Annotated in this window: 52 protein-coding genes and 20 tRNA genes (2 of these 72 cut by a window edge); 17 read left to right on the top strand and 55 right to left on the bottom strand. The window is 34.4% G+C overall.

The features are described from left to right. Positions 1-1528: the end of a T9SS type A sorting domain-containing protein gene (locus tag Q1A01_RS00615; RefSeq protein ID WP_299674387.1), read on the top strand. It extends 1982 nt beyond the left edge of the window; the window shows 1528 of its 3510 coding nt (coding positions 1983-3510); its start codon lies off the left edge, out of view; its stop codon occupies positions 1526-1528. 60 nt (positions 1529-1588) lie between these two features. Here the strand turns inward: Q1A01_RS00615 and Q1A01_RS00610 are convergent, their stop codons facing one another. From Q1A01_RS00610 to Q1A01_RS00505, 22 genes are all read right to left on the bottom strand, one after another. Beyond that, entirely contained in the window at positions 1589-2575 is a 987-nt protein-coding gene (locus tag Q1A01_RS00610; RefSeq protein ID WP_299674384.1) for an RNA ligase, Rnl2 family, read from the bottom strand. A gap of 107 nt (positions 2576-2682) precedes the next feature. After that, positions 2683-2755 (bottom strand) — tRNA-His (locus Q1A01_RS00605). Positions 2756-2786: 31 nt separating this feature from the next. Then, positions 2787-2857, bottom strand: a tRNA-Gln gene (locus Q1A01_RS00600). A gap of 30 nt (positions 2858-2887) precedes the next feature. After that, positions 2888-2959 (bottom strand) — tRNA-Arg (locus tag Q1A01_RS00595). Between the two features lie 109 nt (positions 2960-3068). Beyond that, a complete protein-coding gene (locus Q1A01_RS00590) occupies positions 3069-3221 on the bottom strand; it encodes a hypothetical protein (RefSeq protein ID WP_299674381.1) in 153 nt (50 codons plus the stop codon). Positions 3222-4016: 795 nt separating this feature from the next. Then, positions 4017-4090, bottom strand: a tRNA-Leu gene (locus Q1A01_RS00585). 31 nt (positions 4091-4121) lie between these two features. Next, positions 4122-4194, bottom strand: a tRNA-Leu gene (locus tag Q1A01_RS00580). Between the two features lie 96 nt (positions 4195-4290). Further along, positions 4291-4384, bottom strand: a tRNA-Val gene (locus tag Q1A01_RS00575). Positions 4385-4394: 10 nt separating this feature from the next. Then, positions 4395-4468: transfer RNA gene (locus Q1A01_RS00570), tRNA-Met, on the bottom strand. 106 nt (positions 4469-4574) lie between these two features. After that, positions 4575-4648 (bottom strand) — tRNA-Ile (locus Q1A01_RS00565). A 6-nt stretch (positions 4649-4654) separates the two neighbouring features. Next, positions 4655-4779, bottom strand: a tRNA-Leu gene (locus Q1A01_RS00560). A gap of 89 nt (positions 4780-4868) precedes the next feature. Continuing rightward, positions 4869-4940 (bottom strand) — tRNA-Pro (locus Q1A01_RS00555). Between the two features lie 164 nt (positions 4941-5104). Beyond that, positions 5105-5177, bottom strand: a tRNA-Asp gene (locus tag Q1A01_RS00550). Between the two features lie 176 nt (positions 5178-5353). Beyond that, positions 5354-5447: transfer RNA gene (locus tag Q1A01_RS00545), tRNA-Gly, on the bottom strand. A 6-nt stretch (positions 5448-5453) separates the two neighbouring features. Further along, positions 5454-5536: transfer RNA gene (locus Q1A01_RS00540), tRNA-Tyr, on the bottom strand. 97 nt (positions 5537-5633) lie between these two features. After that, positions 5634-5728: transfer RNA gene (locus Q1A01_RS00535), tRNA-Cys, on the bottom strand. A 5-nt stretch (positions 5729-5733) separates the two neighbouring features. After that, positions 5734-5806 (bottom strand) — tRNA-Asn (locus tag Q1A01_RS00530). Positions 5807-5812: 6 nt separating this feature from the next. Next, positions 5813-5899: transfer RNA gene (locus Q1A01_RS00525), tRNA-Ser, on the bottom strand. Between the two features lie 4 nt (positions 5900-5903). Next, positions 5904-5990, bottom strand: a tRNA-Ser gene (locus tag Q1A01_RS00520). A 5-nt stretch (positions 5991-5995) separates the two neighbouring features. Beyond that, positions 5996-6089, bottom strand: a tRNA-Lys gene (locus tag Q1A01_RS00515). A 1016-nt stretch (positions 6090-7105) separates the two neighbouring features. Next, positions 7106-8452, bottom strand: a complete 1347-nt coding sequence (locus tag Q1A01_RS00510; RefSeq protein ID WP_299674378.1) for an ATP-binding protein — start codon at positions 8450-8452, stop codon at positions 7106-7108. A gap of 52 nt (positions 8453-8504) precedes the next feature. After that, entirely contained in the window at positions 8505-11099 is a 2595-nt protein-coding gene (locus tag Q1A01_RS00505; RefSeq protein WP_299674375.1) for a patatin-like phospholipase family protein, read from the bottom strand. A 311-nt stretch (positions 11100-11410) separates the two neighbouring features. Between Q1A01_RS00505 and Q1A01_RS00500 the strand changes: the two genes are divergently transcribed. Then, positions 11411-11629 (top strand): hypothetical protein, encoded by a 219-nt coding sequence (locus Q1A01_RS00500; protein WP_299674372.1) that lies wholly within the window; start codon positions 11411-11413, stop codon positions 11627-11629. A gap of 64 nt (positions 11630-11693) precedes the next feature. Here Q1A01_RS00500 and Q1A01_RS00495 read toward each other — a convergent pair whose 3' ends face one another. The 20 genes from Q1A01_RS00495 to Q1A01_RS00400 all read right to left on the bottom strand — a co-directional run bounded on the left by Q1A01_RS00495 (position 11694) and on the right by Q1A01_RS00400 (position 27767). Continuing rightward, a complete protein-coding gene (locus tag Q1A01_RS00495; protein ID WP_299674369.1) occupies positions 11694-12020 on the bottom strand; it encodes a hypothetical protein in 327 nt (108 codons plus the stop codon). 4 nt (positions 12021-12024) lie between these two features. Next, positions 12025-12474 carry a hypothetical protein gene (locus Q1A01_RS00490; protein WP_299674367.1) on the bottom strand — a complete coding sequence of 150 codons (450 nt, stop codon included), beginning with the start codon at positions 12472-12474 and terminating at the stop codon, positions 12025-12027. A gap of 97 nt (positions 12475-12571) precedes the next feature. Continuing rightward, positions 12572-13300, bottom strand: a complete 729-nt coding sequence (locus Q1A01_RS00485) for a DUF434 domain-containing protein (RefSeq protein WP_299674365.1) — start codon at positions 13298-13300, stop codon at positions 12572-12574. 82 nt (positions 13301-13382) lie between these two features. Then, positions 13383-13853, bottom strand: a complete 471-nt coding sequence (locus tag Q1A01_RS00480; protein ID WP_299674361.1) for a YHS domain-containing (seleno)protein — start codon at positions 13851-13853, stop codon at positions 13383-13385. Positions 13854-13899: 46 nt separating this feature from the next. Then, positions 13900-14253, bottom strand: a complete 354-nt coding sequence (locus tag Q1A01_RS00475) for a hypothetical protein (RefSeq protein WP_299674358.1) — start codon at positions 14251-14253, stop codon at positions 13900-13902. A 240-nt stretch (positions 14254-14493) separates the two neighbouring features. After that, entirely contained in the window at positions 14494-16566 is a 2073-nt protein-coding gene (fusA, locus tag Q1A01_RS00470) for an elongation factor G (protein WP_299674356.1), read from the bottom strand. 451 nt (positions 16567-17017) lie between these two features. Then, on the bottom strand, positions 17018-17593 hold the full coding sequence (locus tag Q1A01_RS00465; protein WP_299674354.1) for a hypothetical protein: 576 nt from the start codon (positions 17591-17593) through the stop codon (positions 17018-17020). A gap of 32 nt (positions 17594-17625) precedes the next feature. Then, positions 17626-17721 (bottom strand) — tRNA-Ser (locus tag Q1A01_RS00460). A gap of 30 nt (positions 17722-17751) precedes the next feature. Beyond that, a tRNA-Asp gene (locus Q1A01_RS00455) sits at positions 17752-17823 on the bottom strand. Between the two features lie 47 nt (positions 17824-17870). Next, positions 17871-19262, bottom strand: a complete 1392-nt coding sequence (locus Q1A01_RS00450) for an SDR family oxidoreductase (protein WP_299674352.1) — start codon at positions 19260-19262, stop codon at positions 17871-17873. 19 nt (positions 19263-19281) lie between these two features. Then, positions 19282-19944 carry a hypothetical protein gene (locus Q1A01_RS00445; RefSeq protein WP_299674350.1) on the bottom strand — a complete coding sequence of 221 codons (663 nt, stop codon included), beginning with the start codon at positions 19942-19944 and terminating at the stop codon, positions 19282-19284. A 376-nt stretch (positions 19945-20320) separates the two neighbouring features. Further along, positions 20321-21709, bottom strand: a complete 1389-nt coding sequence (locus Q1A01_RS00440; RefSeq protein WP_299674348.1) for an RtcB family protein — start codon at positions 21707-21709, stop codon at positions 20321-20323. A gap of 69 nt (positions 21710-21778) precedes the next feature. Continuing rightward, positions 21779-22597 (bottom strand): hypothetical protein, encoded by an 819-nt coding sequence (locus Q1A01_RS00435; RefSeq protein WP_299674346.1) that lies wholly within the window; start codon positions 22595-22597, stop codon positions 21779-21781. Further along, complete coding sequence (locus Q1A01_RS00430) at positions 22594-23649, bottom strand: nucleotidyltransferase domain-containing protein (protein WP_299674343.1); 1056 nt, start codon at positions 23647-23649, stop codon at positions 22594-22596. The genes Q1A01_RS00435 and Q1A01_RS00430 overlap by 4 nt, the downstream gene beginning before the upstream one ends. Continuing rightward, on the bottom strand, positions 23646-23987 hold the full coding sequence (locus tag Q1A01_RS00425) for a hypothetical protein (protein ID WP_299674340.1): 342 nt from the start codon (positions 23985-23987) through the stop codon (positions 23646-23648). The genes Q1A01_RS00430 and Q1A01_RS00425 overlap by 4 nt, the downstream gene beginning before the upstream one ends. 258 nt (positions 23988-24245) lie before the next feature. Beyond that, positions 24246-24983 carry a nucleotidyltransferase domain-containing protein gene (locus Q1A01_RS00420; protein ID WP_299674337.1) on the bottom strand — a complete coding sequence of 246 codons (738 nt, stop codon included), beginning with the start codon at positions 24981-24983 and terminating at the stop codon, positions 24246-24248. A 9-nt stretch (positions 24984-24992) separates the two neighbouring features. Further along, positions 24993-25361 carry a hypothetical protein gene (locus tag Q1A01_RS00415; RefSeq protein ID WP_299674334.1) on the bottom strand — a complete coding sequence of 123 codons (369 nt, stop codon included), beginning with the start codon at positions 25359-25361 and terminating at the stop codon, positions 24993-24995. 333 nt (positions 25362-25694) lie between these two features. Further along, the gene (locus Q1A01_RS00410) at positions 25695-26402 is read right to left on the bottom strand and encodes a hypothetical protein (protein WP_299674331.1); all 708 of its coding nucleotides are present in this window, start codon (positions 26400-26402) and stop codon (positions 25695-25697) included. 408 nt (positions 26403-26810) lie between these two features. Then, a complete protein-coding gene (locus tag Q1A01_RS00405; protein WP_299674329.1) occupies positions 26811-27107 on the bottom strand; it encodes a S24/S26 family peptidase in 297 nt (98 codons plus the stop codon). Between the two features lie 111 nt (positions 27108-27218). After that, on the bottom strand, positions 27219-27767 hold the full coding sequence (locus Q1A01_RS00400; protein ID WP_299674326.1) for a hypothetical protein: 549 nt from the start codon (positions 27765-27767) through the stop codon (positions 27219-27221). Positions 27768-28032: 265 nt separating this feature from the next. Between Q1A01_RS00400 and Q1A01_RS00395 the strand changes: the two genes are divergently transcribed. The 6 genes from Q1A01_RS00395 to Q1A01_RS00370 are packed head-to-tail and all read left to right on the top strand — an operon-like array spanning position 28033 to position 33656. Then, the gene (locus Q1A01_RS00395; RefSeq protein ID WP_299674323.1) at positions 28033-28668 is read left to right on the top strand and encodes an HAD family hydrolase; all 636 of its coding nucleotides are present in this window, start codon (positions 28033-28035) and stop codon (positions 28666-28668) included. Then, a complete protein-coding gene (locus tag Q1A01_RS00390) occupies positions 28665-29456 on the top strand; it encodes an STM4013/SEN3800 family hydrolase (RefSeq protein ID WP_299674321.1) in 792 nt (263 codons plus the stop codon). The genes Q1A01_RS00395 and Q1A01_RS00390 overlap by 4 nt, the downstream gene beginning before the upstream one ends. Before the next feature lie 3 nt (positions 29457-29459). Next, complete coding sequence (locus Q1A01_RS00385) at positions 29460-30773, top strand: STM4012 family radical SAM protein (protein WP_299674318.1); 1314 nt, start codon at positions 29460-29462, stop codon at positions 30771-30773. After that, the gene (locus Q1A01_RS00380; RefSeq protein ID WP_299674315.1) at positions 30770-31627 is read left to right on the top strand and encodes an STM4011 family radical SAM protein; all 858 of its coding nucleotides are present in this window, start codon (positions 30770-30772) and stop codon (positions 31625-31627) included. Before Q1A01_RS00385 ends, Q1A01_RS00380 begins: the two co-directional genes overlap by 4 nt. A 10-nt stretch (positions 31628-31637) precedes the next feature. After that, positions 31638-32558 (top strand): STM4015 family protein, encoded by a 921-nt coding sequence (locus Q1A01_RS00375; protein ID WP_299674313.1) that lies wholly within the window; start codon positions 31638-31640, stop codon positions 32556-32558. Between the two features lie 12 nt (positions 32559-32570). After that, positions 32571-33656, top strand: a complete 1086-nt coding sequence (locus Q1A01_RS00370) for an STM4014 family protein (RefSeq protein ID WP_299674310.1) — start codon at positions 32571-32573, stop codon at positions 33654-33656. 2017 nt (positions 33657-35673) lie between these two features. Here the strand turns inward: Q1A01_RS00370 and Q1A01_RS00365 are convergent. After that, a complete protein-coding gene (locus Q1A01_RS00365) occupies positions 35674-37197 on the bottom strand; it encodes a TROVE domain-containing protein (protein WP_299674307.1) in 1524 nt (507 codons plus the stop codon). 104 nt (positions 37198-37301) lie between these two features. Here Q1A01_RS00365 and Q1A01_RS00360 point away from each other — a divergent pair, with 104 nt between their 5' ends. The 3 genes from Q1A01_RS00360 (at position 37302) to Q1A01_RS00350 (ending at position 39648) form a co-directional block, all read left to right on the top strand. After that, positions 37302-38312, top strand: a complete 1011-nt coding sequence (locus tag Q1A01_RS00360; protein ID WP_299674304.1) for a WYL domain-containing protein — start codon at positions 37302-37304, stop codon at positions 38310-38312. A 184-nt stretch (positions 38313-38496) separates the two neighbouring features. Next, positions 38497-39111 (top strand): hypothetical protein, encoded by a 615-nt coding sequence (locus Q1A01_RS00355; RefSeq protein ID WP_299674301.1) that lies wholly within the window; start codon positions 38497-38499, stop codon positions 39109-39111. A gap of 3 nt (positions 39112-39114) precedes the next feature. After that, positions 39115-39648, top strand: a complete 534-nt coding sequence (locus Q1A01_RS00350) for a hypothetical protein (RefSeq protein WP_299674298.1) — start codon at positions 39115-39117, stop codon at positions 39646-39648. A 258-nt stretch (positions 39649-39906) separates the two neighbouring features. On the opposite strand, the gene Q1A01_RS00345 is transcribed toward Q1A01_RS00350, so the two are convergent. The 9 genes from Q1A01_RS00345 to Q1A01_RS00305 all read right to left on the bottom strand — a co-directional run bounded on the left by Q1A01_RS00345 (position 39907) and on the right by Q1A01_RS00305 (position 46996). After that, entirely contained in the window at positions 39907-40449 is a 543-nt protein-coding gene (locus Q1A01_RS00345) for a 3'-5' exonuclease (protein ID WP_299674295.1), read from the bottom strand. Positions 40450-40557: 108 nt separating this feature from the next. Beyond that, positions 40558-41118 (bottom strand): metallophosphoesterase, encoded by a 561-nt coding sequence (locus tag Q1A01_RS00340; protein ID WP_299674292.1) that lies wholly within the window; start codon positions 41116-41118, stop codon positions 40558-40560. Positions 41119-41124: 6 nt separating this feature from the next. Then, positions 41125-42072 (bottom strand): C45 family autoproteolytic acyltransferase/hydolase, encoded by a 948-nt coding sequence (locus Q1A01_RS00335; protein WP_299674289.1) that lies wholly within the window; start codon positions 42070-42072, stop codon positions 41125-41127. A 171-nt stretch (positions 42073-42243) separates the two neighbouring features. Next, positions 42244-42786, bottom strand: a complete 543-nt coding sequence (locus Q1A01_RS00330; protein ID WP_299674286.1) for a hypothetical protein — start codon at positions 42784-42786, stop codon at positions 42244-42246. 25 nt (positions 42787-42811) lie between these two features. Next, complete coding sequence (locus tag Q1A01_RS00325) at positions 42812-43303, bottom strand: hypothetical protein (RefSeq protein ID WP_299674283.1); 492 nt, start codon at positions 43301-43303, stop codon at positions 42812-42814. A gap of 46 nt (positions 43304-43349) precedes the next feature. Continuing rightward, a complete protein-coding gene (locus Q1A01_RS00320; protein WP_299674280.1) occupies positions 43350-43937 on the bottom strand; it encodes a tetratricopeptide repeat protein in 588 nt (195 codons plus the stop codon). Beyond that, positions 43928-44617 (bottom strand): peptide chain release factor H, encoded by a 690-nt coding sequence (gene prfH, locus Q1A01_RS00315; RefSeq protein WP_299674277.1) that lies wholly within the window; start codon positions 44615-44617, stop codon positions 43928-43930. The genes Q1A01_RS00320 and prfH overlap by 10 nt, the downstream gene beginning before the upstream one ends. 313 nt (positions 44618-44930) lie before the next feature. Then, complete coding sequence (locus Q1A01_RS00310; RefSeq protein ID WP_299674274.1) at positions 44931-46322, bottom strand: RtcB family protein; 1392 nt, start codon at positions 46320-46322, stop codon at positions 44931-44933. Continuing rightward, complete coding sequence (locus tag Q1A01_RS00305; protein ID WP_299674271.1) at positions 46307-46996, bottom strand: hypothetical protein; 690 nt, start codon at positions 46994-46996, stop codon at positions 46307-46309. Before Q1A01_RS00305 ends, Q1A01_RS00310 begins: the two co-directional genes overlap by 16 nt. Before the next feature lie 1200 nt (positions 46997-48196). Here Q1A01_RS00305 and Q1A01_RS00300 point away from each other — a divergent pair. Next, the gene (locus Q1A01_RS00300) at positions 48197-49048 is read left to right on the top strand and encodes a hypothetical protein (RefSeq protein WP_299674268.1); all 852 of its coding nucleotides are present in this window, start codon (positions 48197-48199) and stop codon (positions 49046-49048) included. Between the two features lie 4 nt (positions 49049-49052). On the opposite strand, the gene Q1A01_RS00295 is transcribed toward Q1A01_RS00300, so the two are convergent. The 3 genes from Q1A01_RS00295 to Q1A01_RS00285 form a co-directional block, all read right to left on the bottom strand. Then, a complete protein-coding gene (locus Q1A01_RS00295) occupies positions 49053-50045 on the bottom strand; it encodes a beta-1,3-glucanase family protein (protein WP_299674265.1) in 993 nt (330 codons plus the stop codon). 102 nt (positions 50046-50147) lie between these two features. Further along, positions 50148-51245, bottom strand: coding sequence for a serine hydrolase domain-containing protein (locus tag Q1A01_RS00290; RefSeq protein WP_299674263.1), 1098 nt, complete (start codon positions 51243-51245; stop codon positions 50148-50150). 15 nt (positions 51246-51260) lie between these two features. Beyond that, complete coding sequence (locus Q1A01_RS00285; RefSeq protein ID WP_299674260.1) at positions 51261-52553, bottom strand: serine hydrolase; 1293 nt, start codon at positions 52551-52553, stop codon at positions 51261-51263. 210 nt (positions 52554-52763) lie between these two features. Between Q1A01_RS00285 and Q1A01_RS00280 the strand changes: the two genes are divergently transcribed. The 5 genes from Q1A01_RS00280 to Q1A01_RS00260 all read left to right on the top strand — a co-directional run. Next, positions 52764-53279: a GTP cyclohydrolase gene (locus Q1A01_RS00280; RefSeq protein WP_299674257.1), complete on the top strand. Its 516-nt coding sequence runs from the start codon at positions 52764-52766 to the stop codon at positions 53277-53279. Between the two features lie 472 nt (positions 53280-53751). Beyond that, on the top strand, positions 53752-54813 hold the full coding sequence (locus Q1A01_RS00275; RefSeq protein WP_299674254.1) for a sensor histidine kinase: 1062 nt from the start codon (positions 53752-53754) through the stop codon (positions 54811-54813). Further along, positions 54810-55523, top strand: coding sequence for a LytTR family DNA-binding domain-containing protein (locus tag Q1A01_RS00270; protein ID WP_299674251.1), 714 nt, complete (start codon positions 54810-54812; stop codon positions 55521-55523). Before Q1A01_RS00275 ends, Q1A01_RS00270 begins: the two co-directional genes overlap by 4 nt. A 310-nt stretch (positions 55524-55833) precedes the next feature. Further along, entirely contained in the window at positions 55834-56088 is a 255-nt protein-coding gene (locus Q1A01_RS00265; protein WP_299674248.1) for a peptide methionine sulfoxide reductase, read from the top strand. 435 nt (positions 56089-56523) lie between these two features. Then, positions 56524-57671 carry the 5' portion of a tetratricopeptide repeat protein gene (locus Q1A01_RS00260; RefSeq protein WP_299674245.1) on the top strand. Its footprint extends 1069 nt past the window's final position, so 1148 of the gene's 2217 nt are visible here — the first part of the coding sequence; its start codon is at positions 56524-56526; its stop codon lies off the right edge, out of view.

Here is a 57671-nt window from a genome sequence, read left to right as displayed (position 1 = left end):
TAATACAGGACCTTCTAGTGGTGCTGATGGTGCATTTTATATTTATGTAGAAGCTTCTGGAAATGGAACAGGATTCCCAAATAAGCAAGCGATCATCAATTCTCCATGTTACGATTTGAGTAATGAAACAGAAGCAACCTTCTCATTCCAATATCATATGTTTGGATCTAATGATGCAGGTAGTATAGCATTAGAAGCTAGTAATGATAATGGACTTTCATGGACGGCTATCTGGAGTCAAACAGGAAATCAAGGAAATCAATGGAATACGGTAAGTCTAAACCTAGCGGCATATGTTGGAAGCGGTGTTCAGTTACGTTTCAATAGAGTTACAGGAGGAACATGGCAAGCAGATGTTGCGATAGATGATATAGCTCTTACTACTTCAGGAGGAGGACCAGGAACAGGATGTTCTGGAGGTATCACTGCATTCCCATATGCAGAAAGTTTTGAAAGCTCGCTAGGTGCTTGGTCACAAGCTACAGGTGATGATTTGAACTGGACGCGTGATTCTGGAGGAACGCCTTCTAATAATACAGGACCTTCTACTGGAGCAGATGGTGCATTTTATGTATATGTAGAAGCTTCTGGAAATGGAACAGGTTTTCCAAATAAGCAAGCGATTTTAAATTCTCCATGTTTTGATTTGAATAGTGCTTCACAAGCAACCTTCTCATTCCAATACCACATGTTTGGATCTACAGATGCAGGAAGTATAGATCTTGAAGCTAGTAATGATGATGGAAATACATGGACATCTATTTGGAATCAAACGGGTAACCAAGGAAACCAATGGAATACGGTAACTCTTGATCTTGCCGCATATGTAGGTGGAGGGCTTCAGTTACGATTTAATAGAGTTACAGGAGGGACATGGCAAGCAGATGTTGCCATAGATGATATCTCTCTTACTACAGATGGAGGATCTAGTAATGATTGTGCTGCTGGTGATTTAACACTTACCATCAATCTTGATGATTATCCAGAAGAAACGGCTTGGACGTTAACTTCGGGAGGAACAACAGTAGCTAGTAATAGTTATTCTACTGCAAATCCAGATGGATCTACAGTGGTTGAAAATATTAATGGATTAAGTTCTGGAGATTATACCTTTACAATTACAGATGCTTTTGGTGATGGTATTTGCTGCGGATTTGGAAATGGATCATATACCCTTGAAAGTTCTGAAGGGGTAATCGCTTCTGGAGGAGATTTTGGAGCTTCTGATGTGACTGCTTTTTGTGTAGATGATACGAAGTCTCAATCATTGAGAACACAGCCACTGGCTAGTGATGATAATACATTGTTTAGAATTTATCCTAATCCAGCCGAAAGAATACTTTATATCGATGCGCAAGATGCGTCAGTAAATAATATTAAAGTATTTTCAATGCTCGGTATGTTAGTAAGTGAAGTAAATGATACAGGAATTCAAAGTATTGATATTTCAAATTATAAAGCAGGAACCTACTTTATAAGAATTACAGCAGGTGACACAACAATTACACGAAGGTTCATTAAGAAATAAATCTACGAATAATTAGCATAAAAAATGGCCTTCCAATTGGAAGGCCATTTCTATTGTAAACTATAAATACATAGCCTTTACTAATGTAGCCGATACTACATTTAGACGCTTTGTAATTACTTTACGTCTTTCTTTTTCTATGGTATCCCACAGTGTACGATGCTCTTTTGTAAAATCTTCTAGCGCATCTTTAGCAAAAAAACCAATAGTTTTTCCAATAGTCTTTATTTGGAATTCTCCTAGTTTACTTTGTACATTTATTAATCTATTTTCTGTAAGATAACTATGTAGTATGTTCCATAATATGGTCTCGTCTTTAGTAAATTCAATAGGTTTTACTACTTTCTTTACGTTAGATTTTTCAGACCATTTCTCGTTTTTGTTTTTTAAAATAACACGAGATCCATTTCGGAACATGCTGTTTTTAGAAGGACGTATCACAACCCCTTCGCAAAAATTAGTTTCCATTTCTGGATAACCTAACCATAGTGGAATATATGTGCTAAATAGATTAGGGTATTCTAAACAATCTTGTAAACTTCCCTCAAAAAGTGTTTTTGCATAAAACATACCTGTTTTTTCAAAATAACTATTAGCTTGATGTACATCAAGGTATTTCTCCTGATTTACACAGATATCAAAAGCATAAAAATCATTTTTTGGAGAATAACTAATTCCCTTTTGTACTTTAACCATACTAGGGATTTTTTTTACATCAGGATGTCCATAAGAACCTCCAAATAATTCTCCATATACATGAATGACCACTACTTCAGGAATATCACTTTTCAATAAAGAAAACAATTCAAGAATACGCACTTTATACATTTCTAGTACAAATCGGTAATTGTTAAATTGTTCTCCTTCTTCAATGAGAGCTGTCCTTTTAGCTACGCGTACATCTTTTCCATCACAAATAAATGAGAAGTTTGCACCATGTACTTTTTCTTGTACGACAAAAGTATCAGTTCCATATCCGTGAAGGTGTATTTGTTCTATCACCTTCTCTCGATATGTGTTTTCTATAGAATTGTATTTCTTGAACATGAGTATTTATTTAAATATTAAACAATAGGAATAATGCAATACGTAATTGCAAGTCAGTTATGATCTTCATATTGTTTAGTCACTCATAAGATCGTATTACACTTTAGGGGTGTTTCCGGGATTCGAACCCTGTTATCTAGATTCACAGTCTAGCACTTTACCACATAAGTTAAAAACACCATTTATGCTCATAGAAATAAGCTTTAATTAGATAACCTGATAGGATTCGAACCTATACTGCCAGAGTCAAAGTCTAGTATGCTGCCATTACATCACAGGTTATTATTCTACCTAAGAATAGGTATGATTTTGCAGATCTAAAAGGAGTTGAACCCTTACCCCAAGGTTCGTAGCCTTGTGTGCTATCCATTACACCATAGATCTAAATGGTACGCCACGCTACATAGAGATCAAGAAATTAGAAGGTAACCTATACCCATATATTCTATGTAAGATTCGTAGCGTACTTCCCAACTAAGTTTTGTTAGGTTGACTATAAACGTATAATGATTTTTAAATACGCTTTCGCGAAAGCGTATAAAACCATACCTACGAGTTTAAATATTGTAATAAAAACGATTTGAGAATACTGTCGTTTTGAATATGCTTTCCAAGGATTATCGTAGAACGTTCCCTTGTTTTCCACGCTTTTCCTCTTCGCATTGAGGAAGCACGTACATATTCGATGCCTATTTACATTGTAACTGTTCGGCAACTTAGACTAGGCTTGCATAGCGGTTCTTTGTCCGCACTTTGCAACTACAGGGGTTGGCTCCCCCACCATTAACAAGCGTCTCCCTTACGAGCGGCTTGCGAGAATGTTTACCACATACTAAAGGCTTGCGGCCTCCAATATCCCATATCTTGCAATGGGTTTAGGCAACTACTAACTGTTACAACATCTGAAGTCTTTTGCGTATGTTTCCTCTACAGTGGAAATGTAGTGCTCTAATTACATTGAGCTATAAAGACTATAAAAGCCTTTCTGAGGGTTGAACTCAGATACAAATTGACTTGACCTTAGGAGAAGGGCTTCAGAGATGGCTTCATGGATTTTGGCCCACAAAATACCAACCTTCTCCTTGCAAGCTTCTCAGCTCACCGTATTTTTAAATCACCGGACAGTTTCCTGCTGGGTAACCTATCATACTATTACTAGCACCGTACTAAGGGATAGTTAATACGTCACCAAATAACTACAACTTTTCCTGTTGATGTCTCCATCTCAAGCCTATTTTTAAGTCGGCTATACTTCCCTAAGTCTTCTCAGCGGTCGCCCCTGAATTCTCGTGAAAATATGTTTGTTGCTTGCTTACATGTACTCTTTTCTTTTCAGAAAAAAGTCTCCATATGCTATGCCAGCATACAGATTTATCCTTGTTACCAAGTTTATCTAAGGACTATAAGCAGCCCACCTTTTCACAATGTGATGAGGATTTTGTGCTCCACCTTGGATTCGAACCAAGAAATCGCAGGGCTTAAACCTGATGCCTTTTCCATTTTGGCCAGCGGAGCATTGTATATGTTTATTATAAACATCAAGTAGTACAGGAAGAGAGATTCGAACTCTCAAAAGCTTGATTCTAAATCAAGAGCGTCTACCATTCCGCCATTCCTGCAATTTGTTGTATTCCGTAAGGGAATCGAACCCCTAATTCCACATAGAAATGAGTTAAAGTGTGGCGTCTTCACTATTTGACCAACGGGACAATAAGTTGGAGTATCAGGATTCGAACCTGCCTATGCCGGCAGGCAGGCCTGAGACCTCTACCATGTAAGGGTAGCACTCTACCGCTGAAATATACTCCAATGTAAGATGTTGGGGCATTAGGACTCGAACCTAAAACCTCCGGTTAATGAGACCGGCACGCTAGCCAATTGCGTCATACCCCAAGTTAAAATGATATAAAAATTGTATTGCAACATAAAACACGAGTCTGAACCTTCTACCATATAGGGGTAGCGCTCAGACTTGAGCGTGTTTTATAATCATACTTTGTTGAGGTATTAGGACTCGAACCTAAAACCTCCGAGTTATCAGCCCGGTGCGCTAACCCATTGCGCCATACCTCAATTTTGTACTCCATAAGGGAATCGAACCCTTGTTGTCTGGTAGAAATGAGCTCGCGAATTCAACGAAACCTATTTCTTAAATATGCATCAAGAGTTAAAACCGAGTGTACTAACCACTATGCTAATGGAGCATTATTGTCTAAGAGACAGGATTGACCTTGTCTTTCCTGCCATGTCTCATTGAAAATCAAATTCAAGTAAACTTGATATGACTCTTTCGTCTAAGAGGCAGGATTCGAACCTGCAACCTCCCGCATCCAAAGCGGGTAAACAGCCATTGTTATTCTCCTAGAGATCACAGTATATATCCATACTGTTTTTGATATCTAGGAATTATGTATTGCGATCATAATCCCTAGATGAAAGTCCTTTCTAGACTCTATTTGTTTTTGCAGTACCGATGAGATTCCCTTCGACTTCACTCAGGATAAACTTCTCATCCCACGTGCTGCTTTGCAGTACCGATGGGATTCGAACCCACAACCTTCCGAGAGACAGTCGGGTGCACTAGCCGTTGTGCTACGATACTATAAATACCTATTAAGATTTGAACCTGCCTATGCTGGCAGACAGGCTTAGACTTTGGGATTAGAAATGCTTTGCATTCACAAACTCAAAAATTTCAAATAAATAACTTGTGAGTTAAATCCTTTGTATTTCCTTTAACCATAGGTATATGTTGATCTACTTATAAGATCACTGTTGAGCAGTTACTGAGATTCGAACATGCCTATGCCGGCAGGCAGGCTCAGACCTAAAGAGTGGAAGTCTATTATGCTGCCATTAATACCATAACTGCTTATTGTGGAAGTAGTAGGACTCGAACCTACACGCTTCGAAAAGACTTGATTTACAGTCAAGCGAGCCAACCAATTGCTCAATACTTCCAAGTAGTAGAGACACATGAGATTGCTACGTTTTCTCATAAAGTCACAAAATAAATCTCTAGAATATTCAAACAAGTTTGATACTGTTTCAATACTTGAGACAAGGATGAGATTCGAACCTGCCTATGCCGGTAGGCAGGCTCATATATAACGGGTTTGCAATCCGTTGCCTAAACCATTCAGCCACCCTGTCTTGTGCGATACTGATAGGATTCGAACCTATACTTTGAGAGTTAACAGCTCCCAGCTCTGCCAGTTAAGCTACAGTATCAAGATGCGGAGAACAAAGGGATCGAACCTTCACTACTGTAACGCAGACTCGATTAGCAGTCGAGCGCAACAAGCCAATATTTGCCTATTCTCCATAGCGGAAGGAGTGGGAGTCGAACCCACACGAGTCGTTAGCTCCTAACAATTTTCAAGATTGTGGCCACCGCCAATTGGCTTGCCCTTCCATAAGTAGACATGATGAGATTTGAACCTGCCTATGCCGGCAGGCAGGCTCATAACCTCCCAGTTAAAAGCTGGGTACTCTGCCAGTTGAGTTACATGTCAATGTATATACTTGTTATTTCATAAAGATGCTATGAAGACATGAAAAATGATGTGTTGGAGATTGTTCAATTATACGCTTTACAGTTTTGCTCTCTCAATGATCGTGAATCTCGTAAACTCGATTTCGCGAAAGCGTAAAAATAGTAAAGCCAACAGTTTATAATCATGTATTAGTTCTTTATAAAGGAACTTGTATATGTTGGTTTTCAATATGTCAATGATCGTAGTGCATAAAAAAAGACGCCTTTTTTGGGCGTCTTTTTTATAGTATAAGAAATCGATATATGCCTATATGCGTTTCCGTTTTTGTGCTATAAAAAAGACGTATGTGTCCGAGTCAATATATAAGCGGAGTTCCATCTGCTCTACACACCATCCTTGGTGTAGACTAAAGCTCGGTATTATAATATTTACTTTCATGTGTTACGTTTTATTTCTATTTAGAAACAACATTTGATTGTTTCTGATTGCGATGCAAAGATCGAATTAATTTTTAATTCTCCAAATAAAAAATCAATTTATTTTACTGATAATCAGTAAGTTGTGTTTAATTTTGAGCATAAAAATCCTAGTCCGTATTTAAACAGATATTGGATTTTTTTGCAGTAGACTGTCTCTCTGTTGCTTAGCTTCCAAATGGTTTTTCTATTATGTGATTATATGTTTTTCAATAGGTGAGCTATTTTTTTAAAAAATTTTTGTGTTTTTGTTTTATTCATATGTTTATTAAACATTTTAGGCATAAAAAAAGCGCCCAATTTCTCGGGCGCTTGCTTTATATATGTTTGATTTTTTCTAATTATACTGTCATAATGCAAAATCTTTAGAATACATACAAGCGCCCTTGTCCATAACGATAAATTCATTTATCCCACGGTAATCGCACCACTGGCTTAACAGTGATTTCGGTGCTGTATGTTGTATTCTTTGTATCATTTACGGCACAAATATGTTATATTTTTTTGGTTTTTGGAAAAAATAGGGCCAAATTTTTATTGAAAAGATGGATGTTTTTTTAAATACTTAATGTCTTTCCTTCTTTTATATACTCTTTTTTGATTCCTTCTAAAAGGACATCATATGTAATTGTAGTGGTGCTTTTTGCAATTGTTTTTAAACATGCATATTGTATAATGTTTACAATATTAGAACCTGTGATAGCAAATTTTCTAGCGATTTTTTCTAAAGAAATACGTTCTTCGAGAGAGACTCCTTTGGGTAAATTATTTTCCCATAACTGGAAACGTTCTTTATGTGTAGGAGCTTCAAATTCTATAATAGATTGGAATCTACGTGTAAAAGCGGTATCGATATTATTTTTAAAATTAGATGCTAATATAACAAGTCCTGGATGTGCCTCTATACGTTGTAATAAATAGGATACTTCTTGATTTGCATATTTGTCGTGAGCGTCTCTAACATTGGTTCGTTTTCCAAAAATGGCATCGGCTTCATCAAAAAATAGAATCCAATCTTTATGAATGGCCCTATCAAATAGGCTAGATAGATTTTTTTCTGTCTCTCCAATATATTTTGAGACTATCATAGATAAATCTATTCTATAGACATCTTTTTTTGTGTATTTCCCAAGAAGTCCAGCAGTGAGTGTTTTTCCAGTGCCTGGAGGACCGTAAAACATCACACGATATCCAGGTTTAATTTTACTTTTCATATCCCAATCATTTAATAGAATATCATTGTACTGTAACCATGTTTCTATTTCTTTGACTTCTTGTATAGTTTTGTTATTTAAAACAAGATCATCCCAAGATAATTCAGTAGTGATTAAACTTGCCGGAAAGTCTTGACTTAGTGTGGGTTTTATCTCTAAACCGATGGTCAATTTTGTAAGAACTTCTTCATTTATTAATAGTTTACCGCTTAAATAAGGTTCTCCTTTTGGGACTTGTTCTATATAAAGGATCTTATTTTGAAGTAATGTATTTGAGGTTTTTAGAGACTTGATGATTTCTAAACGTTTATCAATCGTATTTCCTGCCAAAATATATACTACAGTCTCTCCAGTAGGGATTATTCCTCTATGATTTTTTCCTTTTATTCCTCCAAACTCTACAAATTCACCGCCATTAGGTAAAAAGTCTGATATGATATTGTTCAATAATTTGGGAGAAATATGTGGTATTAGTGCTGTACATAAACATATCGTTTCTTCAAAAGAAAGTTTTTCGTCTTTGATATAGCGTCCAAGTATAGAAGTGTTATTCTTTACATTTAATGCAGGAACAGGTAGTTGCTCATTGATTAATTCTAAAGAGAGTCTATACTTAATATATTCTTCAAGGAAGTCAAATATAGGTGTTGCAGAGGCGGTAACAGTTTTGTCAATTTCAATATCTATCATTGTTCTCTGTATTGATAGTTAGTATTCTGATGTCAGAAATGATTGGATGTAATTATTTTAACCTAGTCGGTTTGGAACCGTTTACTTCATTAATGACTCTATTTATATATTCATTATCATCAAGCATACGCTTCATATATTTATAGCTACTTTCTCCCATATGTCTAGATAAAGTAGGTTCATAATATTGCCATTTATCAAAAAAACCTATAGTGTCCGTGCCTGTCATATCTAGAATTTGCTCATTATAACTATACAGTAGGTCTGCTAGTTTCTTTTTTTGGAGTTTGGTATAGGTTCCAGACATATGTTTTTCAATATCTTTTACCGTAATTTTATGTGGTAAATAGATAGGGTAGTAGGCTACTTTACCTTGTAAGGCATTTGTCATTGTATTAGGAGATTTTCCCCAATTTGTAAAGAAATCACTCAAGTACTTAGGGATTTTATTGTAGTTTAAAGCGGTAGATAAGTTTACAACGATATTGTCTTTTTCAGATTCATCGATAGATCGTACGTCAAATCCTTCTTCAATAAACTCTTCCATTAAATGATCTAAATACAGGGTTTTACTGTTTATAATATCTACAAAAACTACTTTTTTATTACTAAATAAAGAATCCTTTGTTTGATTTCTTAGATAATTGAAAACGTCTAGATTACCCAATAAACCACTATTATCTATGACACCGGCATCCATATAATGTCCATATCCTTTAATTTTTGCTGCTGGGCTTAATCCTGGAAATCTATTGGTCATGGATACCGCTTGGTAATAGGGTAGTGTTTTATCTTTTTCTATATATAGATCGGCTAGATTGTCTGCATTTGCAAATATGGTATTGAAGGACTCATTATCCTTAACAGACCATAATATACCTCTATTGGCTCTTGCACCTGCTGTATTCATAATAAGTGATGGGAAATATCCTTTGGCTCCATTTTCTTTAGTCTTAAATGCGTTGGCCCAATACTGTCTATATGCCATATCACTAAGGATGTTTTTACCAGGAGTACTTTCTATAAAGTTTTGATACTTGATCATTGAATAATAGGATCTATCTTGTAATCCTAAACCATTGGTGAATGGCCAGAGTTTTCTATATAAATCAAGACCTAAGGTGAAGGTAAGATCTGCAGATGCATAATCTTCTCTAGAGATCGCATCTATTTTTTGTCTTAACTGTTTATCATCGGTGCCATATTCTGCATATAAACCTGTATAAACAGCAAGTCCTAATGATCCTCCTGAAGCTCCAGATAAGGAGATGGTTTGATTTAAAAAGTTGTGGTTTGTTTCTTCTTGAATTTTTTGTAATACATTAATAGTCCACGCGTTTGCTTTCAAACCTCCTCCATAAGAAGAAATGAAAAATACACGATCTTCTTTTATGTCTTTTACAGCTTTTATAAAAGTAGCTTCCTCTATGATTTTTTTTGAATCTATGACATTAGCAACTGTTTCTATTTGGTGTGTTTTTTGTTCTGCAAATAAGAAAGACCCAATGGCTAATACCGTAAGTGTCGTGATTCCTAAAAAGGTTAACTTATAGGTTTTAGTATCTGAGTAACTTAGTTTATTCTTCTTTTTGGAAGTTAGCGGACTGTTTGCAACAAAGAGATATTTTCCTACGTTGGCAATAATCCAATAATAAGCAAACAAATACACAAGTAAAATAGGAATTACATTATTCCCTAATGGCCTTCCTAATATAGCATTGATATTCCAGTAGGTGATTAGTATAATTGAAATTATAAATATGGTGACAAATGTTTGTAAATAGCGTAATGGGCTTTGGAAAAATGATACGATTTTAACTAGGAATCGGAGTCTGTTTTTATCATTTAAATTTTGATAGACATAATATGCTCTTGACCTGATGAGTCTAAAAAAGACATAGCAATACATCATACAATACGTACATAACATGACAACTATAAAACCAAACCTGCTAAATATAGAATCACTTATTAAAATGTATAACAAGAGTACTAGTGATAATATCGTAGCTACTATATACCAATACATTAGTTTAGTGTGTAGTGCCAGTTTATCTTTAATAATATTTTTTGCTAATCTGTATTTAATGATAGCATAAATGATAATTGGAAATGTGAAAAATATGCCAATGATCCATGCTACTGCTTGTATAGGTAAACCGAGATTGTCATTAAAAAGTAAGTTAGGGCGTACGCTTTTGTATATAAAAATCACCCAAACTGCATAAATTACAATACCTATGCAATAGCGCAAAACGTTTGCAGTAACGCTCATTTTATAGTTTTTTGTATCTAGGCGATAGATAAAGTAAGGATATGAGAATTTGAACTTTTTTAAAATAGTAAATTCTATTTTTTCATCTTTCCAAGTAACCGCGTCTTTACTTTTGTTAAAACCCTGTGAGTAATAGGTGTAAATAGGATAATGAGATAAAGTAACTGCTAGTGCATTCACAAAAAAGAAACATAAAAATAAAGAAGACTTATCTTCCTCTAGCATATATACCATCATTGTATATGCTTGATCCATTTTGAATAAGATCAATAATATAAGTCCTAAAACGAGTAAGCTTAAAAATGAAGATTTTGTAAAGTCTTTGATAGATCTTCGTAACCCTCTAATAAATGCTACTAGATTTTTTGTCATTTTGAATGCTTTTGTTGTTGAAAAGTGTGCCTAAAATACTTACTGTGAATATATTAAATTTTATTTATACATTTAATAATGTATGTTTCTCATGATTGTAAATTTCATAAACTCGCTTTCTCGAAATGTTATACTGAGTTTGTCAAAGTAGTGAAACTAACAAAAAAGAAAACTATTATTTCCTAAGAAACACAGCTTTTAAAAACGTTAAAAATCGTTTCACTAGATTCTTTAAAATAGGGATGTATAAGTTGTAGTTGAGGAATATACTTTATAACTATATACTCTAATTTAATCCAAAATATTCAATTATGTTAAAAAAGATTTCAAAGATTACAGGAGCGGAAGCGTTAAGTAAAGATGAGCAAAAATCTGTAAAAGGGGGATTTGGTTTTCCAAATTTTGGAGGTGATTGCTGTGCATGTGTATTTACACCAGCAGGTCAGCAATTTCCTATATTCATAACGCAATCTTGTGATGACCCTTGTCCGACCAATGGAAGTTTAGAATATGAAGATACAGGATGCTAATAAAGCATAAGAAGAAAAGCGAACTCCTTTGAGTTCGCTTTTCTTTATGACACACAGCTATATCTTATGATTGTACTTGTGCTACAATTTTTGAAAGTACCGTATCTACAATCTTATTTTTAAAATGACCAATACTAATGCTACTCACGCCTATATTCTGTAAAGACTTTAATAAAAGTAAATCCTTCTGACTTTTAAGTAACCAGATTAACTCATCCTTATCTATACTTTGTGCTTTAAATAGCTTTGCCCATTTTTGTAATTTTTCTTTAGAATGTGCTAAGTATTCCTGCATATCTTGTGCAATAGCATTGCTTTGCTCATTAAATTTGTCTTTAGCAAGCTCCGTAATTTCTTCTTTTAACTCTTTAAATATGATATCAAAATCCATAGTATTACTTTTTTAAGGTGTTAATAAAATCAGTCATGGTTGCTGCTGCTTCTTTATCTTTCTTTTCTTCATAAGCGATTAGAATATCAAAAGCTTCTTCTATTTGAGGTTTCGCTTCACCTATGAATACAGGACTTAATGTTCCTTTTTCTTCCCATAATGCTAAATAACTTTTAATAAGCTTTTCGTCATTATTTAATAACCGCCACATACGAATGGTAATGTCATTTTTTGCTTTGCCTTCCTCATACGCAAGCATTTTTTGTAATTGGTTTTGTAATGCAATTATTTCTGTTCTATGAAGTGTATAGGCTTCATCACTGTGATCTATTAGACTTAGTGTCTGGATTTTTGTAGCAATCGTTTCTGTGTAGGTATAATGATCATAAAGACTGGCACAACTACTCAGCATAAGCGCAACGACTCCTATCAGTAAGGACATTTTAACTCTCATAACTTAGATTTTTTATATTGTTTGTAGATCAAATCTAGGCTATTTTACTGCTAAAAAAGAAGATAAACATCCTGTAAATCAGTAGTTTCAGTAAGTTTTAGGAAGCTGCGTTAGGTGAGAGAATTGTAGATGTTTCTTGCGTTTTATATGCTTCTATAATGGCTCCAGAAAGATTGAACCAATGGTGTGTTCTATCTAAAATCCAAGCATCAGAACTGGCAATTATATGATTGCTTTCTGCAAGCATTTTATCAGGATTGTATTCAAGTAGTATTTGCCATGGATAATTACGCTTTCGCGAAAGCTCACCCAGCAACATTTTCATTCGGCCACTATTACTCACAGGCTGATCAAACACCCAGATTACTTCCTTGACCTGCGCCTCCTTTAAAAAATCTCCCACCGCAATCAAGACATCTTGTGTTTGCTGTACACGTTTATAAGTGCCGTGTACGCTAGAAACATCTCGATAACAATTATCTACGCCTTTAAAGATATAAGCGCCAGAAAAGAAGCTTTCTAAAATAATAAGGATATTGAAAGCATCTATTACAAGCGTTTGATCTTTAAGCTGATTTGCAGCTATGGTAGTCGTTTTTCGCTGTGTGACTTGCGAAGAAGATGCGCTCATCCCTTGCACTGCTTTTTGCTGACGTGCATTGAGTCGATACCGATGCCCCACCAATTGTACAGATGATTTTTCAGAAAATCCTCTGGATAATAAATAAGAAACATCAGTAACCGCTTCTTTTATTTTAAACTGCATTTTAGAATCTCCAAATAAGAGATCATCACGTCCTTCTTTTCCTCGATTTCTAGTAGCCATTTTTTAGAATCAGTTTTAAAAATAAAAAAACGCCATGACATACATGGCGTTTTTAGGATTAAGAAGTATTAAATTAAAAATACTAGTTATGTGTTTTACTTAATTTGCTCCAGTTTTTGTCTGCAACACTTTTTAATTTTTTGTGATTGTTTTCAGCCAACCATAATTGTTTTGCATCTAACTCTACATTGTTTAAGAATAAGTAGTACTTACCGTCTTTTACAATAAATTTGTTTGGATCTACTCTGAATTTTGCTCCTGCATAGGTTCCAAAAGCACAGTATCCTCCGTATTGTGGTACATATTTAGCTGGACTTTTGTCAAAAGCTGCTTTTTGATCAGCAGAAGTAAAGTAATAAGCTACTTTGTTGTACTCAGATTTATAGGCTTTATTTCCTTTTTGAGCTAGGCCTAAATCTAAGTAAGATACAGGACTATATCCTTGAAGTGCGATATTACTATTATCTACGTTGTTTGCCATTTTGTCTTGGGCAAATACTGATGTAGCTACAAATAACGCTACGATGGCCAGGGTGGATTTAATTAATTTCATTTTCTTTTTTTTGTTTGTTTATTATTTATGTGATTGTTATTTGTTTTTAAGCTGCGTTAAAGTATTCTTCTTGAATTACTTGTCCTTGTTCATTCCATACTCTACGGATGATTTCATGCCAGTATATTTTACTTCCATCTTTCATATCAAAATCGAACGTAAATTCTGATGCAGATACATTTCCATCAACAATAGATCTGTGATGTGTGATTCCATTTACAGCTGCAATTGCTCCTGCAAATCCTTCCATTTTAGTAATCATTTCTGCTTTATCATTCGTACCTCCATTTCCATAATCAGAAGTGGTAGCATTGTCTGCAAAAAATTCTTTTACTGCGTCTACTATAGCTCCTTGACCTACTATAGCGTCCATTTTAGTTACTTGATCTTTAATGTTCATCTTTATTTTGTTTGTGTTATTTACTAATTACACTGCAAAGATGAAGCAAAAGAGGAGGGAAGATGCTACAAAAAAAGTACTAAGAATTGTACTTTTAATTTTGAAAATACAATAGGTGTTCTTATAAGAACACCTTTAATAAGATGTAAATAAAGCGATAGATACTGTAGTTCTTTTACCAAAAAGAGTATAGAAAATTATTTGCATAAAAAACGCCATGACATACATGGCGTTTTATCATTAACATACGACTTGTTCAAGAACAGTTGCCGTTACTTTTTGATATTTTAAAAGCGTTAAAGCAACAGATCCTCTACCACTCGTTAAGGTTCTTACATTGGAGATATATCCAAAGGTTTCTAAAAGAGGCACTTCAGCACGCACTTTTCGTTTCATACCGTTATCCTTGATTTCGGTTATCATTCCTCGCTTCTTATTAATGTCTGAAGTAATATTACCTAAATACTCCTCAGGACAATCAATCTCAGCTTGCATGATAGGCTCCAATAATTGCGGTTTTGCTAAAACAACCGCTTGTTTAAAACCAATCTTAGCAACCGTTTCAAAATCTAATCCATTTGAATCTTCTTCGTGCATTTTTCCATCTTGAAGAACCACACGCATAGATTCTATAGGATATCCAGCAATTACTCCCGTTTTCATGACTTCTATAAACCCTTTCTTCACACATTGGATATACTCTTTGGTAATGGCACCACCTCTGATTTCGCTTACAAAGTCTAATCCTTTTTCTGCGTCTAATCGCGGTCCTATGGTAAACATAATTTGCGCAAATTGACCAGTACCTCCATTTTGCTTTTTAAGCGTTTCCGTATGTTGTACAGTCGTTGTTAAAAGCTCTCTGAAAGAGACTTTAGGATTTCCTTTATTGATAGCGATACCAAAATCAGATCGCAATTTCTCTAAACGAACATCTAGATGAAGTTCTCCCATTCCTAAAAGAATCGTTTGTCCCGTTTGTTGATCATACGACATCTTTAAAGACGGATCTTCATCAAGTATCTTGGCGATAGCCGTTCCAAAATGTTTTTCATCATTTTTGGATTTTGGTTCAATAGCAATACTAATCACAGGATCAGAAACTTCAATCGCTTCGAGTACAAAACGGTCATTCATCATCGTCAATGTATCTCCTGTTTTGACATTTTTTAACCCTATAAAAGCAACTATATCTCCAGCATTGGCTTCTTGCAATTCTGTATAGGTATCGGCATGGATTTTCAAGATCCGACTCACACGGTTTTTCACACCCGTTTTTGAGTTGATAATAGATTGTCCTGCTGGGATACTTCCAGAATAAACTCTTGCCATTGCAAGGCTTCCCACATAGTTATCTGTCACTACTTTAAAAATAAATGCAGTGAATTTTTCACTATCTAATCGTGCTCTCTGTTCCTTTTCATTTGTGATCAGATGTATACCTTCTACATGCCCTAAATCTTGTGGAGCAGGTAAAAACTGAGCAACCGCATTTAATAATGGTTGTACTCCAATATACTTATAGGAAGATCCGCAAAGTACAGGAACTGCCTTACGAACTATCGTCATACGTCGTATACTTTCTAATAATTCAGACGAACAAATAACTGCGTCGTCTAAATACTGTTCTAGAATAGATTCATCATGACCTGCTAAGGTTTCTAGCAAGGTTGTTCGCCATTCTTTAACATCAGAAAGATATGCTTCAGGAATTTTTTTTTCTTCCCAAGTATGTCCAAGATCATGTGCATTCCAATACAAAGCCTTTTCTCTTATGAGGTCTATAATACCTTCAAAATCATCTCCATCTCCTATAGGGATTTGTGTGACTAAGGTGGTGACGTTAAACTCACGTTCTATATCTGTTACTACTTTAAAAAAATCGGCACCAATACGATCCATTTTATTAATAAAACAGATTTTAGGAATTTGATAACGATCCGACTGACTCCAAACCGTTTCTGATTGTGGCTCGACTCCAGAAGCAGCACAAAATAAAGCAACGACCCCATCTAAAATACGTAACGAACGTTCTACCTCAATTGCAAAATCAATATGCCCAGGCGTATCAATAATATTGATTTGATATTCATGTTCTTGATAGGTCCAATCTGCCGAAATCGCCGAAGAAGATATCGTAATACCTCTTGTCGCTTCTTGAGGATCGCTATCGGTTACCGTATTACCGTCATCTATATTGCCAGGTTTGTGTATGGTTCCTGTGTAATATAACATACGTTCTGTCGTGGTTGTTTTTCCAGCATCTACGTGAGCTATGATTCCTATATTTCTAAGTTTTCTATATTTTTTCATCTTTATAATAATTAATTTGTTGTGCATAAAAAAAGCCTCTCGGTAGGAGAGGCTTAGCAGTTGTTTTTATACAATAGGCTATCTCTCCCGAAATTTTCGGAATGTACTTTTTACTATAAATTTTAAGATGCACATGAGATATATGTTTTTATACTAGGCTACCTGATGTAGCTCCTATTGTTTTTGATCTGGTAAAATAGGTAGTATAAAAAAAGGCTTCCTAAAAGAAAGCCTTATATATTAAGATATAGAAATTTCAGTTTAGGATACGATTCTTATACTACCTAGATACACAGTCCTGATAGCGCCGTTACATGCAATGATGTTTCTGTTGTTAAAAATCGTTTTCATTTCTTTTGTTTTAAAAGACGGATCAAAAGTACACTTTACATTGAGATTTGCAAAAAAAATATTTTTGAATGGTTGTTTTTGATAATACTAGCTTATATTTTTAAGTTGCTCTTTTTGTTAATTCTTCGATTTTAGTAATCAACTTGAAACCTACATAGTCCCTTTTTTCGATATTTTTATGATAACAATCCCAATAACTAGTAATCCTTTGTTTCGTTTTATACCAATAGAGTTGGTTTTCTAAAATAAATTCAACTAAATGATTTGAATTTACTGTATCAAAATTGTACCAAACTAAATCAAGTATTTCAATTACATATTCTCCTAGCAGTTGAACTAAAAAAGGTACTGTCCAATATTCATTGCTGTCAATTATCTGGATTAAATACTTTTCTCTTATATATCCATTATGATGTCTAGTCAATATGCAAGCTAAAATTGTTTTTGATGTTTGTGATAAAGTTTTTGGTTTCATTAATCTATGCTCTTCCCAATAGATTCTTGAAGGCATTTCAATAGGATTGTTTTCGATATTAAATTCGTAACCCCAATGTGCATTATGTTTTGAATCAACTTTAATAAGTGACAGAAGATTTTCAATTTCATTTCCCAAGGCTTTTGGGAAAGAAGCCTTTAACCTTTTCAATTCATCTTCTATGTTGATACTTTGTTTCATTTTATGATACCTAACTATTTCATAAAAACAGCAAAGGATATATGAGACTCGAACCTGCCTTTGCCGGCAGGCAGGCTCATACCTCTAGATTAGCAATCTAGCGCTCTTCCAATTGAGCTACTATCCTTTGCCTTTAGTTATAGTGTTTTAAAATCACAAAGAACGGGTGAGACTCGAACTCACAACACCCTGCGTGACAGGCAGATATTCTTCCATTGAACTACCGTTCTTTGCTTTTTTATATGTTGTTTTATACACTTTCGCGAAAGCGTATACATTACCAATTTACTACCTTATAATTCTTTAATAATGTTCCTACAGGGTTATGTGTATTTTGTATTCCTTCAATAATAGGCACCATAATCCGCGCAGCACCATCTACAGGATCCAAAGGAGGAATATACCCTTTTTCAAATTGTTTTTTACGCAATTTTTCTTTAGCACCTGTTGATATCCATCCTACATCTACCGCATTCATATAAATACCGTAGGTTTCATATTCCTTACCCGAAGTTCGTGTGAGCATATTTAAAGAAGCCTTGGTCATATTCGTATGTGGATGATATATTGTTTTATTATTATAACTAAATATTCCTTCTGACGAGGTCACATTGATAATAAATTTCTTGTCAAATGTAGACGCTTTTAAAAGAGGCGTTAATTCCTTAATCAAAAAATACGGCGAAATCTGATTGATTAGATTTACCTCCAACAGCTCTACCATGCTTACTTCTTCTAATGTCGAATTCCAGCTCGTCTTTGTACGATTATCTATAGGTTGTCCAAATCGATTTAAAGAAACAAACCCTTGATGTGCATCATTCTCCAATAAGGTATGACCTGTAATAGGAGTTGCATTTGGTATTCCCCACTTTGTACCTTCTAAAAGGGTTAATTGCTTCTTCTCCTCGGCGATTAATGGGCCATAATACGAGTCTGTATATTTGATGGTTTGCGCTGCATTATTAATAAGAATATCTAATGAGTCATGTTGTTTCTTATACTCCTCTACAAATGTTTCTACCGCTGTTAGATTTCGTAAATCCAAACCATATAACGTGAGATTTTCTTTCCACGTATCATAATCTTTTTCTTCTTTGAATTGTGCCAATGCCAGCGCAGGAAAACGAGTTGTTACAGTCACGATAGCATTGCTTCGTAACAATTTTAAGGCCGTAGCATATCCTATTTTTACACGACCTCCTGTAAGAATAACATGTCGTCCAGATAAGTCAATGCTTTTAAATCTGTTTTCATAATTATTCTCGGCACATATAGGACATAACCTATTGTAAAAAAAATGCGCTTGGATATAATTCCAATTACAACAATAGCAGTTTTTGGGAATTTCTAGTGTTGTAAATGTATTTGAAGCCTTTTCTCCTTCAATACATATCATAGGAGCATTATGAACACTATAGGTAGTGGTGTTTTGCAAAGCATTTTGTGAAATAACAGAGTCATTTATAATGTCTAAGTCACGTTGTTTCTTTTGAGAATAACTTTCTTTACGTCTAATTTTTTTGGCTTGTTTCTGGATTTTTGCTATTAAGGCACCAAATTGTCGGTTATCAGGATTGTCAAAAGGATCATCCTTAAGTAAGAGAAGTACTTTGAGGCAATTATTCCATTCAGTTTCTGTAAATGAGTATTTTGTAAAATCGTTCATAATCGTTTCATATTTTAACTCACAAAAAAGGCTCTAAAAACCCGATGAGTTGTGTGCCTTCTTTATTCCATCGAATACCGTGACCACTGGGAACTCTAATTTCATACACAAGTTCATGCTTGTAATGATAAAAGATATTCCACCAAGTTTGGGTTTGGATCATCTCTGTAATTTGTTTTTTTATGGTTTCTTCTTTCTGAGTTGGATTTCCTTTTGCAATTCCCCAAAATACATCTGAAGAGCGTCCCATGTGTTTTTCCCAAGCTCGTGTCACCATCGTAATCTGATCATTATACGGCGCAAAACAACTTTCTAATAAGGTTTTTTCAGAAGGAGGAAGGGCACGTATATCTTTTATACTTGCCGAGGTCCATCGTTGTCCCATGATGACCAATAAATGCTCAAATGGTGTGGCTTCGATAGCCTTTGCCCATTCTTCCGGAGGTGTATCTGATACTTTAAAAAGAGGGATAAAATGTGCTAACACCTTTTCAGGAGTTGGCGTTACTTCATCTTTAAAGTACGGTAACCCATAATCAGGTGGAATTCCCTGTTGTGCATAGGTCTGTAACGCTTTCGCGAAAGCGTATAAAGGTTCTTCCTCCAAAAAAGGAGCATACTGTTTCTTCCATGTTTCAGGAAGGAACGGTGTACTTTCTTGTATGAATTTAATTATATTCATTGATATATTGCAATGTTACATTATATGTATTTGTTAGTCTGAGCATTTCGACAGGCTCAGTGTGACACCTGTCGAAGGCTTTTAAACTAGTTTTAGCAATCCCACCACATTGTTTTATGATATAATGGAAATTCAATACTATATCCTTTCATTTTTTTTCTTAGGATTTCTTTACAGCGACATCTGTACTCTTGTCTTTTTTCTTTAGTGTATTCGCTACCTAATTTATCAAAACGTACTGAAGCACTTCGTGTTCTTTTTTTTCTTCTGTGCTTTGTTTTAAAATTGTAAATCTTTTTGTTGTGATAAGATTTCATTTGAAATGTATTTTAAGTTATTACTTAAAACACACTTCCTTTTTTAGTTGCCATCATTTTTATTTTTTAGCTTCTTGTTTCATTCTTCTTTTTACTTTCCAAGGCGCATTTTTATCATGATCGCCTGCCATGATACATCCGTATGGCATCACTTCATCTATCACCGTACCTAGACCAAATTCATCCATTTGTGCTCTCACAGCTTTGGCATTTTTATAGGCACTTGGTAATTCTGAAACATCAATCTCTTTAGAGAAGAAACGTACATCTAGACCTGCTGTTTCTTCTGCAAAAACCGCTTCATTAGTCATACTAGCTTTTGTTTTTTTATGATACGTACGACTCACATTTCTTCCTGCGCCATGTGGTGCAAAACCAAGGTTGTTTGTCGTCGTTTCTCCAGACACAATTAATACAGGTTCAGCCATGTTTAACGGAATTAAACGCGGTCCTGTAATATCAGGCATAAATTTCGCGTCAAGCGGCGTAGCGCCTTTTGCATGGTAAAATAAATCCCCATCTTTAAAAACAAAGTTATGTTCGTTCCAAAATCGGTTTTCAGCTTCTAGTCCTAATTTTTCTAGAGTTGCATCATGAATACATTCGTGGTTTTGCTTGGTCCATGCACGCATCACTTGTAGGGCGTCCCAATACGTTTGACCTTCTTCTGTATCAAACGGAATCCATGCATTTTGACGTAAGGTATCTGGTGATAAGATCTTTCTAAAACGTTCGGCAAGTTGCATTCCTTTTTTATACAATTTGGCACCCGGTGCTCTTGATCCGTGATGGGTAATCATCATGGTATTTCCTGTTTGTTCAGAAATTCCAACAAATAAGAAGTGATTTCCATCGCCTTGTGTTCCTAAATGCGCACGAGCGGCTTTGATGATATTTTTATCATTCAATATAAAGTTTCCTTCAAAGGCTTCTAATAGCTCTTTTGGGAATCTATATTGATCATTACGATCTCTTCCTCCTGGACCAAAATGCGTACTCGCATGTGCGGCATCTAATACTTCTTTCGGATCTGCTTTTCCAAAATCAGTAAGCATTACTGAACAACAGATATCTGCACTATGCATTCCTGGATGGATGGCATTTTTAGTCACCACCACACCACCTACTGGAATGGTTCCTGTAGGTCCCGACGGACATGCATCAGGCATCACGGCACCATCTACGATCGTTGGCGTTTTCATAAGCGTATTCATCGTATTGATTACAGCCGCAACATTATCTTCTTCTAATTCATTTTCTGCTTTGATATTGATCTTATAATCGATGGCAGTTTTATGTAATTCTTGGATAGGAGGCAATTTGTATTGCTCTAAATAGGCAAGCATCGCTTCTCCTTCTAATCCATTTTCATTGATATGCGTAATCGCTTCTGGAAACCATTTTCCAGATCTAAATCCTAAGTCGATTAATGTTTTTCCTGTAATCATTTTTTCTATTCTTTGTGTTTACTGGAGCAAATATGGAACAGTGTTACGCAATGGTTTTGCGTAGTGAGGTTATTTATTAATATCAAAATGAAAATTTTGATCACAAGGACATTCTTCTATTAAATTTTCTTCGTGAAAATTTATATAGTCTCTAACTAGATAAATTGATTCATTGTATTTAAAATCAATTACTTTTCGATAGAATTCTTTGTATTTAGTATTAGTATTATCTGTTTTTGGGCTTAAATGTATTAGTTCATTTCTAAAATTCTTTAATTCTTCTATAGATTCATATTTTTTGGGAAACTTCTTAATGAAATTTTTGTTTGTGCAATCTGGTATTATTTCTTCTATTTTTGTTTTGAATTGTGCGCTTTTTAAAATCCAATTTATATTCTTTTCCTTTCCTGTTTGTGTTATATATTTATAATCAATAGGTATTGTTTTATTAATAAAAGCTTCTAAAGAAGAATTCAACATTATTATGTAACTAGACGCAAATTGAAAAAAAGTTTCAAATTGCTTCATGCTTTTACTTAATGGTATATCATTTTCATGCATTTTTATTACGATTGTACTGTTTTTTAACAACTCAGTCTTATATTTATATATCTTTTCACGAAAAAGTTGAGCACTAGAAAAGTATACTACACTAGGGTCAAGCTCAGGTATATATCTCATTTGATTTTTATATAAGTATTCAAATCCAAAAATCAATTGATTATCTTCCGTGGCAGCTATTAAATCAAATTCATCATTGTATGTTTTAGAAGTTAAATAATCTTGAGCTATTTTTTTGCTTTCTAAAGGCATGTCTTCTGAAGATATTTCGTTGACATCAAAATTTAACTTTATAGTTTGCGTGTTTTTTGGAATTATATGTCTCATCTTTTATAAAATTCATTTCTAATCGTTACTAACAATTCATTTACTTGTGCTACATCTGGTTTTTCTAACAAAGAAGATGTGTTGTATAGGACATCTAATTCCTCTTTCAAAACTTCTGCTTTAGCAACCAAGTCATCATATTCAAAGACCCCTTGTTTGATCCCTAATAGAAATTCACGATCGGGTCTTCGTACATTGATCATTCCATCTTGTGCAATCTCTTTGGCCATATGTAATAACCGAAAGGTATGCATCATGTTTTTGGTATCATAATTCTTTCCATGTGCTACGTTATTTTCATAACGGGCTTCATTTCTTTTGGCGACCCAATCCCAGTATTCTTTATATTTTTTACAATATGTGGAATACCCGTCTACATGAAAGTAGAGGAGGGCAATAGGCATTTCATTTTTTTCTACTGAACTCAGACATACTTCATTGGCATTTGTTCTAACAATACCTTGATATCCTTTTCCTTCTCCATAGAAGAGATTATAACAATCTTTCATATGTGGAATTTTCACCAATCCACAATGCGTCTCTAATAATCTATTTTCCTCCAAATATTCATTTAGAGAAATGGAAGGCTTGGCATCTCGTACATAACAAAAATCCAATACAGTTTTACGCTCTTTAGCGATAGGATTGACAATTTTTTTATGGAGTCCGCGGGCTTTTTTGATTTGTGTATAGGCATAGTTTGCAAAAGAGTTTTTACACAATTTTGACAAGAAATAGTCCATTTTGATACGATCAAACAAGGGATCTTTTAGCAAAATACAATCTTCAGGCACATTGAGTAACTCCAAAATATTAGGATTGTTTTTTGAGAGTAAGGTGATGAACTTCCGTAATTCATAATAGACCACATCATTGGTCGCATCGTTAATTTGCTCTACATACTCCATACTATAAAATAGTTTCTTAGGAAGTATGAAAACCCCTCGGATATCGGTATCCGAGGTAGCTGTATCCAGTCCGTAGGCTTTACTGCCACTAATGCATTCAAAAATGATGCAACCGGATGCTTTAAGGTCTGCTATTGTTTTCATACTATTACTTTTTGATGCGTTACGGTATTTCTAAAGGTAGTAAGATCAGTCATACATTTCTGTAAACCTTTATTGAATCTTCCTTTAGATAAGTATACCGAGGTAATACGTGTATATTCAGAAGCATTCATATCTGAGATCGTCACTTCTGAAAATTCGTATTGCCATGGCTTATTAAAACTAAAGTATAAATTGATCTCTGGATTGTGTGTTGTTTTTACAATCCATGATTCTGATTCCCAAATATTTTGTTCAGGAATCGTAGTTTCAACAATTTCCCAATTATTTTTAATAAGTGCTTGTTCTATATGATATTTATATCCTGTTTGTTTTTTCATTTTTCTTGTAATTACACCTCCCTCAATCCCTTACTTCGACAAGTGTCACACTGAGCTTGTCGAAGTGCTCAGCACAGGCCTTATTAGGAGGGAAGAAAAGAGTGATTTAGACCAAGCTTGTGGAAGGAGGTATAATTTTCTCACTGTAATAGCAATAAGCGTAATGAGATTCTGAAATAAATTCAGAATGACATACTTAAATTGTTATTTAAACAATGGTAATCTCTTTATAGCTTCCAACAAGCGTGGTCTAAGATGTTAGCTTTCAGTGATGCACTTGTATAGAAAGCGGTTGATACGTTCTGTATCTGGTTTTCCACTAGCAAGTGTTTTTGCATATCGATCATTGGTTGCGATGACTTCTGATATGAAGTTGCATACAATTTCTGGTCGTTTATGCACATAACTTTCAGCATTTTTAGATTTTATGTCCATGAGATGTTCTATCTCATCTGCGATATCGGTAGTGACTAAGGGTAGCATTTCGCGAAAGCGTACAGGAGGCATAGTCCCGTATTCCAAAATCCATTTTCCTGCCATGGCGGTGCGTAATGCATAAAATAGACTCTTTAACTTCACTGTGTCTGCTGCGACTTTTTCTTCATATTTCTTACTCATACTGAGGTAATGAAACATGCAAGCAATAGGCGAGAAGCAGTCTGTTGCGATACCACGTAATTCTGACAATACCTCTTCATTTCCTTTATAGATAATAGGAGAAAAAAGATGCTCTATTGCTGGAACGTTTGATTTTTTAAGCAGGAGTAAACTCTTGCGAAGTTCCCATCCTACGGCATCAAAGTCGCCATCCATAATATCTATCGTATCTCGTTTGTCTGAGATAGAGAGATACCAAGGGAGTGGTTTTGTGTATAAGAATCGTACGTCGTAGTCACTATCTGGAGAAGCAAATCCCCAGGCTCTACTGCCTGATTCGCATGCGAATACTATATTGACATCGCGATCTTTTTCTATATGTGTAAGTCTTGTTTTCATAATATTGTATTATTGCATTATATCAATTATAATTATTTTATCTTTCTGAAAAGCTAAGTAATGATCTGTGTAACATTCGGTGACAATCGTAGCAACACCAAGATTACAGTTTGGGCATATTTGATTTAGAAAATTGGTAAGCTCAAATCCACAACACCCATAATAATCATATATCTTTTTGTGATCTAGGAGTATAGCGTCTTCCGTGTTTATCAAAACTCTATCTGCGTGCATTGCAGAAGCATTTTCATGCCCATTACTATAATATTCTTCTTCTACAATTTCTTCTCCTTGTCCAATGATATCTGAATCTAATACAATTTCTTTCAAAGTGTTGCTAAGTATAGCTTGACATCGTTTACATGTGATCTGAATCATATCTGTAATTTTTATTTATAGTACAAATATGAAATGGTAGTACGCAGGGTTTTTGCGTAGTTAAAAATGAAAGTAAAAAATGTGCTAGATACTATAATTTAACTTCCTAGTTGGATAAGAATGATTTTGATGCTAAAGTGTTTCTTCTTTTCTTTTTTTCATTGCCAAAAAAAGAAACAAAAAAGTCTAGGCTAGCGAAACCTTGTCTAAATTTATTGCTCTATTCCTGAATTTCAGAAACTCGCTATGCTCAAACAGTCCGAAATTCTACGGAATATTCACTTCAAATTTTACGACAATTTTTCGAAGGCCGTTTTAATTGAATACTTGTATTTAATGAAATGTAATAGGGTGTTTATTTTCTAAAATGGTGTAGGTGATAGAGATCAAATTTGCTTCGGCAATATCTGTGGTTTTGAAGTATATATCTTGTAATGTATCTAATGTGTTTTTTGAAAATAAATGATTTGTAATTAGTTGATATTGGTTATCATTTACCTTAAAAGGAAATCCGTATAACACACCAGATACGATATGTGAATAGTTTTTAGAAGAGATAGATGCAAACCAACTATTTATAAATTTGGTAAAAACGCCATATCGATTTAAAAGTTGTAGCAGGTCACTAAAATAATAATCTGATACGGTCTCAAGGTGTATAAAATTTTCAGATAAGGCTCCAAAAAAAAGATCGATTGCTTTAATTTCTTCTTCAGGCCATGTTTCCCATTCGGCATAGGTTAGTTTATCTGAAATTAAAAAATTAGAGATAAGATTACTATTAGGTTGTGCTATTAATTCTAGGATACGTGGTAGAAAGTATTTATAATGCTTCACATCTCCAATAGTGTAAATAGATGAGATTTGATAACATTGAAAATCATCACTATTTAATGAGCGTAAAGGTGTTGTAGCAAGAACGCCTACTTTTCTATCATAACAGCAAGGACAGCTATGATTTTTAAATTCGGAAGGATCAAAATGATACGTTCCAAATACGTTATAAAGATGTTCAATGGAAAGAGAGAGTTTTGATTTCATACCTTTAATTTCTCAGTTATTTTTCAAAGGTGAAACTAGGTTACGCAATGATTTTGCGTAGGAAAAATGAATGCAAAAAGATTTTAGATAATTTAACTTCCTAGTTGGATAAGAATGATTTTGATGCTAAAGTGTTTCTTCTTTTCTTTTTTTCATTGCCAAAAAAAGAAACAAAAAAGTCTAGGCTAGCGAAACCTTGTCTAAATTTATTGCTCTATTCCTAAATTTCAGAAACTCGCTACGCTCAAACAGTCCGAAATTCTACGGAATATTCACTTCAAATTTTACGACAATTTTTCGAAGGCCGTTTACATAATGTATTAGATATCTCTAAAAGAATATATAGGCATTAAGAATTTGATTTTTAGAAAAATAAAGACATAAAAAAAGCGCCATTGAGCGCTATACTTATGACGCAGGTAATATCTCTATTACTTTGCCATATACATTTTTGGTCCATCCATTAATGTGACCTCGGTTGTTACCGATCTGTAATCCTCGTTTTACATTTTTTCCTTTGACAAGGTGTGTAAAACAGTTGCCTCTTACTTTACAAAACACAATATCTCCTGGTTCGCAATCTTCCCATCTGACGGGTTGAAGAACAACAGGTTGTTTTGATTTTAAGATAGGTAACATAGAATTACCGGGTTCTTTAGAGACAATGGTCTCCCCATTCAATAGCTTTTGAATTTTCCAATTCATTTTTTATAGTATTTAAATTAAACTTGAATACCAGTTTGTAGCTGGTATAATTCAAAAACTATGGAGTATGGTTTTTCAAAGAACGACTATAAGAACAAATATACGTTATATCTAAGAGATGTTTAATACATAATGTCCTATGATATCGTAAGAATCAGTGTTTTCGATATAAATACTTTTCAAAGACTCTTTACGTGGATCTTCTAATTCTATTGATTTGTATGATTCCCCTTTCCTAAAAGATAGGTATATAGGATTCCAATCTCCCATGATCCAACATTTATTTATTTGAACATCACGTCCAATTTCTTTGTAAATAGCTATTAATTTTTCTGCTACCTTCGGATGATGTTTTATGGCAATGAATGCTCTGATGACACTCCATATTTCAAAACCATCATTTCCAAACCTTAGAACAAGTCCTTCAGGCAATGCAAGCTCAGCATCAATATTAGGAAGTTGAGGTCTTTGAGTTACTTTTTCGTCATTTAGATACCATTGAGGTTTATGATTTCCTACATCGGGAAAATCTTCATTCAGTGTTGTTTGATAATATGCCTGTATAGATGAATATTCTTGATTTTCAATTTTAGTGATGATTTCATCAAATCGTTTATTAAATTGAGAAATAGGAAAAATGGCTGTGATGTTAATGCCCATTTGATTGTATGAATTAGTGGAAAAAGTGTAAAAATAAAAGAATGTGTAAATAATTGAAAATGAGTTTTTATACGCTTTCGCGAAAGCGAACTTGTGAGATTCACGACTGTAAGGAGAGCGAAGCGTTAAAGCGTATACGTAAACATACACTTAGTAAGAATACATCAGGTTATTTTTCTGAAAATTGTATCCTAAAAAGAAGTGCGAATTAAGGAGACTTTCTTACTTTTATAAGCATCATTTACAAATAAGGGGAACGTAAACAATGACTGTTTTATTTGATTTAGATAATACATTAATAGATCGGAATACTGCGTATGAAGATTGGCTTACTACTGTATTTAAAGCAAATGGAATTATGGCTTCCTCTTCAGAATGGGATATTATAAGAGTAAAGGATAATTGGGGATATACAAGCAGACAGGAGTTTTATGATTGGTTGTTATCTATATATGCATTACCGTATACAAGACCTGAATTAATAGCTAAAGGAGCGAATGAAATTTATACTCATATCCCAAGTATTACTAGTGAAATCGAAGCATTATTAAAGCGGCTAAAGAGTACTTGTCAAATAGGGATTGTTTCCAATGGAGGCATAGAAAATCAAATGAATAAATTGAAGGGAAGTAGGCTACTTTCGTTTTTTGAAAAAAAGGCTGTTTTTATTTCTGGTGCGATGTCATTTTCAAAACCTGATCAGGCCTATTTTGAGGTTGTAGAAGAACGCTTACAAAGGGCAGCGCATGAGCTAGTGATTGTAGGAGATAATCCTATAAATGATATACAAGGAGGGAATCAAGCGGGTTGGAAAACAGTATGGATTTCTAAAGGACGAAATGATAAGGTGCCTGCGGATTATGTAGTCAACGAATTAATAGATGTAATAGACGTGCTGTGAATATAAATAAGTTAATTCCTCATACAGATATTGTATTCATCACGCTAGACTCATTGCGGTATGATGCTGCTCAAGAATTATTTTTAGAGGGACAGTTGCCAAATTTTGAGAAATGGTTGCCTAAAGAGGGGTGGGAAGAACGCTATACACCGGCTAGTTTTACGTTTCCTGCGCATCATGCTTTTTTTTCAGGATTCTTACCTACTAAAATTGATCAAAAGGTGACGCCGAGATTATTTGCTGCTCAATTTCATGGAAGTGAGTCTACCACTACCAACACATATACATTTACAGAAGATACACTAGTGGCAGCGCTTGCCAATCAAGGTTACAAAACGGTATGTATAGGAGGTGTTGGTTTTTTTAATAAACAAACAGCGATTAGTAATGTGTTTCCTAATATGTTTCAACATAGTGAATGGTCTGAAAAATTAGGCGTTACTGAGATGAAGTCTACAGCGTATCAGTTTCAAAAAGCTGTAGCATATTTACAGGAAGATACACCTGTATTTTTATTTATAAATATTTCGGCAACACACCAACCTACACATTTTTATGTGGAAGGAAAAAGTAAAGATGATATAGAGACGCATAAGGCTGCATTGCGTTATGTAGATACGCAATTAGAAATGTTACAAAAAGTGTTTAAAAAACGTAGTCGAGAGCAATTTATTATTGTATGTAGTGACCATGGGACTGCCTATGGAGAAGATGATCACTGGGGACATAGAAATGGTCATGACGTTGTTATGAAAGTGCCGTATCTAGAATATCTTAATAGGAAATAATACATGATTATAGATTCAATAAAGGAAATAGATACTACAAATTTGTACCAAGGATATACATATTCATATCCTCATAAATCTGCGTATAGGGCTATTGAGAAAACATCACTGGCTACTATTTGGGCGAAAGAACAAATGAAGCGGCTTTTTTTCTATGTGCATATTCCATTTTGCGAAATGCGATGTGGTTTTTGTAATCTATTTACAATGGCTAACCCCAAAGAAGGCGTTAGACACTATATAGAAGCTCTTAAAAGAGAAATGGATACCTATAAAGGACTTTTTCCAGAGGCGCGGTTTACTAATTTTGCGATTGGAGGGGGAACGCCTACTTTTTTAGAGATTGATGAATTTCAATTACTGCTTGAGTATATATCAGCAATGGGTGTTGATATGGCTACCTATTATGGATCTATAGAGACATCTCCTAAAACATTGACAAAAGAAAAAATAGTCCTTATTGAAAATGCTGGTATTACGAGAGTAAGTATGGGCATCCAATCATGGATTGAAACAGAAACAAAATCATTAGGACGTCCGCAATCTATTTCTAAAGCAGAAACGATTGTGAGTCAATTGGCTTCATCTGCTATTCCAGAATTTAACTTAGATCTTATTTATGGGGCGAAAGATCAGGATAAAAAAAGCTTTTTGTATTCCATAGAGAAAACATTGGCTTATCAGCCTACAGAGGTTTTCTTATATCCATTGTATGTTAGGCAATTGACAGGTTTAGGGAAAAAGAATAGAGATACAGAAGATCATCGACATGAATTGTATCTACTAGGTCGTGATATATTATTAACAGCAGGGTACGAACAGATGAGTATGCGTTGTTTTAGAAAAAAGAACAGTCCTATTAGTACGATTACAGATGCGTATAATTCTTTAACAGATGGTATGATCGGTATTGGTGCTGGCGCTAGATCATATACAAAAGAGTTACATTATAGTACCGATTATGCGGTAGATCGGAAAGTGATAAAGAATATCATATCCAACTATAGTCATACAGATGATTTCAATACGATTTCTTATGGAATTGCATTGAATGATTGGGAGCAAAAGACACGATTTGTAATCAAATCTGTTACAGATGGGGGAAAATTGTCTCACCAATTATATCAAACTCTTTTTGGTACAGATGTTTTTCAGGAATTTGAAATTCTTCAGGTGTTACTTGATAAAGAATGGTTGGAGAAAGAGCAAGAAAATTATACACTGTCTCTTAAAGGGATGTGTTACGAAGATATAATTGGTCCTGCATTATATTCTGATGATGTGAAATCATTGATGAAAAATTACATATGGCGATGAATACAACACAATGGAATATCTTGTATAGAGGGGCATTAGATAGTTGTAATTATGATTGTCCGTATTGTCCTTTTGCTAAGAAGAAAAATACGAGGGAGGAACTGAGCCTTGATAGACAAAGTCTAGAACGATTTACACACTGGGTGGCGAGTCGAGAAGAGACGATTAATATATTACTTACTCCTTGGGGAGAGGGATTGATACGAAGCTATTATCAAAAAGCGATGATAGATTTGAGTCATATGAAACAGGTGACTAAAATTGCGATACAGACCAATTTATCGTGTTCACTACAATGGATTGATGAGGTAGATAAGGATGCTTTTGCATTATGGATTACGTATCATCCTAATGAAGTGGCTTTTGAAGATTTTGTAAGTAAATGCAACATTTTAATTGAAAAAGGAATCGCATTTAGTATTGGTGTTGTAGGTGTTAAAGATCATTTTGAAGCTATAGAAAGGTTGCAAAAAGAAATTACAGAGCGATATATTTGGATCAATGCTTACAAAAGAGAAGAAAACTATTATTCGGCTAGTGAAGAAAAATGGCTATCAAGTATAGATACCTTATTCCCGTATAATAATAAAGTGTATGATACAAAAGGAAAGAAGTGTAAAGCAGGGCATACTAGTTTTTCTGTAGCTGGAAATGGAGATGTATATCCGTGTCATTTTATAAAAAATAAAATAGGAAACCTGTACCAAGACACTATAGAGTCATTTTTAAAACCTACCACCTGTATTAACACACATTGTAGATGTTATATAGGATATATGAATCTTGAAGAGTTGGCATTAGGAGATGTATATGGAGATAAAATATTAGAAAGAATACCTTTAACCTTTAAATAAATATAAAACTATGACTGTTAACGAATATCAAGAAACATTTAATAATAAACGGGTAAAAGTATACCAGATTGGAGATGTAATTGATACTAGCTTTTGCTATAAAATAGAATCTCCTTATGAGGATAAAGATTCTGTTCTCGATAGATTAAAGAGTTTAGCAGCACAAGAAGGAAGTTCGGATTTAGAAGAGCTTATTATTGGCGTTTGGCAAGACGCCTATGATGTAGATTCAAGTGCTATTTTGAAGTTTTTAGTAGATCATGTATCAAGCTTTTCTAAATTAAAACATGTTTTTGTAGGCGATATGACCTATGAAGATTGTGAAATGTCATGGATTAATCAGTCAGATTACAATCAATTTTTGACAACTTTTTCAGGATTAGAAACCTTTTGTGTTCGCGGAGGTCAAGGGTTAGGTTTAGGAATAGTAAACTTACCTGAATTAAAAACGTTGCGAATAGAAACTGGAGGACTAGATGGAAAAGTCATGACAGACTTAATTGCATCTAAAGCCTCTTTTCAGAATCTTGAACACCTAGAAATATGGTTAGGAACTGATGACTATGGCGCATCTACAACCATTGATCAAGTAAAAGAATTTATAGCAGGCGATGATTTTCCTAAGTTAAAATACTTAGGTTTGATGAATTCAGATATGCAAGATGAAATTGCAGAAGCCTTACATAATCACCCTATTTTGAGCCGTATTGAAACACTTGATATCTCTATGGGTACGCTTACTGAAAAAGGAGCAAAAGCGCTATTGGCTAATGATGCTTTATTACAACTAAAACATATTAATTGTAGACATCACTTTGTGCCAGATGCGCTTATAAAAGAACTTACTGTGAAGTTTAAAAATCAACACATAAATTTGGATGATCAGGAAGAGATAGAAGAAGACTGGTTATATGTTGAGGTAGGCGAGTAATACACAAAAAAGATGATGCTCAAACACATATGTATTGCTCCTAAAAATTCCAGAAGGGTTCAGTTTTGGAAAAAAACGCTGGAGCAATACGGTCACGAGCTACAGCATATTACATATATAGACATCATAGAAGATACATATGTATTATCTCCCAAAAATCAGTATATATGTAGGTTAGAATCTGCAGGAGAAGATTTTGACACTTATAAAGCGATCATGCTATTTGGGTGTACATCTTCTTCTGAAATTCAAAAGATAGAGCAACTAAAAGAGAATTTTGGAGAACTCACTAATTTCAATAGTTGGTCTAAGGGATGGAAAAAAATCCTATCTAAAATTAAAGCACTAGCTTCAATCTATACGATTGATTTTATAAATGACCCAGAAACAATTGCCTTTGTATTTGATAAATATAAAACACAACAATTTTTAAGAACCAAGAAGATAGCCTGTCCTCCAATACTTGGAATCTGTGATGGATATGCATCATTGATACAAAAGATGCTAAAAACGTCTAAAAAACAAGTTTTTATTAAGCCATCGTATGGCTCTTCTGCTTCTGGAATTATGGCTTTTCGATATATATATCCTGAAAAACAAGTATTGTATAGTACCATCAAAGAGGTAAATAATATATTATATAATAGTCTTAAACTTATAAAATATACAGATCCCAAAAAGATAGCATCTATTATAAATAGGATGACGCCTCATGATCTACTTATAGAAGAATGGATTCCAAAATGGTCTTACAACAATCTTAGTATTGATTTTAGAGTTGTTGTGATAAAAGGAGAAGTTGCTTGTATTGTCGCTAGAGGAAGTAAGCATATGATTACTAATCTCCATTTAGGAAATCAGAAATTAGATATACAAGATTCAGGTGTGCCTGTTCAGATACAAGAAAAAATCGAAGCTATAGCAGTAGAAGTAATGGCCACCTTTCCCAAATTAAATTATGCAGGAATAGATATTTTAGTAGATCGAAGAGGTGAAGTATATGTTCTAGAAGTGAATGCTTTTGGTGATATGCTTTTAGGAATCACAAATGAGGAAGGAAAAACAATTTATGAGCAAGAGTATGAATTGCTATCATAAGAATTACGTTGTGTATAGGATTAAAAATAAAGGCAATCATCAAAAGGTCGAAAATTATATTGAGCTTTTCTAACCTAAATTAGAAGTGAGATTTGAACTCACACCCTTCTGGAAAACCAGATGCTCTATCGAAGTATGACTCTTTTACGGCACTTTATATATGTTATATACGCTTTCGCGAAAGCGTATATAGAAAAAAACACTAAGCAAAAATTGTAATAACTAAATAAACATTCGGGGCTTCGTCAGCTGGGAATCGAACCCAGTTAGTTTGTAAACTAAACCTCCCCTTTTTTTGGTACGAAGTATGTCATTACGACGGCATTAGTGTTTTTATATTGTATTAAGAATGGTAATGATCATATAATCCTTACGCGGGATTCGAACCTGCCTACCGTCAGGCAGGCCCAAACGAAATCAGCCTATGAACGAAGTATGATTACACTAACGACACATTCTTTTAGAAAAGAGGTAATAAGACGAAAAGTGCATTTTTGTTTTGAATACGAAGTAACACTTTTCTACGACACTCTTTCTGAGTATATATTGAAAGTAAGGCAATGAGCAATAAAAGAAATTATAATCGTGCTCTACCTCTTTGAGCTACACTCCTTTTCTTGTTATCTGTTTTTAGAAGGAGTGGTAGGACTCGAACCTACAACCACGGCATCCTGAGTGCGAAGTAACTTTTATCTACGGCGCTTACTTTTTTATCTTCATAAATTAAAAGAGGTAATAAGCAAAAAATGTTTTTCTCTGGCGTCCTACTTTAGCCTAGACGACCTCATTAAAGAGGGCAGGAGTTGCACCTGCATTTCCAGTATCTATACGAAGTATCATTTTTTTACGACACTCTTTAAATTTTAATAGTAATACAACAAGGCAAAAGGCAATCAAAGCATGTTTTACGTGCTCTATCCATCTTGAGCTACACTCTCATTTGTGTATTATTCTTTATAGTGAGAGTGATGGGACTCGAACCCACAACCACGGCATTAGAAGTGCGAAGTATCTCTAATTTACGGCACTTGTTTGTACTATTATTAGTTATTACTATTAGAACCTAAAGGAAAAAGGCAACTAGTGAATCTTGCTCACCAAATTGAGCGTAATTTCCCCATGATATGAATGTTGTGTTGATTTTGTGGAGAAATTAGGAGTCGAACCTGCGAAGTATCACGTAATTTACGTCACTCTAGTCTACTAATAGTAAATATATGTTTTTAATAAAGTAAGGTTACTAGCGATAAGTGTGTTATGTATCATGCTCTAACCAACTGAGCTACTTCCCCTGAATAGTATATTTAAGAGAGGAAGGTAGGAATCGAACCTACGACCCTGATGTTAAATAAAACGAAGTAATACTTATCTACGACACTTACTTTATAAATTTTAAAATAAACAAGGCGAAAAAGCGATATGAGAGATTGCATGCTCTACCAATTAAGCTACATAGTTTTCGGTACTATTATTCGGAAAACTATGGTGGGATTCGAACCCACACGTTTTTTCAAGTTCGAAGTAACTCATACCTACGGCACTCATTTATTATATTTTTTAAGAAAACAAGGCAAAAAGCAAAAAAGGAGATGCTCATAAATGAGCGCCGTTCTTATCCCGTAGGACAGTGAACCGGTGATTTGACATCTCAAAGAGACTTACGTATGCATAAAACATACTTTTCATCATGTTGGTTTTTAACCCAACTTCGCTAGCACAGTCGCCTGTGTTACGCTACCTTAGGACCGTTATAGTTACGAAGTAACCTTTTTTTACGGCACTTGTTTTTTAATATTTGTATTGAAGTAATTTAAGCTTTCCCTATTGGCTAAAAAATGCCTTTTTACTCCCATATTTCGTCTTTTTCTTACATCGTAGCGCTGCTATGCTGTTCAAAAAATACTTCATCTGGAAGCAAAATCATCAATTTTCGCTTCAATGTGAAAGTTTAACTTACTTCATTTTCAAAGAACTTTTGTGAAAGCTCACACCCATTTTAGATGTGAGCTTATCATTATTATAAGGATTGCTCCTGTATATGTTGGATTGCTGAAGCTCCATTTTCGATAGCATCTAGTACTTCAAAAATTTTATCACTCCAACCACCAATTAAGTGTACATCATCATGCGTGATGTTAAGTGGTGCGTTTTTGTATCCCATTAGATCAAAAATGTATAATTTGGCATTAGGAGCGATACGTTTGTATTGCTTCCATTCAGTGGCGATATGAGCATCTGAATTGTAATGACCGCTATTCCATAATTGACAATCGGTAAAAATCATCACCTTATCTACAATTCGTTTTTTCGAATTCAAATCTTGAATTACTTTATAACCATTTGTAGAGTAACCAACTTCACCTTCAATGCTTTTGAGCTTCATCACATTAGATAATACATCTCCTTTTGGTAAAATGTATCGTTTCCATCGATCTCCAAAAAGACCTGTGATAATGTTATCACTTTTGTGTTGTAACAGCATTCCTAATACAAGACCAATATCATATGCTTGAATCTTGCTTTTGGCAGAGATAGGTTGCATCATCGATCCAGATACATCACATGCAATCACAACTTTAGTATCTAGATCAAACCCTTTTATATTTTCTACACTTATTTTAATGGCTGTTTCTAGCGCTTCTAATAAGTAAGGCGTATATGAAGACTTAATGCTCATTAATTCTTGATATGCTGCCATAAAACGAAAAGGAAATTGTTTTGACCTTTTCACATGGTATGGATCTGTAAGTGTATCTGCTATTTTACTAATATGCACTGCACTCACATCTGCTTGTAAAATATTTCTTAGGTTACGCATTAATGCCATATATCCTAACTTCTTACTATCAATTAAAGTTTCCCATTGTGCCGTCAAAGCTTTTTGCTTTTCTTGCGCATTTTTAAAGGATTGTTGCCCTAATTTTGATAGCTCTACTTCCCAAGTATACGGTGCTTCTAGTGTATCTTGAATCACATGATTAAAAATAGCTTGTTGTGCATCGTCTTTTGCTTTTGGGTGTGTCAAAAAGATAGCATCTTTAAACGTTACCTCTGTTTGTCTATTATACTTTGCAAACTGGTAGGCATCAAACTTATTTAATGCCATCACAATCCCTTTTTGAACTTGCTTAGAAAGTTTATTCAACTTTTTAGTGCCTGTTCTTTGATTCGCTACTTGGTAGTAGGCTAGTAATTCTGTGATTTCGTCAGCTCTTTGGATCACACCATTTACTGTTCTACTCACTAGATTATCACCGCTATGTATTTTAGATAATTCTACGGCTAATACAATAGGAATAGATCGTAAATACATTTTTTGACGTGCATAAACAGCTAGTTGTGCTACAAAATAAGGGTCATTCTTCTGAATTAAATCAATGATTCGTTGTAGACGATCTTGACCTTTTTCATAGCTTGTTTTTTCTAGTGTAGAATTAACAACAGCTGTGTACAATTCCATCTTAGGAGTAAGTCTATATGCTTTTGCTCCTTCATAGTTTTTTACTTGTTTCTTTGTCTTTGTAAATACATTAAATTTCATTGCTTCTTGTATTTTGTTGTTAATTACAGGGCAAATATTTCAATGTATTACGCAATCTTTTTGCGTAGTGAAAATTATTTCCTATTTTTTCAAAAAAATACGTTATGGCTGCCAATAAAAATGCACTTATCCGATATAAAACCATTGATCAATGTTTACGTAATAAATACAGACAATGGACATTAGATGATTTGATTGATGCCTGCTCTGATGCTTTGTATGAATATGAAGGTAAAGACGTATATGTGAGTAAACGCACAGTACAACTGGATATCCAAACCATGCGAAGTGATAAATTGGGGTACAATGCACCTATAGAAGTTTACCAACGTAAATACTATCGCTATACCGAAGAAGATTACAGTATTATGAATATCCCTGTTACCGATAAGGATGTTAAGGTAATGAATGAGGCTATTCAAATTTTACGAGAATTTAAAGATTTCTCCCTTTTTAAAGAAATGGATGGGGTATTACAACGACTGGAAGACTCTGTGTATTCTTCTCAAGAAAATAGAAGATCGATTATTCATTTAGATAAAAATGAACAATTAAAAGGATTAGAATATATTGATGTGATCTATGAAGCGATTCAACATAAAAAAGTCATCGAAGTTACTTACAAATCGTTTAAAGCTCGTAGCGAAAGCAAGATGATTGTGCATCCTCAATTATTAAAAGAATTCAATAACCGCTGGTTTGTTTTAGCGCTTTCAAAGAGTAAATATACTACCCTTGCTTTAGACCGTATGCTAGGTATTACCATCAAAGAAGATATCCCGTATGAAGACAATGAAGTGCAGGGCGATGAATACTATAAAGATGTAGTAGGAGTGACGGTTTCTGAAAATGTAAAAGCACAAAAAGTGGTGTTTAGAGTAGATGGAAAAAATGCACCCTATGTCTCTACAAAACCCTTCCATGCTTCTCAAAAAGAAATCAAAAAAACTGAAGACGGAACTATTTTTGAAATTCAGGTACAACATAATTTTGAATTGGAACGTCTTATTCTAGGATTTGGAGATAGTATTGAAGTCCTCAAACCAAACCATCTTCGGAAGCGTATTTTTCATAAACTTAGAATCGCTTTATCTCAATATGAAGATAAGTCTTAGTACGCTTTCGCGAAAGCGTACTTTTGAGACCTGCCTGCAGGTTCACGACCTTAGGGAGAACGAAATGTTAAGCGTACAGGAATATCTCATTTTATAATAATACCCATGTGATGGGTAACACTTTTACTTTATAAGGAACTATGATTACGAAACCTCTATATAGAGGGATGTTAATTATAGTACTATGAAACAAATATCCTTATTCCTTTTTTTATACATAATCCCTTATATGGGATCAGCTCAAGAAGTTATTGGAAAAATAACAAAGCAAGATGGTGAAGAAATCTTTATGTATCCTAGAGGAGCAGATGCGCCTACATATGTAGGAGATTATATAATTGAAGGCAGTATGGGATTAACTTCGGCTTCCTTAATTTATTTTTCTAAAGAAGGAGAACTTAAAAAAATAAAACAAAATAAAGTGAAAGAGATGTCTTATGGAAATCAACTTTTTCAGAGTTTTCACATTTATGGTTCACGTTTAGATAGATTGCATGAAGTGATTATGCAAAATGATGAATATATCCTTACGAGTTATTTTTCACTAGCTAACTATATCTACATTCATAGAAAAAGTGATGGTAAGACGTTAGAGGCCAAAGTAAAGCATTCTAAGAAAAGAAAAAGTGATTATAAAACTCTTGAAAAACTAGTGCCAAAATATTTTTCAGATTGTACAGAATTAATGCAACGCATACGAAGTAATATTAGAAACACAGATTATAGAGTTTTATATGGCAATGTAAGTGTAGCAAATAACAAGATGTTTAAAGGAATTCAAAACTATATATGTAACTAACTTATGAATAAATTAATTTTAATAATCGTTGCACTTACATTATATGTAAGTAGTGATATGAAAGCGCAAGATGCTATTTATTTTACAGATGGAACTGTACTAGAAGGCTCTGTCATCCAAATGAATAAAGCAAAGGTATATTTTGAAAATGCTGATACAGGAGATCGTAAATGGCATAAGAAAAAAATTGACAGCCTTGTAGATGATACTGATGGTACAAAAATCACCTATAAAGTACGAAATATTAAAGGGTTAAATGGAGTTTTTTCAGGAGAACTCATTAAAGGGAAGGTGTCGTATTACGTCATGGTAAAGTACAATCCAGCAGCTAAAAACTATCTTTCATCTTATTATTTACATAGAGAAGGAGATAAAGCAATGAGAGATTTACCCAATAGTTTGGTGTCTCCGTATTCAAAAAGGATGGCAAAATACTTTTCTGATTGTTCGACATTGGTTAAGAGAATTAATGGTAAAAAATATAATTATAGCACAACTTCCGATGCTATTGAATATTATAATTCAAATTGCAACTAAATTTAAAAAGTAGTAGGATTTGTTTTTGTACGCTTTCGCGAAATGATATACTGAGTTTGTCGAAGTAACGTATACAGAAACGCTATTAAAAACAAAACTGTCGTTTATAGTTTATAAACGACGGTTTTTTATATAGAGTAACTTAGTTTAGTCAAAATGAGCTAGTTTCAGTTTCTCACACTTTTGATACCTGTGTGATGAGATTCTGAAATAAATTCAGAATGACGTACGAAGTGACTTTAAGAAAATAGAAAGGAATTACCCCAAACACCAATCCATGATTTTGGCAATATTCTTGGCATCATCCACACCTCTGTGATGAGTGCCTTCTAAAGGAATATTGAGGATGTTTAAAGCACCTTTCATACCTACTTTTTTTCGGAGATCTTTAATCTCATAAAATAGTTGCTTTACATTGATATGATCATGAGACAATGGGTAATCGATATTTCGAATCTTGCATTGTCGTTGCATCATGTTGCGATCATAATCACCATAACTCACCCACGTATTATAATGTCCTTCATATTCATCGCGTAGGATATCACAAGCATCTTCAAAAGAGATACCATCCTGATTTAACATGTCTTGTGTGATAGTAGTAAGCTCTGTACAAAACGGACTCACCGTGGAACGCTCTGGCTTAATTAGAATACCTCTAGGATCTGAGACTTCACCCGTTTGGGCATCTAAAATGCAAATACCGATCTCTATGATCTCATTTACTTGCCCTTGCGGTATGGGACCATTCCAGCAGGTTGCCTCTAGGTCTATTACTAATATAGTATCTGTTGTATTCATTTTTTAAATTTTAAGTATGTTATAGGTGATTGAGTGATTTTCGGAGAAAATTGCGATGCATTGAGCTTGTCGAAATGTATCGAAATCACCTATAAATTATTGTATTATTTACTCCCTATCTTTAAAGGGAGGCGTCCAGTTTTTCTGGAGCATGATGTGTTTTACTTCCTGATAAGAAAGCGGATAAAAATCATGACAATCTACACCTACATCAAAAGATCTAGACATAGGATCGTCAGGTAAATTCCCATGTGAGTGACCGTATAAATGCCAAGTACCCCTAAATGACGATCGCCAGACGCGCATCGCATAATGTAAGAGGATAATTTTTTGACGCCCATTGGGTGCATCTGCATCAGGAACGCTGAGTTCAAAGTAATCTTTAATCCATTCAAATCGTTGTGGATTTGCTTGTGCAGCGCCTTCGTGATTTCCTCGAATTAAATAGATCTTGCCATTGAGTTGATCTAGAATTTCTTTCATTCTATAAGATTTGCACAAGCCCAAATCACCTAAATGGTATACGCGATCATTCTTGCCTATCTTACTATTCCAGCGTTTGATGAGTTCTTCATCCATTTCTTCGACACTTTCAAAAGGTCGGTCTGAGAATTTTATAATGTTTGTATGACCAAAATGATGGTCTGATGTAAAATATATGGTATTCATTTTTAATTATGTTTTTATAAGTGTGATAGCGCCTGTGTTAGTTTCAAAAACCATTTGTTGCACAGTAATGCCCATCATCACATTTTCATTATTTAATATGTCTATACATGCACTCGCATCTGAAGGTGCTTGCTCACGTAGTAATTCTTGAGTAGTATCATATCTACCACAAGAAGTGTCTCTAAGTATATTGCTACCTGAAGAAACCTCATTGGTAATGATTTTATAATCATTAGTCACAATGATATGATCTTCATATGATGTTCTGGTCGCAGATCGTGTAGGTGTTCTTTCCAATACTACTTTTTCTTCTTTTTGAGTACCTGATAACAAGATCAAACAATCAGAAATAATAGGTGTCTGTTCTATTATTGATTTAGCCTCTTTAAACGAAGAGCAGTTTTCTAAAACATCTCTTAACAAGAAAGAAACAGGCATTGCAATCTGAGGTTCATCTTGACTAGCAACAGCATTTAATGTTAAACTAAAAGCTCTAGGGCGTACTCCAGATAATGCTCCTATAAATCCAGGCCACCCTATGGTTTTGAAAACTGTCTTTCCTCTTCTTTGAAAATTAAAAATCTTAGTATAACGACTTAAGATATTATTATCAGTATGCCAATCTAAATTTCTAGCATGTCGCATTACTCCTTTGTCATACACTGCATATGCAGTACATCCGAAGTAAAACTTTAAAAGATCATAATACAGATTTGCTGTAAGAATTTCATTAGCTGAAAAATCGCAGATAGCAGCAATCCCTTCTATTTCTTTTAAATACGTATCTGAAATAATGGCTTCTTTATACATTTCTATTCCAGAAAAGATAAAATCTGCTTCTTCAAAATCTTGTAAATAAGATTGAATCAATTCATGTACTTCATTCTTTATTTTTACTAAGGAACTCCACCTTTCTTCCGGAGGAAGATCCAAATCGACGATATATTGTTCCATTTTTTGTTTGTTCATTTAAGTATTCGTCATTTCGAGAGGGCGAAGTACGAGTGACGAGCCTGCCTGCCGCAGGCAGGAAATCGTATAATAGTGAGCATATATCTTCTTGTTTTAGCTACTTGTGGGATTCCTCCTCATACTTCGTTCGGAATGACAATACATTATTTACTATTATCTAGGCATTGTAATTAACTCTTCACGATCCAACGGGTCGATATCGTATTTGAGTAATTGTAATGCTGCTTGTACGGCCCAACATTTATCACTTGAGTGTATGTTACTGTATAGACTTAACAAGAAAGAAGGCTCTACAATGTTCCACCCTTTTACGATACGTTGCGGTACATTTTTATTGACAAAAAAGTCAATCGTAATTCGGAAGAGTTTTCCTGCATGTTCTTCTGTTTTCTCATAGCGTCTAAACTGTTCATCACTTGGTAAATGATCATAGCGTGTCCATACTTTTTTAAAGCCACGTTCTTGTAAAATATACATGACTTCGGCAATATTTTGTGGTGCTATAAATAAATCTATATCCTTATGATCATGCGCGTGTTTAAACTCTTGATGTCCTTCTGGCGATAAAAAATGCCACGCCCATCCTCCAGACAAAACCACAAGCTCTCTTAAAAAGTGAAGTTCTGTAAGTGCATAGGTTATTCTATAGTCAGGCCATAATTCGCCATATCGTTTTTTGTTATGTGGTGCTCCCATATCGTATGTTTTTTAGATGCTTATATTATTGCATCTGTTTTTCTTTCTTGTTTGTTATTCTACCTCCTTCTAATTGAATATCATTTAGATAATCATTGTTGTAGGTGTTCATTTTTGCCGTTTCGATGTGCTCTAATGCTATTTCGTATTCTTTTTTGTATTCAAAAAGCAATGCTTTTTTTAAATATAATTGACCCTTATCTATACCTTTTACAGTGAGTGCAAAATCAATGAGTTTTTGTGCCTCATCTAGATCTTCATTCCAAAGCAATACATCAATGTATTTTGGATAGACATAAATCGCTTGCATATCCTGTGCCAAAGCCCGTTGAAAATATTCTTTAGCCAGTTCATAATTCTTTATGTGATGCGCATAGACCTGTCCCATAAGACATAAAGCAATAGGATTTTCTTTATCATATGCTAAGGCATAGTCTATAGCTTCTACAGCTTCGCTCAGATTGTAATCATAGGTGTCTAACGCTTTACACAGGTATTTGTCTAATGTTTGATTCATGTCTTTTCTTTTTTTGCATAAAGCCTTCGTCTAGGGTGTTATGCGATTATTTCTTTTTCTTCTTTTTTGAAGAACTCTTCTTTTTCTTTTTGGAATTCTTCTTCTTGGAAGTTTTTTTCTTCTTCTTTTTCTTTGGAGCATCTAGTTTTCTTTTCTTTTTAATGCGTTTTATTTCATTATCTAGAAAGTCAAAATAATGCTCGTTATAGGTTTCTTTTTTTGCTTTTTTAAGTAATTGGATACTCTTTTTAAAGTCCTCTTTGCATTCATACATATATGAGGTAAGCCAAAATAATTGTGCCTCATCTTTTGTTTTTTGAGTGAGCCCAAAGTCAATTACTTTCTTAGCACGTTCTAACTCATTTGCCCAAATTAATAAACGGGCATAGGTGGTATATACCTCTGTATACTCAGGATTTGAAGCAATGATTTTATCAAAGCATGAAAACCCTTCTTCATAATTGCCTAAGTGTTCTGCTTGTATTTGACCTAATAAGCATAAGGAGGGTGCATGTGTTTCTTCATATGACAATGCATAGTTCAAAGATTCACACAACTGCTCCCAGTCACTACCAAAAAAACCCATAGATCCTGATGCCTTTAAATAGTATTGATCTGCTATTGTTAATCCCATGATTTCTTTTTTAAATCGTTTTTAAGTGACTGCCTTTTTGAGGCGTAACTTTTATTCTTTTTTTGGTGTTTAAAATCACTTCCTTCAAAAACACGTATGGGGTTTCCTCGTTCTATGTTAAGGTGTTGTTCCCAAGTAGCATTTGCTTGCTCTTTTAGTTGTTCCAGATGGTGTACTTGGAACTGATCTTTAAGACGTTGCAATGCTAGTTTTTTGTTTTGATGTTGTGATCTACTATCCATCGCGACACATTGTATTCCTGTAGGAATATGTGTAGCGCGTACTGCCGAATTTACTTTATTTACGTTTTGTCCTCCAGGTCCTGTACTACGCATGGCTTGATACTTGATATCTTTCTCATGAAATGATGTAGTTGCTAGTTGTGGTACTTCCTGTAATTTTATAAACCAATTTTTACGTTTGTGATAGGTTCTATACGGTGATTTTCCAATCCATTGTATGGTGCCTATCCATTCGGAAAGAAAGGTGTCTAAATTCTTTCCTGAAATACGTAGTATTACTGATTGTACAGCGGTGATGCCTGCTTGTTGTTTTTGTAATACAACATGATTACAATTGTGTGCTTTAAGTGCAGCGATAAACGCTTTTAATACTTTGGCAACGACCCAATTGCATTCGGCGGGGCCTCTTCCTGCTGTGATTTGTATAAGTGTGTCCATTGTTTCTAATTTTTTCTAACGATTCTTAGGTGTGCGTTAGGGATTGCCGTGTAAATCCCACAGGCACGCTTTGCGTGACGAGGAATTGAAACAGAAAGCCCGACGGCGTATTGCTTTGAAAGCAAGACGCCGTAACGCCCTATATGATATATATTTAAAATTCATAGTACTAAAACCAACTACAAAAAAGACGTTTCCCCTCCCTAAATGGAGGTCTTTTTTATAGTATCTTATGGGTCTAATTTTCGCACCTTTTAGGGATGGGGAAGCGAAAATGAGTACTACTTTTTTCCTAATATATCTTCCTAAAAATCTACTTGTCCATACGAACAATTTTTGGTGTAAAAGTGCCTACCACTTCTACGAGTTCTTGTTGATTTGCCATCACTTTTTTGATGTCTTTATACGCCATAGGTGCTTCATCTACACCTCCACCTATAAGTGTTACATCATGTGCGGCTAGCTCTTTCTTAATAGCACTTTGGGTAAATTTTTCCTTGCATTTACGACGTGAGTGCAAACGACCTGCTCCGTGTGAAGCCGATTGTAAACTGTCTGGATTTCCAAGACCTTTCACAATATATCCTGGTGCTGTCATTGATCCTGGGATGATGCCCAGTTCTCCTTTGGCAGCAGGTGTGGCTCCTTTACGATGCACGACACATTCCTTTCCATCTATCTGCTCTTTCCAAGCGAAATTGTGATGGTTAGCAATATTGGTTAAAGGACGTGCTCCTAACAGTTTGCTTATTCGAGCATGAATATTATCATGACATGCTTGTGCATAATCACCAGCAAGGTTCATGGCGATCCAATATTCTTGTCCGTCATGTGTATTTAAATCCAGCCAAGCTAGATGTTGCACATGTTTTGGTAACGGACATTGCTTTGTGGCGAGGTAGGTATAATGCTTTGCAATATTGGCTCCTAATCCTCGTGAACCGCTATGTGATAATAAACTCAAGTACTCGCCTGGTGCTAAATCCCATTCATTATTTGGATCTGTAATTTGTACACTTCCAAATTCTACAAAGTGATTCCCGCCTCCAGAAGTTCCTAGTTGCTTATAGGCTTTGTCTTTAAGCCTTTTTACTAAAGGAATATCCTTGAATGCGTGATGACTAAAAACCTCATGGTCATGTTTGTTTTTATGTGTTTCATACATCCCAAATTTGGTATGCTCTGAAAGGATATTGACCAGTTGATGTTTCTTTCCTTTGAGGTATGATATTTTAATAGGATAGAGTGTTAAACTCATACGACATCCTATGTCTACACCTACTCCATAAGGAATCACCGCATTGTCTGTAGCAAGTACACCGCCTATAGGTAAACCATATCCGCTATGGGCGTCTGGCATTAAAGCGCCAGCGACAGCTACAGGTAATTTAAGCGCATCATATAATTGGTATTTTGCTTGATCGTCTATCTCGTTTTCTCCATAAACCATATGAGGAACTCTTGTAGTTCGTAGTGTTTGTTTTTTTACTACTACAGGATCTGTAAGACTCTCTGCTATTTTACCCCATACACCATCACCTATATATTCCTCTGGATTTGCTAGTACCAAAGCTGCTTGTTGCAATACTTGTTCTTTTTTAAGTCGTTTATGATATCTGTTAATTTGACCTAAAGTGATATTGATGCTATTATTTTTTGGAAAGCCTAATTTGATTAGATCTTTTCCACTTAATTTTTTTCCCATGATAATTCTTCATTAATAATGTCTTGAATCTCATATTTCTTTAATCTTTGTAATCCGAGTTTGACTTCAGATTTCTTAATTCTTGTATTTGGGTAATCCCATTTTGAGTTCCAAGGGTATAATTTTTGTTCTGTTTCATAATATCCATTGCGCATAAGGAGTCCGCTCAAGAATGAATATTCCTGTTCTAATAATGGATCTATATTACGTCTATGAGTAATGTAAGCGCGCGTAAACTTAATACGGTATGTACCTTTAGGTAGTTTTACGTAAAAGCGTGTTTTAGTTTTATGCTTGTACTGGTAAAATTTAAAAGGCACACAAATGGCTTTTGCCTTGTCACTTAATTTATTAAATTGACGTTTACTTAACGTAGGGATGTCCTTTACAATAAGATGCTCAGAGATTCTTGTGTTCCATCTTCTAGCAGCTTCTTCTTTGGTTCTTCCCCAGGCGTATTTTTCTAGAACATCTATGACTTCTAGCATAGCGTTCTGATGTTTGTAACGTCCTATTTTTTTTGTGACGACAAATTCTTTATACCATCCGTGTCGTATGGGAACTTCTAATTTTCTATGCCCTAGAGTTCGTAACTCTTTAGATATTTCCCATTGTCGTTTCCAGATACGGCGTACTTCTTTTAATCGCTGGCATTTGATATGTGCCGGTTTCATAAATCAGTGTATTTCGTTGATACTTTTTTGATTTTCGATTCCGGAATATGCCTGGCAATCCTAGAATCTTATGGAATAAGGTGTTTAAGTTTCATAAGAGTTAATTTTAAATTAGTAATAGTTTCTGGGAAATGTTACTCTGTAATGCGCTTAAAGTGATCTTTGAATTTAGATCCCGCTCTTCAGCGGGATTAGTTCAACTTACAACATTGCTCGTCTTACAGACTTCTCACTATTGAGTTTCACTAAAAAGGCATAAAAAAAGCCCGAAACGTTTTTTGTACTTCGGACCTCAGAGTATTGCTTTGTAATAAAGCTATACGGTGTAGAAGTCTCGAAGGGGATATCCTGTAGCGTTTACGTTTTTTAGGATATCATATGTGTTTTTGTTTTTAAACATATATACTTCGATTATGATACTATTTATAAATTGAAATGGTTGTATTAAAATGCCCTTCTTTACTTTCTGTTTCATTATAAAAAGAAACCGTAGCTATGGCTATGCTTGATTTTTCTAATTCACATAAAGGAAAAGAATCATCATTTTAATTTTACATCAATCTCAACTCATAAATAGTAATTGATTAAACAATTCGTTTTTGTTACAATTGCGATGCAAAGATGAAATCCTTTTTTGAATTGTGCAAATAAAATTTGAATTTATTTTATTGATTATCAGGTATTTATGATAATTTTTAAGCAAAGAATTCCCTGTTCGCTTTCGCGAAAATACATACAGGACTACAACTTTTTGATTTCCTTTGTTTTAACTCTAATCATAGAAAAACAGCGGAAGCAGAAACTTTTTTGAGATAGGTTATTATTTTTTTAGAATGTTGTTTAAAAAAACAATGTATTTACCATTTAAACCAAAAAAAGCGTCCATTGTGATGGACGCTTTTTTGTTATATCTCTTAAAGTTTTCTACCTAAAAATTGGTTTCCTAACCCCAAAAATGGCGTCCGTGATATGTACGTGAAATAAACTCATAGGTTACTTTATATTTTAAATTTTCAGGTGCAAATATGAGGAATAATTTTTAATTATAATTTTGATGCTTTTAAATAAGTAGTTTTTTGAAGTCCAGGAGTATACGAAACACCTCTTTTTTTACTAGGTAATTTTATGATACAAAGCGTATTAGAAAGTTTTGTTCTTTTTTAAGTACATTTATGTAACTAACCATCAAAATATAGGGGTATGTTTTTACGTAGTACATTGTTCATCATTATTTTAATTTTTCAATTACACGCAAATGCACAAGAACAAGTCTCATTAGATGATTTTGGAGTCTCATTTACCGTACCTGCGGGTTGGACGGGAGATATTCAAGGAGAGTATGTGGTATTAGGTCATACCACCATTCCAGGGATGATGATTTTATCAGATAATCCTATTCGAACGATTGAAACTGTTGTCTCCAACGCACAACAAGGAATCCAAGAAGATGGATTTAATCTTACGGCAGATGGGGCTTTTAAAAAAGTAAACGCTAAAAGAGTCGAAGGATATTATAAAGGCACCTATGATTATAGTACAAAAGTAAAAGCCTATGCGATTGGTCTTATAGATGGTCAAGGAAAAGGAATGAGTATCTTGATTCTTACGGAGACCAACGCTTTTTCTCAAGATCATGTGAGTGCTGCCAATCAATTAGCCACTTCTGTAAACTTTTTTAAACCGAAAGCATCTAAAGTTACTAAAGAATGGGAACAACGATTGGTAGGGCAAAAACTTACGTATCAAAAAACGGGTGACGGGCCTGACGGGGGAAGCGTAAAGCGTGTTATTAACTTATGTACTAATGGTACGTTTACGTTTTATTTTAATGCACATGCTTCTTTTGATGTTGCTGAAGGATTTGGGTATGCCAATAGCAATGAAGATAGCCGTGGCCGATACACCATCTATTCTGTGCATAATGATTCTTATCTGACTTTACAGTTTGAAAACGGTAAAGAGTTAGAATATAAACTCACTCTAGATCCAGAAGAATATCCTGTGTTGAATAACACAAAGTTTATTCCGCTGGATGCTGAAGGCTGTGAGTAATATGTTAACTTGTTTTATCATCATCCAGAATGGTAAGTTTTAAATTGGATGCGTTAGTAACAGGTACTTTAATTAATGTTTTGAGATTCAAATCCGAAAAGGGATATCCATACGAATCAGATCCTTCATGAATTGCTTTTGCGTATGCATTTCCATGACCACTTGCAAAAGGAGTCATCGTTGGAAATAAAGAACTATCGTTTTTTCCTGTTGCAGAGAAGTATCCTTCATTGATGCCTACCATAACATCTCTATATACAGCAGCGCAGGTATCATTAGGACTCATAGCATTTCTTTTTTTACCATTATACACACAATCACCATTACTTAAATAGATGGTTTTGTTTGTTAAATCGACAGCAGGAATTTCGAAAGTGAGTTTTGGAGACGCAGAGACTAATGAGATACTTCCATCCGTTTTAAAGCTTCCTGTAAAATTATATTTTAAAGGACTTGCAGGTAAACTCTTTATAGTGAGTGATTTTCCTTTTAATGTTTTTAAATAGGCATCATACGACGGTTGATTTGCAAAAAGCACATTAGCGCCTACTACTTTTGTATTCCCTTTTCCATTTTTACGTTGTACAGCAGTTCCATTCGTTCCTCCTAGTGCAGTTGCAATATCTTTAACAATTGTATTGTGTGATTTTGAGTATCCTAACTTGTGAGAGCCTAATGTCATCGCCATAGGAACACCAAATACATCTACAGATGAGAGATCCGTCCAAAGGACATTGTCTGTTCCTAAAGTAAGTTCTATATACCCATAATAATTGTTTGAAGTAGGCACTGGATTTGCAGGTAGTTTAGCATAATACGATATGTATAAACGACCACTATCAATCATGGTAACATCAAAAGAATTCTTTGTTAAGGAAGATAAAGCCGTTGGTGTTCCAATAGTGATTCCTGATCCTTTAAAATTATCTCCCGTTAGCATAAGAAAGATATCGCCAGCATTTGTAACTGCAGATGTGTTTGTGATTGTGATTTTCATGAAAGTAGATTTTTGAGTTGGTTAAAAATATACTTCTGTTGGTGAAAAAAGTAACGTACTTCTACGGGATTTTAATTGTTATACTGCCTTTAATAGTTATACTTAATGAATCATCAATGATGTGATTTCGTATACGATCTCTTGCCTAAAATCTTCATTGTAATCACAATTTGCAAGAAGAACAATTCCAATCCCTTGCTCTGGAATCATGAGTAAAAAACTTCTAAAACCTTTATCGCCCCCATAATGGCCTATTGCTTTTTTTGAATGAACATCATATAATTGAAAACCAAGACCTATATATGGATACGGTTCAAATGAAGGTAAGATCATATTTTGATACCTTGTATTTGAAGGATCTTTTAAATCTCTCAAAAAAGAAATCATCCATAGACTTAAATCGGTTACAGAAGAATTTAATGTACTACTAGGTGCATGTTCTCGAGTATACGGATAGTTTTTTCTAATATATGTTTTGTTAAACCAACTTTTAGAGTGAGGAGCAGTGCGTACATAATCAGGAATATTATAATATCTAAAATCACTATGAGGCATTCCAATTGTATTCAGAATTTCTTTTTGGACATAATCTTCAAAAGATTGATTTGTTACCTTTTCAATGACATACCCTAGAATGTTATATCCCAAATTGCTATATGCGTATGTGGTAGAAGGACTCTGTTCACCCTCTAAATCTAATGATAGTAGATATTTCTTAAGACTATCATCAGATTGGTTATCATTACCCCAATTGTAATTAGAAATATCACCTAAACCAGAGGTGTGATTTAATAACTGTCGTATAGTAATTGTATTCACATTTTTATTCTGAGATCTCAATTCAGGAGCAATGCTTATAAGTCTATCATCTAGAGATAAGCATCCTTTTTGTTCAAGATCTACAATAGCAATGGCCGTAAATAACTTACTAATAGATGCTGTGTGGAATACTGTATTTTCTGTGACAGGCTTTCTCGTATAAATACTTCGTACACCATAGCCTTTTTGATATGTCATAGTATCTTGAGAAACAATTCCAATAGCAAGCCCCGGAATATCATATTGCTTCATTTTTTTAGATACTATAGCATCTATAGTTGTTTGTAATTGTTGTGTTTGAGATGACTGACTATAAAGTGTTCCATTCATTAATAAAAGAACTATAGTAATCAATACGGGGAAATTAGGATGGATGTTCATAGTACTAAGATGTTTTTACATATGTTCTTGAATCTCTTTATAAAGCAACTTTTCATCCTTTTCAATAGTTTTCAAGAAAGCATTGGCAATTTTATATACCTTGTTTGAAAAGGTCCAGAAGTCATCTACATTGGTATTGATAGACGCATCAATGACAAGATCGTAATTTGGAAATAGCACTAAAAAATTCTGAGACCCTTTGCTCACGCCACCATGATGTACCATCCATACCGGAGTTTCGCCGTCTAAAAGATCAGGGTTTTCAAACTCTAAATACGATCGCCATCCTAATGCATATAATTGCTCATTAATTTCACCTGTATTTAACTTCATAGGCGTCCAAAATGTACGCTTTGTTTCATGACTTAAGAATGTATCATCGGTGAGATAGGCATTCCCCATTTTGACAAGATCTGTAGGTGTTGAGATAAAACCACCACCGGCCCATTTGTAACTTAAATTGATATCATATACCTGTTCAAAATTTCGATACTCTCGATAGTACCCATCTTCTGTGTCATAAAAGGTGGCAAAATGCTCGGTATTCGATCTATTATGATCTCCATATGTATCGCTCATTCCTAAGGGTTGAAATACGCTTGTATTCATATAGTCTAAAAATGGCGTGCTCACCGCTTGTTCTAAGACAACACTTGCTAGGTTAATATCAAAGGTTGAATACGCAAAGGCAGTACCTGGTTCAAAAATTAAGTCATACTCATCAAATACTTTTAATCCTTCAGAAGCGGTTTTAAATTCATGGCAATTACAAACGGTATATTTGCCAGAAGCAACACCAAAATCTGTATAATGCCCAACGCCAGCGGTATGACTGAGAAGTTGTTGCATGCTAAAATCCCATTCTTTTTTTGTCCAATTCGTAATCGTATCCCCAATAATGGCATCCAGTTGTATTTTATGAGCATCTACTGCAAGAGCAACACCTGTGGTGGTGACAGCTTTTGAAGTACTTCCAATACGGTATTGTGTTTTAGGAGTAGCAGCGATTCCTGCCTCCATATCTTGATAGCCTACAGCAGCCGACCAAACCACTTCGCCTTTGTGTCCTACAGCTATCGAAAAAGAGGGCAATTCTTTTTGTTTTCCTATCGTATCGAGATGCTTCATAGCTTCTTGAATTTGTTTTCTATATGTTGGGTTACTTATGGTTGTAGTGATGGGTGCGCTTTCGCGAAAGCGTGTAAACGTAGAAAAATAATAGATATTCCAGAGTACTACTAAGGCGAATAAAACGCATACTGTTCTCCAAAAACGACGTCCTAGTTTATTGAGTTTGAATTTTTTCATTGCTGTTTGTTATTTAAATTGATAGGTCAAAGATGCTCTAAAGCAGTAGGCATATTTTAGAAAATAGACCAATCGGGTGTTGCAAGAAATAGAAACCCTTTAAGCGTAGATAAATAAATTAGTCTTCAGCAATCGCTTTTTAGTCGACGATAGATCTGATTTAGTCGAATAGCTGTAATTTTATACCGAATAAAAAATACTTTTGAAGCAATGATTGTACAATTAGCCGAAGGAACCATAAAAACCAAGTATGGAACCTACAGAGAAATCCTTTTTTATGACGGTATTAAGGAATCACACGCATTGGTAATGGGAGATGTAAAAGATGGAGAAGAGGTATTGTGTCGCGTACATTCTTCCTGCATTTTTGCACACCATTTTAACAGTGTAGAATGTGATTGTAGAGAGCAAATGGAAATCTCACAACAATTGATAGAACGCGCAGGAAAAGGAATTGTGATTTGGCTAGAACAAGAAGGAAAAGGCAACGGACATTATGCGCTATTGAATACCTTACCGTTAAAAAAAGAAGGAATGCCTCAAGCCGAAGCTTATGAAGCCGTAGGTTTTCAAAAGGACAATCGTGATTTTTCAGCGGCAGCAAAAATTTTAAAACAATTGGAAGTAAAATCCATTACCATGATTACAGGAAATCAAAAGAAAACAGAAACCCTCACACGCCACGGAATTACAGTTTCGGGGATACAACCTACGGTGTTGGATTGATAGTTTGAATTGGATGTAAAAATAAGTAGAGTAATATTTAGTATAAATAATAAGCATATAGTGATTGTTCATTTTCTTTGCTTGTCCAAAGAAAACGAACCAAAAGAAAAGGCACTTTTTCTTAGGTATTTTTCGCTTTTAGCGAAAATCGTAAAAAGTTCTCTAAATTTTTTCCAAGGTTTCAAAAATTTTTAACGACAACTTTTTACTATACTGAAGAAAAAGAAAGCTGAAAAAGACAAAAATAGTTATAGTGTGATGATCCTATGGCTCTCGAAAGATTGTCGTAAAATGTGAAGTGAAGATTCCGTAGAATTTCGGACTGTTTGAGCGTAGCGAGTTTCTGAAATTCAGGAATTGAACAATACATTTAGACAAGGTTTCGTAAGGCTAGACTTTCCTGCCTGCCGGCAGGCAGGTTTGTTTCTTTTTTTGGCAATGAAAAAAAGAAAAGAATATATAAAAACTCATTTTGAAAACTAAAAAACCACTTATAGACCACATTATATTCTGGGGAGTATTACTCTTCAGTTTTGCGTTTATTCAGTTTTTCCAAGACGGCAATAAACAACCTTTATATGCAATATTCATCCAGAATTTAAAACACCTTCCTGGATATTTACTTACGGCATATATTTTTAATTATGTGTTATTGCAATATTACTATAAAAAAAGTAAGTACATACTGTTTTTTGTGCTTTCTGTGCTGCTTTTTTATATTGCAAGCGCTTTAGATAGAGTGTTTACAGTGTATGTATATGAGACACTTTTTAGAGAACCTCCATTTGAGAGAGAGTCCATTGTACAGATTTTTAGTGACTGGAAATTTTTAATAGACGGATATTTACTTCCCTTATTAATGGCCACATTTGCCATGACCATCGATCGTATTATTGTCCAGAAGAATAAAAACGAAAAAGCATTACTGCAATTAGAACGGGATAAGAATAAAGCAGAACTTGGTGCTTTAAAAGCACAGATTCATCCGCATTTTTTATTCAATACGCTTAATAATTTATATGCACTTACGCTTCAGAAATCAGATAAAGCACCAGAAACAGTAGCAACCCTTTCGGCGATGCTCGATTATATGTTATATCAATGTAATGATAAATTAGTGCCTCTCGAGAAGGAAGTGACCTTATTAGAAAATTATATAGCACTAGAACGCTTGCGGTATGGGGATGATATTGAAATTGTTTTCGCGAAAGCGGTGCAAACGGAAGTAGAAGTAGTACCCCTTATTTTATTATCGATTGTAGAAAATGCTTTTAAACATGGAGCGAGTGGAAGTACAGGCATTCCAGAAATTCATATTGATTTACAACAAAAAGGATCTTACATATACTTTACCGTTAAAAACACAAAAGAGATCACGCAACAATCGGATGAAACAGCGTATACAAAAGGTATTGGTGTCTCTAATGTCAAGAAACAATTAGGATTAGTCTATGAAGAGTATTCCTATGAAGTGACTGATGAAAATGGATGGTATTGTGTAGCTTTACAAATAAATACAGAACACATACGATGATTAGGTGTATAGTAGTAGATGACGAACCTTTAGCACGCTCTTTACTAGAGCAGCATATTGCTGATGTTCCTTTTTTAGAACATAAAGGATCGTTTAAAAACGCCTTGCTGGCGTCTCAATTTTTGGCAACAAACCAAGTAGATGTCTTATTTTTAGATATCCAAATGCCTAAATTGACAGGCATTGATTTTCTAAAATCATTATCCCATCGACCGACAGTTATTTTTACGACTGCGTATCGGGAATATGCCGTTGAGAGTTATGAATTACAAGCGCATGATTATTTATTAAAACCCATCACCTTTGAACGCTTTTTTACGGCTGTAAGTAGGTTAAAAGTTACTACGCCTACAATTCCATCAACCATAGAAACAACGTCTCAAGAAACACATACAGCATCTGCACATATCTTTGTGCAAATGAATAAAAAGTATGTCAAAGTGATATTGCAACATGTTCAATATGTAGAAAGTATTAAAGATTATCTAAAAATTCATACTACGACAGAGACACTGGTGATTAAAGAACGGATTAGTCATTTTATAGAGCAACTTCCAGGAGATCAATTTTTACGAGTACACCGATCGTATATTGTAAATCGTGATCATATTACAGCATTTACACAACAAGATATTGAGATTGGACGTTTAGAAATCCCCATCGGAGGGAAGTATAAAGAACATGTGATTGGGATTTTGAAAGCTCAGTAAGGCCCTTTAATCTCCTAATGGAGGATCCTTCCTTTTCCTCATTTCCCCTCATTCCCGTTTCTCCCAGAGGGAGAAAGGCTTTGTTTTTTGTATTAAAGTATCTTTAGGATAGACCAATAGTCATCTCGATGAAAGGAGAAATCACATGATCTGAGTTTTAGCATCTAAAGCATCTATCTAACTCAAGATAAAAAGTGCAGTATACCTTCAACTAAGGCTATACATGTCATGCTGAGCTTGTCGAAGTGTTCAGTTCTAGATATAAATTGAGAAGTTTATTTTTGTTATCATATATAGAAAAGACCATTGCTTGAAAGATTCTTTACTTCATATCATAGACACAATTCCTGAAGGGTATAGTACCGTACTTTTTGAAAACAAAAAATACGGTTTAACTAAAACGACATTTACCAATGGGAAGTCCTATAAAATCTATGCCGAAGAATTGCAAGGCACGGATTTTATAAGTTTGAATTACTATCTCACTAGCGCTTCTGAATTATTAAAACCTTGCGAAATGCCTGCGGAGAAAGTGACTCAGTTTTTGAGGGAGATGGTAATTTGAACTCGCTCATTTCAATACAATTTCTCATGCTTCGAAATCACTCAATCAACTTACTAAGATATTTCTACTCATAGATCATTGAGTGATTTGCTAGAAGCAAATTGTATCGAAATGACCGGCTCTATCATTTTCAAATAGAGTAACATTCTAAAATAGAGCAATACTCTATTTTTGTAATTCTTGATTCAATATCTAGATGTTGTCATATCCTACTAACAAAAAGCTCCTCCTCTTGGAGAGGGGAGGTGGCTGTGTCGAGGTACGAGATACAGACGGAGGGGAGCGGCTCATTTGTAGCACAAATCCCTCATTCCCGTTTCTCTCATAGGGAGAAAAGCTGTTTAGTAGGAACCATACGACTTCCCGTGACAAAAATCCTTTTCTAATGACTAATATAGCTGTATATTAATGCTTTATAAATTTCACTGATCATCTATGATTGAACCATTATCTTCTTTTGCCATTAGTATAGCTGCGGGTGTTGCGTTAGAAATCTATCCAGCTATGAAGAACTTTCGTAAACAAGGTATAGATAAACAAATCAAGCTAGCTTTTAATACTGCATTGAAAGATTGGTCTCTAAATAAAGATGTACGTACGCAAAAAGAACGTGAACTTAAATCACTGTTACAATCACATATTGAAGAAAGAGATATTCTGACTACAAAGATTGTGAATAAAGAAACTCTTGATTTTCTAAAGCATTTTGAAAAACGGTTAGCTGAACACACACAAGCCTATGATTATTTAAAAGCTATTATTGACAAACAACGCCATGATGCGATTATTTTAGAGCTTTCTACTATAAAAGAGCAGCCTTCTGAAATTCAAGAAGAGATAAAAAAAGGGAATATAGATGCCAGAGATGTAGGTGATTGGTTAGATAAAATTGATTTTGAAGAGGGAAAAGAAAAGGTAGAAGCTATACTACAAAATTGGTATTCTGAAAGAGCGATTGATTCAGAGTTGAAAGAAGTTTTATTGTTAGCTGTAAAAAAGATTTTTGAGAGGACTGATGAATTAACCCAAGAAATTAAAGAATTAAAATCTCAAGGAGATACGTATTTAGCTGGTGTTTTAGAACAAATCAAAAAGGCTATTGAACAAAGAAAACCAGATGCATTGACAGCTATTTACGATGCATACCTTCAAAAAGAGAAAGAAAAAAGAGTTCAGTTATTACAAGAACTGATTGATTCTGCGACTGCGCTATTTGCATATGAAGAAGCAAAACAATTCTACAGTGATTTAATTGAATTAGAGCCCTCTGCTAAGAACTATTTTAAATTTGCATACTTTTTAACAGATTTTCATTTTTATGATGAATCCATAATAGAATTTAAGAAAGCACTTAAATTATATAAAAAATATAGTGAGGAATTCCCAAGTAAGTATTTACCTATAATTGCCATTACAGTACATTGTATTGCAAATTTACATGCTCAAAGAAAAGAAGATGTATTGGCATTAAAGAACTATAAAAAAGTTGTAGAAATATATAAAGACCTTTCAAGCGTTAATAGCGATCTATATATAGATAAAGTTATTGGAGCATTAAGTAATTTAGCGAACTTTTATGTGAA

Source organism: uncultured Dokdonia sp. (genome assembly GCF_947492815.1).
Lineage (GTDB): Bacteria > Bacteroidota > Bacteroidia > Flavobacteriales > Flavobacteriaceae > Dokdonia.
The sequence above is the reverse complement of the archived record's forward strand: the minus strand, read 5'-3'. Positions and strand labels throughout refer to the sequence as shown.

Coding starts and splice junctions, on each gene's coding strand:
- Q1A01_RS00610 (WP_299674384.1), bottom strand. CDS start 2,575: ATGTTCAAGAAATACAATTCTATAGAAAACACATATCGAGAGAAGGTG.
- Q1A01_RS00510 (WP_299674378.1), bottom strand. CDS start 8,452: ATGATAGATATTGAAATTGACAAAACTGTTACCGCCTCTGCAACACCT.
- Q1A01_RS00505 (WP_299674375.1), bottom strand. CDS start 11,099: ATGACAAAAAATCTAGTAGCATTTATTAGAGGGTTACGAAGATCTATC.
- Q1A01_RS00500 (WP_299674372.1), top strand. CDS start 11,411: ATGTTAAAAAAGATTTCAAAGATTACAGGAGCGGAAGCGTTAAGTAAA.
- Q1A01_RS00495 (WP_299674369.1), bottom strand. CDS start 12,020: ATGGATTTTGATATCATATTTAAAGAGTTAAAAGAAGAAATTACGGAG.
- Q1A01_RS00490 (WP_299674367.1), bottom strand. CDS start 12,474: ATGAGAGTTAAAATGTCCTTACTGATAGGAGTCGTTGCGCTTATGCTG.
- Q1A01_RS00485 (WP_299674365.1), bottom strand. CDS start 13,300: ATGGCTACTAGAAATCGAGGAAAAGAAGGACGTGATGATCTCTTATTT.
- Q1A01_RS00480 (WP_299674361.1), bottom strand. CDS start 13,853: ATGAAATTAATTAAATCCACCCTGGCCATCGTAGCGTTATTTGTAGCT.
- Q1A01_RS00475 (WP_299674358.1), bottom strand. CDS start 14,253: ATGAACATTAAAGATCAAGTAACTAAAATGGACGCTATAGTAGGTCAA.
- fusA (WP_299674356.1), bottom strand. CDS start 16,566: ATGAAAAAATATAGAAAACTTAGAAATATAGGAATCATAGCTCACGTA.
- Q1A01_RS00465 (WP_299674354.1), bottom strand. CDS start 17,593: ATGAAACAAAGTATCAACATAGAAGATGAATTGAAAAGGTTAAAGGCT.
- Q1A01_RS00450 (WP_299674352.1), bottom strand. CDS start 19,262: ATGAACGATTTTACAAAATACTCATTTACAGAAACTGAATGGAATAAT.
- Q1A01_RS00445 (WP_299674350.1), bottom strand. CDS start 19,944: ATGAATATAATTAAATTCATACAAGAAAGTACACCGTTCCTTCCTGAA.
- Q1A01_RS00440 (WP_299674348.1), bottom strand. CDS start 21,709: ATGATTACAGGAAAAACATTAATCGACTTAGGATTTAGATCTGGAAAA.
- Q1A01_RS00435 (WP_299674346.1), bottom strand. CDS start 22,597: ATGAGACATATAATTCCAAAAAACACGCAAACTATAAAGTTAAATTTT.
- Q1A01_RS00430 (WP_299674343.1), bottom strand. CDS start 23,649: ATGAAAACAATAGCAGACCTTAAAGCATCCGGTTGCATCATTTTTGAA.
- Q1A01_RS00425 (WP_299674340.1), bottom strand. CDS start 23,987: ATGAAAAAACAAACAGGATATAAATATCATATAGAACAAGCACTTATT.
- Q1A01_RS00420 (WP_299674337.1), bottom strand. CDS start 24,983: ATGAAAACAAGACTTACACATATAGAAAAAGATCGCGATGTCAATATA.
- Q1A01_RS00415 (WP_299674334.1), bottom strand. CDS start 25,361: ATGATTCAGATCACATGTAAACGATGTCAAGCTATACTTAGCAACACT.
- Q1A01_RS00410 (WP_299674331.1), bottom strand. CDS start 26,402: ATGAAATCAAAACTCTCTCTTTCCATTGAACATCTTTATAACGTATTT.
- Q1A01_RS00405 (WP_299674329.1), bottom strand. CDS start 27,107: ATGAATTGGAAAATTCAAAAGCTATTGAATGGGGAGACCATTGTCTCT.
- Q1A01_RS00400 (WP_299674326.1), bottom strand. CDS start 27,767: ATGGGCATTAACATCACAGCCATTTTTCCTATTTCTCAATTTAATAAA.
- Q1A01_RS00395 (WP_299674323.1), top strand. CDS start 28,033: ATGACTGTTTTATTTGATTTAGATAATACATTAATAGATCGGAATACT.
- Q1A01_RS00385 (WP_299674318.1), top strand. CDS start 29,460: ATGATTATAGATTCAATAAAGGAAATAGATACTACAAATTTGTACCAA.
- Q1A01_RS00380 (WP_299674315.1), top strand. CDS start 30,770: ATGAATACAACACAATGGAATATCTTGTATAGAGGGGCATTAGATAGT.
- Q1A01_RS00375 (WP_299674313.1), top strand. CDS start 31,638: ATGACTGTTAACGAATATCAAGAAACATTTAATAATAAACGGGTAAAA.
- Q1A01_RS00370 (WP_299674310.1), top strand. CDS start 32,571: ATGATGCTCAAACACATATGTATTGCTCCTAAAAATTCCAGAAGGGTT.
- Q1A01_RS00365 (WP_299674307.1), bottom strand. CDS start 37,197: ATGAAATTTAATGTATTTACAAAGACAAAGAAACAAGTAAAAAACTAT.
- Q1A01_RS00360 (WP_299674304.1), top strand. CDS start 37,302: ATGGCTGCCAATAAAAATGCACTTATCCGATATAAAACCATTGATCAA.
- Q1A01_RS00355 (WP_299674301.1), top strand. CDS start 38,497: ATGAAACAAATATCCTTATTCCTTTTTTTATACATAATCCCTTATATG.
- Q1A01_RS00350 (WP_299674298.1), top strand. CDS start 39,115: ATGAATAAATTAATTTTAATAATCGTTGCACTTACATTATATGTAAGT.
- Q1A01_RS00345 (WP_299674295.1), bottom strand. CDS start 40,449: ATGAATACAACAGATACTATATTAGTAATAGACCTAGAGGCAACCTGC.
- Q1A01_RS00340 (WP_299674292.1), bottom strand. CDS start 41,118: ATGAATACCATATATTTTACATCAGACCATCATTTTGGTCATACAAAC.
- Q1A01_RS00335 (WP_299674289.1), bottom strand. CDS start 42,072: ATGGAACAATATATCGTCGATTTGGATCTTCCTCCGGAAGAAAGGTGG.
- Q1A01_RS00330 (WP_299674286.1), bottom strand. CDS start 42,786: ATGGGAGCACCACATAACAAAAAACGATATGGCGAATTATGGCCTGAC.
- Q1A01_RS00325 (WP_299674283.1), bottom strand. CDS start 43,303: ATGAATCAAACATTAGACAAATACCTGTGTAAAGCGTTAGACACCTAT.
- Q1A01_RS00320 (WP_299674280.1), bottom strand. CDS start 43,937: ATGGGATTAACAATAGCAGATCAATACTATTTAAAGGCATCAGGATCT.
- prfH (WP_299674277.1), bottom strand. CDS start 44,617: ATGGACACACTTATACAAATCACAGCAGGAAGAGGCCCCGCCGAATGC.
- Q1A01_RS00310 (WP_299674274.1), bottom strand. CDS start 46,322: ATGGGAAAAAAATTAAGTGGAAAAGATCTAATCAAATTAGGCTTTCCA.
- Q1A01_RS00305 (WP_299674271.1), bottom strand. CDS start 46,996: ATGAAACCGGCACATATCAAATGCCAGCGATTAAAAGAAGTACGCCGT.
- Q1A01_RS00300 (WP_299674268.1), top strand. CDS start 48,197: ATGTTTTTACGTAGTACATTGTTCATCATTATTTTAATTTTTCAATTA.
- Q1A01_RS00295 (WP_299674265.1), bottom strand. CDS start 50,045: ATGAAAATCACAATCACAAACACATCTGCAGTTACAAATGCTGGCGAT.
- Q1A01_RS00290 (WP_299674263.1), bottom strand. CDS start 51,245: ATGAACATCCATCCTAATTTCCCCGTATTGATTACTATAGTTCTTTTA.
- Q1A01_RS00285 (WP_299674260.1), bottom strand. CDS start 52,553: ATGAAAAAATTCAAACTCAATAAACTAGGACGTCGTTTTTGGAGAACA.
- Q1A01_RS00280 (WP_299674257.1), top strand. CDS start 52,764: ATGATTGTACAATTAGCCGAAGGAACCATAAAAACCAAGTATGGAACC.
- Q1A01_RS00270 (WP_299674251.1), top strand. CDS start 54,810: ATGATTAGGTGTATAGTAGTAGATGACGAACCTTTAGCACGCTCTTTA.